The sequence below is a fragment of the Candidatus Pseudomonas auctus genome, from assembly GCF_048654275.1.
Taxonomy (GTDB): domain Bacteria; phylum Pseudomonadota; class Gammaproteobacteria; order Pseudomonadales; family Pseudomonadaceae; genus Aquipseudomonas; species Aquipseudomonas pharyngis.
The window spans coordinates 1-52,216 of the sequence record NZ_JBJYZK010000023.1; the positions used below are offsets into that span (position 1 = coordinate 1).

At 60.5% G+C, this 52,216-nt stretch carries 50 protein-coding genes; 20 read left to right on the forward strand and 30 right to left on the reverse strand.

The window, feature by feature from the left end; all coding sequences use genetic code 11:
• The first annotated feature begins 236 nt into the window (after positions 1 to 236).
• Positions 237 to 1,862 carry a methyl-accepting chemotaxis protein gene (locus tag ACKUG4_RS27560; RefSeq protein ID WP_445435240.1) on the forward strand — a complete coding sequence of 542 codons (1,626 nt, stop codon included), beginning with the start codon at positions 237 to 239 and terminating at the stop codon, positions 1,860 to 1,862.
• A 72-nt stretch (positions 1,863 to 1,934) separates the two neighbouring features.
• Here ACKUG4_RS27560 and ACKUG4_RS27565 read toward each other — a convergent pair whose 3' ends face one another.
• The 5 genes from ACKUG4_RS27565 to ACKUG4_RS27585 form a co-directional block, all read right to left on the reverse strand.
• Positions 1,935 to 2,342 carry an HvfA family oxazolone/thioamide-modified RiPP metallophore gene (locus tag ACKUG4_RS27565; protein WP_064599501.1) on the reverse strand — a complete coding sequence of 136 codons (408 nt, stop codon included), beginning with the start codon at positions 2,340 to 2,342 and terminating at the stop codon, positions 1,935 to 1,937.
• A 210-nt stretch (positions 2,343 to 2,552) separates the two neighbouring features.
• Positions 2,553 to 3,851, reverse strand: coding sequence for an NAD(P)/FAD-dependent oxidoreductase (locus ACKUG4_RS27570; protein ID WP_064599500.1), 1,299 nt, complete (start codon positions 3,849 to 3,851; stop codon positions 2,553 to 2,555).
• 63 nt (positions 3,852 to 3,914) lie between these two features.
• A complete protein-coding gene (locus ACKUG4_RS27575; RefSeq protein ID WP_007909875.1) occupies positions 3,915 to 4,088 on the reverse strand; it encodes a DUF3094 domain-containing protein in 174 nt (57 codons plus the stop codon).
• A gap of 51 nt (positions 4,089 to 4,139) precedes the next feature.
• On the reverse strand, positions 4,140 to 4,667 hold the full coding sequence (locus tag ACKUG4_RS27580; RefSeq protein ID WP_445435241.1) for an MOSC domain-containing protein: 528 nt from the start codon (positions 4,665 to 4,667) through the stop codon (positions 4,140 to 4,142).
• Positions 4,664 to 5,290 carry a DUF1780 domain-containing protein gene (locus tag ACKUG4_RS27585; RefSeq protein WP_007959580.1) on the reverse strand — a complete coding sequence of 209 codons (627 nt, stop codon included), beginning with the start codon at positions 5,288 to 5,290 and terminating at the stop codon, positions 4,664 to 4,666. The genes ACKUG4_RS27580 and ACKUG4_RS27585 overlap by 4 nt, the downstream gene beginning before the upstream one ends.
• Positions 5,291 to 5,424: 134 nt before the next feature.
• Here ACKUG4_RS27585 and ACKUG4_RS27590 point away from each other — a divergent pair, with 134 nt between their 5' ends.
• On the forward strand, positions 5,425 to 6,114 hold the full coding sequence (locus ACKUG4_RS27590; RefSeq protein ID WP_445435242.1) for an energy-coupling factor ABC transporter permease: 690 nt from the start codon (positions 5,425 to 5,427) through the stop codon (positions 6,112 to 6,114).
• 65 nt (positions 6,115 to 6,179) lie between these two features.
• Positions 6,180 to 6,395 carry a hypothetical protein gene (locus ACKUG4_RS27595; RefSeq protein WP_007959584.1) on the forward strand — a complete coding sequence of 72 codons (216 nt, stop codon included), beginning with the start codon at positions 6,180 to 6,182 and terminating at the stop codon, positions 6,393 to 6,395.
• Positions 6,396 to 6,401: 6 nt separating this feature from the next.
• On the opposite strand, the gene yacG is transcribed toward ACKUG4_RS27595, so the two are convergent.
• The 5 genes from yacG to pilB are packed head-to-tail and all read right to left on the reverse strand — an operon-like array spanning position 6,402 to position 11,013.
• On the reverse strand, positions 6,402 to 6,602 hold the full coding sequence (gene yacG / locus ACKUG4_RS27600; protein ID WP_085648746.1) for a DNA gyrase inhibitor YacG: 201 nt from the start codon (positions 6,600 to 6,602) through the stop codon (positions 6,402 to 6,404).
• Positions 6,599 to 7,222, reverse strand: a complete 624-nt coding sequence (gene coaE, locus ACKUG4_RS27605; RefSeq protein ID WP_074691472.1) for a dephospho-CoA kinase — start codon at positions 7,220 to 7,222, stop codon at positions 6,599 to 6,601. Before coaE ends, yacG begins: the two co-directional genes overlap by 4 nt.
• The gene (locus ACKUG4_RS27610; protein WP_445435243.1) at positions 7,219 to 8,091 is read right to left on the reverse strand and encodes a prepilin peptidase; all 873 of its coding nucleotides are present in this window, start codon (positions 8,089 to 8,091) and stop codon (positions 7,219 to 7,221) included. The genes coaE and ACKUG4_RS27610 overlap by 4 nt, the downstream gene beginning before the upstream one ends.
• Position 8,092: 1 nt before the next feature.
• Entirely contained in the window at positions 8,093 to 9,310 is a 1,218-nt protein-coding gene (locus ACKUG4_RS27615; protein WP_445435244.1) for a type II secretion system F family protein, read from the reverse strand.
• Positions 9,311 to 9,312: 2 nt separating this feature from the next.
• Entirely contained in the window at positions 9,313 to 11,013 is a 1,701-nt protein-coding gene (gene pilB, locus ACKUG4_RS27620) for a type IV-A pilus assembly ATPase PilB (protein ID WP_236190028.1), read from the reverse strand.
• Between the two features lie 226 nt (positions 11,014 to 11,239).
• Here pilB and ACKUG4_RS27625 point away from each other — a divergent pair, with 226 nt between their 5' ends.
• Positions 11,240 to 11,677: a pilin gene (locus ACKUG4_RS27625; RefSeq protein ID WP_064382076.1), complete on the forward strand. Its 438-nt coding sequence runs from the start codon at positions 11,240 to 11,242 to the stop codon at positions 11,675 to 11,677.
• Positions 11,678 to 11,973: 296 nt separating this feature from the next.
• On the forward strand, positions 11,974 to 12,330 hold the full coding sequence (locus ACKUG4_RS27630; RefSeq protein ID WP_085648750.1) for a BON domain-containing protein: 357 nt from the start codon (positions 11,974 to 11,976) through the stop codon (positions 12,328 to 12,330).
• 169 nt (positions 12,331 to 12,499) lie between these two features.
• Here ACKUG4_RS27630 and ACKUG4_RS27635 read toward each other — a convergent pair whose 3' ends face one another.
• From ACKUG4_RS27635 to dksA, 14 genes are all read right to left on the reverse strand, one after another.
• Positions 12,500 to 12,796 carry a DUF2845 domain-containing protein gene (locus tag ACKUG4_RS27635; protein WP_445435245.1) on the reverse strand — a complete coding sequence of 99 codons (297 nt, stop codon included), beginning with the start codon at positions 12,794 to 12,796 and terminating at the stop codon, positions 12,500 to 12,502.
• A complete protein-coding gene (locus ACKUG4_RS27640; RefSeq protein ID WP_445435246.1) occupies positions 12,796 to 15,747 on the reverse strand; it encodes a DUF748 domain-containing protein in 2,952 nt (983 codons plus the stop codon). Before ACKUG4_RS27640 ends, ACKUG4_RS27635 begins: the two co-directional genes overlap by 1 nt.
• A 110-nt stretch (positions 15,748 to 15,857) precedes the next feature.
• Entirely contained in the window at positions 15,858 to 16,874 is a 1,017-nt protein-coding gene (locus tag ACKUG4_RS27645; RefSeq protein ID WP_085648753.1) for a class I SAM-dependent rRNA methyltransferase, read from the reverse strand.
• 145 nt (positions 16,875 to 17,019) lie between these two features.
• Positions 17,020 to 18,957, reverse strand: a complete 1,938-nt coding sequence (gene acs, locus ACKUG4_RS27650; protein WP_445435247.1) for an acetate--CoA ligase — start codon at positions 18,955 to 18,957, stop codon at positions 17,020 to 17,022.
• 114 nt (positions 18,958 to 19,071) lie between these two features.
• Entirely contained in the window at positions 19,072 to 20,736 is a 1,665-nt protein-coding gene (gene pgi, locus ACKUG4_RS27655; protein WP_039771644.1) for a glucose-6-phosphate isomerase, read from the reverse strand.
• Positions 20,737 to 21,082: 346 nt separating this feature from the next.
• Positions 21,083 to 21,943: a pantoate--beta-alanine ligase gene (panC, locus tag ACKUG4_RS27660; protein ID WP_007959604.1), complete on the reverse strand. Its 861-nt coding sequence runs from the start codon at positions 21,941 to 21,943 to the stop codon at positions 21,083 to 21,085.
• Positions 21,940 to 22,740 carry a 3-methyl-2-oxobutanoate hydroxymethyltransferase gene (gene panB / locus ACKUG4_RS27665; protein ID WP_039771642.1) on the reverse strand — a complete coding sequence of 267 codons (801 nt, stop codon included), beginning with the start codon at positions 22,738 to 22,740 and terminating at the stop codon, positions 21,940 to 21,942. The genes panC and panB overlap by 4 nt, the downstream gene beginning before the upstream one ends.
• Before the next feature lie 397 nt (positions 22,741 to 23,137).
• Positions 23,138 to 23,623 carry a 2-amino-4-hydroxy-6-hydroxymethyldihydropteridine diphosphokinase gene (gene folK, locus ACKUG4_RS27670; RefSeq protein ID WP_085648756.1) on the reverse strand — a complete coding sequence of 162 codons (486 nt, stop codon included), beginning with the start codon at positions 23,621 to 23,623 and terminating at the stop codon, positions 23,138 to 23,140.
• Between the two features lie 3 nt (positions 23,624 to 23,626).
• On the reverse strand, positions 23,627 to 25,027 hold the full coding sequence (locus ACKUG4_RS27675) for a polynucleotide adenylyltransferase PcnB (RefSeq protein WP_064599472.1): 1,401 nt from the start codon (positions 25,025 to 25,027) through the stop codon (positions 23,627 to 23,629).
• A gap of 733 nt (positions 25,028 to 25,760) precedes the next feature.
• Positions 25,761 to 27,197: a sigma-54-dependent transcriptional regulator gene (locus ACKUG4_RS27680; protein ID WP_440815926.1), complete on the reverse strand. Its 1,437-nt coding sequence runs from the start codon at positions 27,195 to 27,197 to the stop codon at positions 25,761 to 25,763.
• 22 nt (positions 27,198 to 27,219) lie between these two features.
• On the reverse strand, positions 27,220 to 30,174 hold the full coding sequence (locus ACKUG4_RS27685; protein ID WP_166742304.1) for a sensor histidine kinase: 2,955 nt from the start codon (positions 30,172 to 30,174) through the stop codon (positions 27,220 to 27,222).
• Positions 30,158 to 30,334 carry a hypothetical protein gene (locus ACKUG4_RS27690; protein WP_003176118.1) on the reverse strand — a complete coding sequence of 59 codons (177 nt, stop codon included), beginning with the start codon at positions 30,332 to 30,334 and terminating at the stop codon, positions 30,158 to 30,160. The genes ACKUG4_RS27685 and ACKUG4_RS27690 overlap by 17 nt, the downstream gene beginning before the upstream one ends.
• 77 nt (positions 30,335 to 30,411) lie before the next feature.
• On the reverse strand, positions 30,412 to 31,308 hold the full coding sequence (gluQRS, locus tag ACKUG4_RS27695) for a tRNA glutamyl-Q(34) synthetase GluQRS (protein ID WP_445435248.1): 897 nt from the start codon (positions 31,306 to 31,308) through the stop codon (positions 30,412 to 30,414).
• Between the two features lie 83 nt (positions 31,309 to 31,391).
• Complete coding sequence (gene dksA, locus ACKUG4_RS27700) at positions 31,392 to 31,835, reverse strand: RNA polymerase-binding protein DksA (protein ID WP_039771633.1); 444 nt, start codon at positions 31,833 to 31,835, stop codon at positions 31,392 to 31,394.
• A gap of 334 nt (positions 31,836 to 32,169) precedes the next feature.
• On the opposite strand from dksA, the gene ACKUG4_RS27705 reads away from it, so the two are divergent.
• Entirely contained in the window at positions 32,170 to 33,342 is a 1,173-nt protein-coding gene (locus ACKUG4_RS27705; RefSeq protein WP_074691458.1) for a pyridoxal phosphate-dependent aminotransferase, read from the forward strand.
• A complete protein-coding gene (gene sfsA, locus ACKUG4_RS27710; protein ID WP_085648760.1) occupies positions 33,342 to 34,055 on the forward strand; it encodes a DNA/RNA nuclease SfsA in 714 nt (237 codons plus the stop codon). The genes ACKUG4_RS27705 and sfsA overlap by 1 nt, the downstream gene beginning before the upstream one ends.
• On the opposite strand, the gene ACKUG4_RS27715 is transcribed toward sfsA, so the two are convergent.
• Positions 34,052 to 34,369 (reverse strand): Rieske (2Fe-2S) protein, encoded by a 318-nt coding sequence (locus tag ACKUG4_RS27715; protein WP_236190020.1) that lies wholly within the window; start codon positions 34,367 to 34,369, stop codon positions 34,052 to 34,054. The genes sfsA and ACKUG4_RS27715 overlap by 4 nt on opposite strands.
• 162 nt (positions 34,370 to 34,531) lie before the next feature.
• Between ACKUG4_RS27715 and ACKUG4_RS27720 the strand changes: the two genes are divergently transcribed.
• Genes ACKUG4_RS27720 through ACKUG4_RS27735 form a run of 4 tightly spaced genes read left to right on the forward strand, consistent with a single transcriptional unit; the run spans position 34,532 to position 38,078 of the window.
• The gene (locus tag ACKUG4_RS27720) at positions 34,532 to 35,404 is read left to right on the forward strand and encodes a heme/hemin ABC transporter substrate-binding protein (protein ID WP_445435249.1); all 873 of its coding nucleotides are present in this window, start codon (positions 34,532 to 34,534) and stop codon (positions 35,402 to 35,404) included.
• A gap of 50 nt (positions 35,405 to 35,454) precedes the next feature.
• Positions 35,455 to 36,438, forward strand: coding sequence for a FecCD family ABC transporter permease (locus ACKUG4_RS27725; RefSeq protein WP_170928972.1), 984 nt, complete (start codon positions 35,455 to 35,457; stop codon positions 36,436 to 36,438).
• On the forward strand, positions 36,438 to 37,205 hold the full coding sequence (locus tag ACKUG4_RS27730; protein WP_445435250.1) for a heme ABC transporter ATP-binding protein: 768 nt from the start codon (positions 36,438 to 36,440) through the stop codon (positions 37,203 to 37,205). The genes ACKUG4_RS27725 and ACKUG4_RS27730 overlap by 1 nt, the downstream gene beginning before the upstream one ends.
• 21 nt (positions 37,206 to 37,226) lie before the next feature.
• Positions 37,227 to 38,078: a ChaN family lipoprotein gene (locus ACKUG4_RS27735; RefSeq protein ID WP_445435251.1), complete on the forward strand. Its 852-nt coding sequence runs from the start codon at positions 37,227 to 37,229 to the stop codon at positions 38,076 to 38,078.
• 225 nt (positions 38,079 to 38,303) lie between these two features.
• Here ACKUG4_RS27735 and ACKUG4_RS27740 read toward each other — a convergent pair whose 3' ends face one another.
• The 4 genes from ACKUG4_RS27740 to ACKUG4_RS27755 form a co-directional block, all read right to left on the reverse strand.
• Positions 38,304 to 39,095 carry a Crp/Fnr family transcriptional regulator gene (locus tag ACKUG4_RS27740; protein ID WP_236190013.1) on the reverse strand — a complete coding sequence of 264 codons (792 nt, stop codon included), beginning with the start codon at positions 39,093 to 39,095 and terminating at the stop codon, positions 38,304 to 38,306.
• Between the two features lie 15 nt (positions 39,096 to 39,110).
• Positions 39,111 to 39,383 (reverse strand): TfoX/Sxy family protein, encoded by a 273-nt coding sequence (locus tag ACKUG4_RS27745; protein WP_003228231.1) that lies wholly within the window; start codon positions 39,381 to 39,383, stop codon positions 39,111 to 39,113.
• A gap of 222 nt (positions 39,384 to 39,605) precedes the next feature.
• The gene (locus ACKUG4_RS27750) at positions 39,606 to 39,950 is read right to left on the reverse strand and encodes a pentapeptide repeat-containing protein (protein WP_007959639.1); all 345 of its coding nucleotides are present in this window, start codon (positions 39,948 to 39,950) and stop codon (positions 39,606 to 39,608) included.
• A gap of 91 nt (positions 39,951 to 40,041) precedes the next feature.
• Positions 40,042 to 41,598 (reverse strand): bifunctional aminoglycoside phosphotransferase/ATP-binding protein, encoded by a 1,557-nt coding sequence (locus tag ACKUG4_RS27755; protein WP_236190012.1) that lies wholly within the window; start codon positions 41,596 to 41,598, stop codon positions 40,042 to 40,044.
• Positions 41,599 to 41,716: 118 nt separating this feature from the next.
• Here ACKUG4_RS27755 and mrcB point away from each other — a divergent pair, with 118 nt between their 5' ends.
• The 3 genes from mrcB to ACKUG4_RS27770 are packed head-to-tail and all read left to right on the forward strand — an operon-like array spanning position 41,717 to position 45,139.
• Positions 41,717 to 44,041 carry a penicillin-binding protein 1B gene (gene mrcB / locus ACKUG4_RS27760; RefSeq protein ID WP_064382056.1) on the forward strand — a complete coding sequence of 775 codons (2,325 nt, stop codon included), beginning with the start codon at positions 41,717 to 41,719 and terminating at the stop codon, positions 44,039 to 44,041.
• A 16-nt stretch (positions 44,042 to 44,057) separates the two neighbouring features.
• Complete coding sequence (locus tag ACKUG4_RS27765) at positions 44,058 to 44,804, forward strand: tetratricopeptide repeat protein (RefSeq protein WP_064599445.1); 747 nt, start codon at positions 44,058 to 44,060, stop codon at positions 44,802 to 44,804.
• A complete protein-coding gene (locus tag ACKUG4_RS27770; RefSeq protein ID WP_064599443.1) occupies positions 44,804 to 45,139 on the forward strand; it encodes a YqcC family protein in 336 nt (111 codons plus the stop codon). The genes ACKUG4_RS27765 and ACKUG4_RS27770 overlap by 1 nt, the downstream gene beginning before the upstream one ends.
• 18 nt (positions 45,140 to 45,157) lie before the next feature.
• Here ACKUG4_RS27770 and ACKUG4_RS27775 read toward each other — a convergent pair whose 3' ends face one another.
• On the reverse strand, positions 45,158 to 45,574 hold the full coding sequence (locus tag ACKUG4_RS27775; protein WP_064599441.1) for a DUF4124 domain-containing protein: 417 nt from the start codon (positions 45,572 to 45,574) through the stop codon (positions 45,158 to 45,160).
• A gap of 400 nt (positions 45,575 to 45,974) precedes the next feature.
• Here ACKUG4_RS27775 and ACKUG4_RS27780 point away from each other — a divergent pair, with 400 nt between their 5' ends.
• The 6 genes from ACKUG4_RS27780 to msrQ all read left to right on the forward strand — a co-directional run bounded on the left by ACKUG4_RS27780 (position 45,975) and on the right by msrQ (position 51,962).
• On the forward strand, positions 45,975 to 47,699 hold the full coding sequence (locus ACKUG4_RS27780) for an acetolactate synthase 3 large subunit (RefSeq protein ID WP_064600949.1): 1,725 nt from the start codon (positions 45,975 to 45,977) through the stop codon (positions 47,697 to 47,699).
• A 2-nt stretch (positions 47,700 to 47,701) separates the two neighbouring features.
• Positions 47,702 to 48,193 carry an acetolactate synthase small subunit gene (gene ilvN, locus ACKUG4_RS27785; RefSeq protein WP_003205610.1) on the forward strand — a complete coding sequence of 164 codons (492 nt, stop codon included), beginning with the start codon at positions 47,702 to 47,704 and terminating at the stop codon, positions 48,191 to 48,193.
• A gap of 48 nt (positions 48,194 to 48,241) precedes the next feature.
• Positions 48,242 to 49,258: a ketol-acid reductoisomerase gene (gene ilvC, locus ACKUG4_RS27790; protein WP_007959661.1), complete on the forward strand. Its 1,017-nt coding sequence runs from the start codon at positions 48,242 to 48,244 to the stop codon at positions 49,256 to 49,258.
• Between the two features lie 147 nt (positions 49,259 to 49,405).
• The gene (pssA, locus tag ACKUG4_RS27795) at positions 49,406 to 50,263 is read left to right on the forward strand and encodes a CDP-diacylglycerol--serine O-phosphatidyltransferase (protein WP_039771608.1); all 858 of its coding nucleotides are present in this window, start codon (positions 49,406 to 49,408) and stop codon (positions 50,261 to 50,263) included.
• A 62-nt stretch (positions 50,264 to 50,325) separates the two neighbouring features.
• Positions 50,326 to 51,339 carry a protein-methionine-sulfoxide reductase catalytic subunit MsrP gene (msrP, locus tag ACKUG4_RS27800; protein ID WP_445435252.1) on the forward strand — a complete coding sequence of 338 codons (1,014 nt, stop codon included), beginning with the start codon at positions 50,326 to 50,328 and terminating at the stop codon, positions 51,337 to 51,339.
• Positions 51,339 to 51,962, forward strand: a complete 624-nt coding sequence (gene msrQ, locus ACKUG4_RS27805; protein WP_064599436.1) for a protein-methionine-sulfoxide reductase heme-binding subunit MsrQ — start codon at positions 51,339 to 51,341, stop codon at positions 51,960 to 51,962. Before msrP ends, msrQ begins: the two co-directional genes overlap by 1 nt.
• Positions 51,963 to 52,216 lie beyond the last annotated feature (254 nt).

Below are 52,216 nucleotides of genomic sequence, written 5' to 3' on the forward strand. Positions count from 1 at the left end.
GGGGTATAGCGCAGTCCGGTAGCGCGCCTGCTTTGGGAGCAGGATGTCAGGAGTTCGAATCCCCTTACCCCGACCATATTAAAAATCCTCGTATCGAAAGATACGGGGATTTTTTTTGCCCTCCGGAAATGTTTCATTCAAGTCGTCATACAACTTGCCGATAGCCCGCTAACGAAAGGGGCCTGCCGCATCAAACGCCCCTGAACTCTGCCAATACAAGAAAAAGGGCGTTCGTCATGTTGCTTCGTCAGTTGAATATTGCTCCCCGCGCCGCTCTGGGCTTTGCCCTGATCGCGTTACTGGTGGCGTTGCTCGGGGTGTTCGCGCTGGGGCAGATGTCGAGCATCCGCGACAGTGAAGTGGCGGTGGAGACCCAGTGGTTGCCGAGTATTCGTGGCGGCGACGAAATTCGCGAGATCATGCTGCGCATCCGCACCATCTCCCTACGCATGGCGCTGGATCAGGATCCGGCCAACATCGCCACGTACCGCAGCCAGATGGACACCCGGGACAAAGAGTTGAGCGAGAAAATCGCCGCCTATGATCGACTGGTGACCACCCCGGAAGGTCAGCAGTTGTATGAACAGTTTAAGAAAACCTTTGCCGCCTACCGCACCGGGATCGCCCAGTCGTTCACCCTCGCCGAGCAGGGCAAGCGCGACGAGCTGACCAAACTGCTGCTGGTGGACATGAAAACCGTGGTCGACGGCTCCGGCAAACAACTCAACGACCTGGCGGATCTGTTCGCCCGCCAGGTCGCCGCCGAAAGCCAGAACTCTGCGGCCCACTACGAAACCTCGCGCACCATCGTGACCTTGTTCATCGCTCTGGCGGCGCTGGCGACGGTGGCCCTGGCCATGTTGCTCACCCGTAGCATCGTCCGCCCCCTGAGCGTCGCTGTCGATGCGGCCGAGCACGTCGCCAGAGGCGATCTGACCCGCCCGATCGAAACTCACGGCAACGATGAGGTCAGCCGGTTGCTCAAGGCGTTGGCAACCATGCAGCAGAATCTGCGCGAAACCCTGCAGGGCATCAGCGGCTCGGCCACGCAACTGGCGACCGCTTCCGACGAACTGAGCGCGGTCACCCACGACAGCACGCAAGGACTGCAACAACAGAACAACGAAATCGAACAGGCCGCCACCGCCGTCAACGAGATGACTACGGCGGTTGAGGAAGTCGCCCGCAATGCGGTGTCGACGGCCGACGCCACCCGCCAGTCCAGCGAATCGGCGCAGTTGGGCCAGGAACGGGTCAGCGAAACTGCTGGCGCCATCAACGCCCTGGCCAGCGAAGTCGAGCACACCGGCGAACTGGTGCAATCGCTGGCCAACCAGTCGCAGGACATCGGCAAAGTGCTGGACGTGATTCGAGCGATCGCCGAGCAGACCAACCTGCTGGCGCTCAACGCCGCCATCGAAGCAGCGCGAGCCGGGGAGAGCGGGCGCGGGTTTGCGGTGGTTGCCGATGAGGTTCGCGCGCTGGCTTATCGCACTCAGCAATCGACCCAGGAAATCGAGCAAATGGTGCAGGGCATGCGCAACGGTTCGAGCCTGGCGCTGGAGTCGATGCAGGCCAGTGCCTCGCGGGCGGCCACCACGTTGGTGCTGGCCGAGCGGGCCGGTGAAGCGTTGCAGACGATCACGGCGTCGGTACACGAAATCCACGAGCGCAATCTGGTGATCGCCAGCGCCGCCGAAGAGCAGGCGCAAGTGGCGCGGGAAGTGGATCGCAACCTGGTGAACATTCGCGACCTGTCGGTGCGGTCGGCGGCGGGTGCCGATCAAACCAATGCGTCGAGCCATGAACTGTCGCAACTGGCCAACGCCCTGCAAGGCATGGTGCGGCGCTTCCAGCTGTAATCATGCAGGCGTGAAAAAGCCGCGCTTCTCGTCAGAGAAAGCGCGGCTTTGTTTTGTCGAGCGTCTGAAAAATCAGGCACCGTCCTGGTCTTTCAGGTGTTCGAACAGACCTTTCGGCATTTTCTTGCCGTTGGCTTCGAAATTGGCTTTGACGTTGTTGTACGCCTCTTGCTCGTCGATGAAGCCGTCGTGGTTGGTGTCGATCTTGTCGAAGTCGGACTTCGGTGCAACTTTCAGAAACTCGGCGCGGGAGACCTTGCCGTCGCCATCGGTGTCGGTCTTGGCCATCGACGCATCGCCGCATTTGCCTTCACCGCATTTGCCTTCCGGGGTTTTCACCGAGGTCTCGGCCGAAGCGACCATGTAGCCCTGGGCCAGCGGTTGCGCGGCAAACACCGAGCCGGACAGCATCATGCCGCCGGCCAGTACGGCACCGACCAGGCCAAGGGAGTTTTTGCCGATTTTCGAAGTACGGGACATTGCATTCTCCTTCGGTTGCACAGCGCAACCACACGTTAAGGGCGATCAAGCCGGAGCAGGTGTGCTCGGGTGTGGCCATTAAGCGGTGGCGGTGTATCGCGTCTGTGTCGAGGAGCGGGGCGTTTGTAAGCGAAGGTGGGGAAAGCGAGGGCAGATACAGTAGAAAACAAAACACCGTGAGGGCGAGCCCGCCCCCACGGTGTTTTTACATCAGTGCAGCTTCAGGCGTGGTTCGGTGCCGCGTCCGATCTTGCTGCCGAGCATCAGCATCGCTGTGCGGAACGGCCCATAAAGCGCCATCTGGTGCATGCGGTACAGCGACACGTAGAACATCCGCGCCAGCCAGCCCTCGAGCATCACGCTGCCGGTCAGGTTGCCCATCAGGTTACCCACCGCCGAGAAACGCGACAGCGAAATCAGCGAGCCGTAGTCGGTGTACTTGTACTCCGGCAGGGTTTTGCCTTCGATGCGCAGCTTCAGCGATTTGGCCAGCAGCGACGCCTGCTGGTGCGCAGCCTGGGCCCGTGGTGGAACGTTGCGATCCGAGCCCGGTTGCGGGCAGGCGGCGCAGTCACCGAAGGCGAAAATGTTCTCGTCGCGAGTGGTCTGCAGCGTCGGCAGCACTTGCAGCTGATTGATGCGGTTGGTTTCCAGGCCATCGATGTCCTTGAGGAAACCCGGTGCGCGGATCCCGGCGGCCCAGACTTTCAGACTGGCCTTGATCTCGTTGCCATCGGCGGTGATCAGGCTGTCAGCGGTGACCTGGCTGACCGAAGCGTTGGTCATCACGTTGACCCCGAGTTTCTCCAGGGTCTTGTGCACCGGCCCGCTGATGCGCTCCGGCAGGGCGGGCAGCACCCGTGGCCCGGCTTCGATCAGGGTGATGTGCATGTTTTCCGGTTTGATCCGGTCCAGACCGTAAGCCGCCAGTTCATGGGCCGCGTTGTGCAGCTCGGCCGCCAGTTCGACGCCCGTGGCGCCCGCGCCAACGATGGCCACGCTGATCTGCTGGACCACATCGGTCTGCCCGGCGTGGGCGCGCAGATAGTGATTGAGCAGTTGCTGGTGGAAACGCTCGGCCTGTTTACGGGTGTCGAGGAACAGGCAGTGCTGCGCGGCGCCCTGGGTGCCGAAATCGTTGGTGGTGCTGCCGACCGCGATCACCAGCGAGTCATAGGGCACTTCCCGCGCCGGGACCAGTTCAACGCCGTTTTCGTCGTAGGTGGCGGCCAGCTGGATCTTCTTCTGCTCACGATCGAGCCCGCTCATGCGCCCCAGCTGGAACTCGAAGTGGTTCCATTTGGCCTGGGCGACATAGTTGAGTTCGTCTTCGGAGGAGTTCAGCGATCCGGCGGCCACTTCGTGCAGCAGCGGTTTCCAGATGTGCGTGAGGTTCGCGTCGACCAGCATGATGCTGGCGGTGCCGCGTTTGCCCAGAGTCTTACCCAGACGGGTAGCCAACTCCAGACCGCCGGCGCCGCCGCCGACAATGACAATACGATGGGACATAGGGATAGCTCGCAAGGTTTTTAAAGGAAATCGGTGTGGTTACCCGAGCGAGCGCGATGCAGCTCATAGCGTCAGGTAACTGATAAATCGGCTCAACAGGCCCAGACCAATGGTCACTGCCAGCACCAGCACCAGGAGCATCCACGGCCGGAAAGGCCGGCGCTCGACACGGTGTTGGGACAACTGCAGGTACTCTTCGACATGCTTCTGGTCTTCGGGGTTCAGGCGGCTGGTCATAAAGGCCTCGTCAGGTAGACGTTACTGAATGAGAACACGCTACAGCGGTTTTCAACCGGGATTGAAAGGAGCATAGCCACTGTCCGGGACCGGTTCGACCGACACGCCATCGTCGAGGCGAATGATCCCGCTTTGTAACACTCGCGCAGTGATTCCGCCATGCCCGCGCACAGCCTGGAACGTGCCCGGGCCAAGGTTGTTTTGCAGGCGCGCACACGGCTGGCACCAGCCCGTGGTTTCGAAAATCGCCTGACCAATGCGAAAGCGCCGCCCCTTGAGGCTGAACAGATTGATCCCGCTTATGACGAGATTGCGCCGCAGATCTTCAGGCCTGACCGGTTGCTCGTGGGGACGGCCCATCAATGCACTGATCACGGCCAGGTGTTCGAACTGAATCAGCGTGACCTGTCGGGCGTTACGTACTCCGGGGCGGGCATGATCCCCGGTCAGTCCCGCTTCAAGGCGTGCCTCTACGGCGTCGAGCTCGATCACCGGTCCACGAGATTCAGGACGCACGCCAATCCAGCGTACGCGGCCGCTCTGCGGGACCTCGGCGATCAATTGTTGAAGCGGCGTCACAGGCTGATCCCTACATCGAACACGATGCTGCGCCCCAGGTTGCCGCGCAGAAAATCCGGGGCATCGGGATGGGCGAACAGCACCCGGGCGAACGTAGGTCCGACCAGCGACAGCGAACGCCAGCCCTGACGCAGGTATTCGGTGGGCGGCGGAAAGTGGCTGTTGAGGTCGAGCACTTCGCGTTTGAGGCTGGCGAAGGCAATGATGTCCAGCTCACCCAGGTCCATGCCGCGTTCTTTGTAGTTGTGCGCTTTCTTGCGCAAGGTCGGCGCCAGTCTCAGCAGAAATTCATTGGCCGGAATTCGCCGCGGCTTGGCTTCACGCCGCACCAGTTGGCTGAGGGAAAACGCGCTGCGCCGACGTTGCAGCTCATCGCGCCATTCATCGTTAAGCCGACGGCCCTCGTCGAGGACGAAAAACACCTCGAAATTGGCGTCGCGAAACAGCACGTCCGGTGGTTCCCCGGCGGGGGCGAACTCGTCGGCGCGATAAGGAATATTCAGGCCTTGCAGCAGGCGCTGGCAGACCCAACGCTCACGCTCCCATTTGCGGGCATTGGACAGAAAGGCGTTGGCTTGCTCGGCCGCGATGGTCAGCAGGCGTAAATAATCTGAGTCATCCATAGGCCCAAGCTTAGCGTTCAATTGCGACAAGCAGAAAGCTTTGCATCGGCAGATGTGCCGCCGTGCAGGGTGTAGACTTCGCCGCAGGAGCGCCAATCAAAGGAGTCTGCGGTGCGAATGAAGGTGATGGGATCATGATCGGTGCAGAACTGCTGTCATCGGCAAGTCTGACCCTCGGCTGGCTGATTTACCTGCCGGCGCTGCTCTGGGCGATTGTCCGCGCACCGTGGGTCGAGCTGTTCAGCGACAACCGCCGTCAGCATTTGCTGTTCGGTACGGTGTTCGCGTTGTTTCTGCTGTGGCTGGTGCGCAGGGATTTCGACACCGGGGTGTCTTACCACTTCATCGGCATGACAGCGGTGACGCTGCTGCTGGACTGGCCACTGGCGATCGTCGGTGCACTGGTGGCCCAACTGGGGCTGGTGCTGCTGGGGCGACAGGATCTGGTGGCCGTCGGGGTCAATGGCACCTTGCTGATCCTGTTGCCGGTGCTGATCACCGAATGCGTGGCGATCCTGGTCGAGCGCGCCCAGCCGCGCAATCCGTTCGTGTACATCTTCTGTTCCGGTTTTTTCGCCGCGGCGCTGTCGGCGTTGTTCTGCCTGACGCTGAGCCTGACCTTGCTCTGGTACGACGGCCTCTTTGCCATGCCGGAATGGCTGGAGGATTTCATCGGTTACCTGTGGCTGCTGATATTTCCTGAAGCCTTCATCAACGGCATAGTGGTCAGCGCGTTGGTGGTGTTCTGCCCGGAATGGCTGGAGACCTTCAACCGCACCCGCTACCTTTCGGCGCCGTGGAAAGACGACGATCCCAAGTCTTGATCCACATCAAATCCACTCTGCGCGCGGCATTTCATGCTCGGCCAAATTCCTTCAGGAGCAGCGGCATGAGCGTGTACGAGTGGGCGAGGCAGGAAACCCGGCAGAGTCTGGAGATGGCGCAGGAGGTGGGGTTCGATCCGGGCCTGAGCCTGCGCGCCTTGCTCAGTGCGGTGGTGCAGCAGAGCAAGGCGGTGCGCAACGCCGAAGACCTGGCCGACGAGTTGCGCTTTCTGGCGGAAAACCTCGACGACGATCAGGACTACGGCTTCATGCGGCCCTGAACGGGATCAGTGACGCGGGTCGAAATCGCCGGAAAACAGTTCGTCCTCGGCATCCGGGGCCACCGGAATCTTGTGCTCTTCCGACGCCCAGGCGCCGAGGTCGATGAGTTTGCAGCGGTCCGAGCAGAACGGACGGTATTTGTTCTCCGTGGTGAATTCCACGGGCGCGCCGCAAGTCGGGCAGTTGACGGTTGGGGTCTGGCTCATGATTGGCCTCCGGATAAAGTCAGGTAAAAGTGATGCAGGCGCTCGACTTCGCTGTGCAGCCAGGCGAGGTCGCGGTCGTTGACCACCACGTCATCGGCACGGCTGACGCGGTCTTCGCGGCTGGACTGGGCCTTGAGGATCGCCTGGACCTGCTCTTCGCTGGTCTGGTCACGCTGCAAGGTGCGTTCGATCTGCAGTTGTTGCGGGGCGTCGATCACCAGGATTCGCTGGGTCATCGCGTATTGCCCGGATTCGATCAGCAGCGGCGAAACCAGAATCGCATAAGGCGATTTTGCCAGCGCCAGGTGATGGGCGATTTCTTCGGCGATCAGCGGATGCAGCAGCGCTTCGAGCCAGCGTCGTTGCTCCGGCACTTCAAAGATCAGTTTGCGCAGAGCCGCACGATCCAGCGTGCCGTCGGCCTGCAGGACTTCGGGGCCGAAGTGTTCGGCGATCTTCGCCAGCGCCGGGCGGCCCGGTTCGACCACCCAGCGCGCCGCGTGATCGGCGTCCACCACGTGGATACCAAGATCAATGAAGTGCTGGGCGGCGGCGCTTTTGCCGCTGCCGATGCCGCCGGTCAGGCCGAGAATCCAGGGTTTTTCCGCAGGGGTATTCATTTCAAACCGACAAACTGCCAATAGAAGCCGGTTATTTGACCACCCCAGAGCAAGGCAATCCAGCCGGCAATTGCCAGATACGGGCCGAAGGGGATCGGCGTCGAGGTTTTCTGGTCGCGCAGCTTGAGCAAAATCACCCCGAGCACGGCGCCCACCAGCGAGGACAAGAGGATGGTCAGCGGCAGAATCTGCCAGCCGCCCCAGGCCCCGAGCAGCGCCAGCAGCTTGAAATCGCCGTGACCGATGCCGTCCTTGCCGGTGAGCAGTTTGAACAGCCAGAACACCGACCACAGCGCCATATAGCCCAGCACCGCGCCCCACAGGGCATCGTGCAGCGGCACGAACAGCTCGAAGCTGTTGACGATCAGCCCCAGCCACAGCAGCGGCAGCACCAGCACGTCGGGCAGCAATTGATGTTCGGTGTCGATCAGGCTCATGGCCAACAGGCCCCAGGTCAGCACGATCAACAGGCACGCCGGCCAGCCGAAACCCAGGTGCCAGGCGATGAACGCCGAGAGCAGGCCGCAGGCCATTTCGGTCAGCGGGTAACGCTTGCTGATCGGTGCGCTGCAACTTGAACAGCGCCCGCGCAGGCACACGTAACTCAACAGGGGAATGTTTTCCCACGCACGGATCCGGTGGCCACAGTGCGGGCATTGCGAGTGCGGCAGCATCAGGTTGTAGGTGGGCAATGGCGATTCACCGGGCAGGCCCAGTACATCGTGAGCCTGCTGGCGCCATTCGCGCTCGAGCATTTTCGGCAGGCGCCAGATCAACACGTTGAGGAAACTGCCCACCACCAGCCCCAGCAGGAGGGCGGCGACGACAAAGGCCAGCGGATACAGGCTGAGGAGTTCGTCGATAGGCATGTCAGATCGCTGAGCCGAGTTGGAAGATCGGCAGGTACATCGCCACCACCAGACCGCCGACGATCACCCCCAGCACCACCATGATGAATGGCTCCATCAGGCTGGTGAGGTTGTCGACCATGTTGTCCACTTCGTCCTCATAGAAACCTGCGACCTTGTCGAGCATCTCGTCCAGTGCGCCGGACTCTTCGCCGATGGCGGTCATCTGCACCGCCATGTTCGGAAAGATGCCGGTGGAACGCATCGAGAAATTCAGCTGCATGCCGGTAGAGACGTCCTGGCGGATGCGCAGCACGGCACGCTTGAACACCACGTTGCCGGTGGCGCCGGCCACCGAGTCCAGCGCTTCCACCAGCGGCACACCGGCGGCGAAGGTAGTCGACAGGGTCCGGGCAAACCGCGCCACGGCGGACTTGTACATCAATGTGCCCACCAACGGCAGCTTGAGAAACCAGGCGTCGCGTCGATCGCGCAGGGCCTGGGATTTTTTCAGGGCATGGCGGGTGCCCAAAAACGCGGCCACCAGCGCACCGAGAATCGCCCACCACCATTGCTGCATGAATTCGGACAGGCTGATCACCATCAGCGTGAAGGCCGGCAGTTCGGCACCGAAGCCGGAGAACACCGACTGAAACTGCGGCACCACCTTGACCAGCAGAATCCCGGTGACCACCGCCGCCACCAGCACTACGGCCGACGGGTAGGTCATGGCCTTCTTGATCTTGGCCTTGAGGCTTTCGCTCTTTTCCTTGTAGGTCGCGACCCGTTCCAGCAGGGTGTCGAGGGCGCCGGACTGCTCGCCGGCATCCACCAGGTTGCAGTACAACTCGTCGAAATATTGCGGCTTCTTGCGCAGCGCGGCGGCGAAGCTGTTACCGGCGGCGACCTCCTGTTTCACCTCGTCCACCAGCTTGCGCATGGCCGGGTTTTCGAAGCCTTCGCCAATGATGTCGAACGACTGCAACAGCGGTACGCCGGCCTTCATCATGGTCGCCATCTGTCGGGTGAACAGGGCAATGTCCTGGGCCTTGATGCGCTTGCCGAAGCTCAGCAGCGAGGCGGATTTCTTGCGCACCTTGCCCGGGTTGATCCCTTGCTTGCGCAATTGGGCCTTGACCAGTGCGGGATTCTGGCCGCTCAACTCGCCGGTTACCTTGCTGCCTTTACGGTCCGTGCCTTCCCAGGCGTAGACGCTGACTTTTGCTGCCTTGACCGCCATGTTCAGTCCTTGGTGACCCGGTTGATTTCTTCAAGGCTGGTAATGCCTTGCATGGCCTTGATCAGGCCCGAGGTACGCAGGTCATTGAAGCCGTCCCGGCGCATCTGGGTATCGATTTCCAGTGAGTTGCCCTCGGCCATGATCAGCCGTTGCAGATCGGGGGTGTTCTTTACCACTTCATAAATCCCCACGCGACCCTTGTACCCGCCGTTGCAGTGATCGCAACCGGCGGGCTCATAGATCGTGAAATGGCCGATGCGTTCCTCGGGGAAGCCTTCCTTGATCAGGGTCTCGCGTGGGATCTCGATGGGTTTCTTGCAGTGGCTGCAGAGTTTTCGCGCCAGACGCTGGGCAATGATCAGGCTCACCGAGGTCGCGATGTTGAAGCCGGGGATGCCCATGTTGTGCAGGCGGGTGAGGGTCTCTGCTGCGCTGTTGGTGTGCAGGGTGGACAGCACGAGGTGACCGGTCTGGGCGGCCTTGATCGCGATTTCGGCGGTTTCGAGGTCGCGGATTTCGCCGACCATGATCACGTCCGGGTCCTGACGCAGGAACGAGCGCAGGGCCTGGGCAAAGTCCAGCCCCTGACGGGGATTGACGTTGACCTGGTTGATGCCTTCCATGTTGATTTCCACCGGGTCTTCGGCCGTGGAGATATTGATGTCGACGGTATTGAGGATGTTCAGCCCGGTGTACAGCGACACGGTCTTGCCCGAGCCGGTTGGGCCGGTCACCAGAATCATGCCTTGCGGCTGTTTGAGGGCGGCCATGTACAGGTCTTTCTGCTCCGGCTCGTAGCCAAGGGCATCGATGCCGATCTGGGCGCTGGACGGGTCAAGGATCCGAATCACCACTTTCTCCCCCCAGAGGGTGGGCAGGGTGTTGACCCGGAAATCGATCGACTTGCTTTTCGACAGACGCATCTTGATCCGCCCGTCCTGGGGTTTGCGTCGCTCCGAAATGTCGAGGCTGGCCATCACCTTGAGGCGCGCGGCGATGCGCCCGGCCAGTTGAATCGGCGGCTTGGCTACCTCACGCAGAATGCCGTCGGTGCGCACCCGCACCCGGTAGTTCTTTTCGTAAGGCTCGAAGTGCAGGTCGGACGAGCCGCTCTTGATCGCGTCCAGCAGCATCTTGTGAACGAAGCGCACCACCGGGGCATCGTCGGCGTCGATTCCGCCGAGGGTGTCCTGCTTGCTGTCGTCGACCGATTCGATGTCCAGCCCGTCGAGGTCGACATCGGCCATCTCCTCCAGGCCGGTGGCGTGGGTGTCGAAGAATTTTTCGATGGCGTCGGTGAGCTTGTCGTCCTCGACCAGAATGGCTTCGGTGCTCAGTCCGGTGCTGAACTGAATGTCGTTGATCGCCTGATGATTACTCGGGTCGGAAATCCCCACGAACAGTTTGTTGCCGCGTCGCCAGAGGGGCAGGGCGTGGTGCTGGCGCACCAGTTTTTCGCTGACCAGGCCTTTGGGCTGGGTTTCCTTGTCGAGGCAGTTGAGGTCGAGAAATGCCATGCCGAAATGCTCCGAGGCAATTTCCGCGACCTGCCAGCTCTTCACCAGTTTGTTCTGCACCAGGTAACTGACCAGCGACAGGCGATTGCGCTGCGCCTGTTGCCAGGCTTGCTGGGCACTCTTTTCCGTGAGCAATTCGGCCTGGACCAGTTGCTTGGCCAGACCGCTCAGAGCGATGTCATTCATGGGGTTTCCACGTGCTTGCCGTTCATGACTTATAGCCTAGTCAAGTGACAGCGCCATACACGTGGAGTGCGGGTGACAAAAAGTGTCAGATAGTGCGGTTACGGGTTGTAGGAATCGGCATGTCAGCCGGATGGCGCCCAGCGGGTATGGGCTGCGAGCGTTTGGCACGGGCTGTGCTGAGTCTTGAACAGATCATGAGATTTCGACTCATGCATGGAGCGTGTCTATGAATAAACAACAGGGTTTCACTCTGATCGAGCTGCTGATCGTTGTGGCGATCATCGGTATTCTCGCTACTGTGGCGCTGCCGCAGTACTCCAAATATCAGGCGCGGTCGAAGGTGACGGCGGGGTTGGCGGAGATCAGTGCGATGAAGGTGCCGTTCGAGGACACCATCAACCAAGGTACCGCTCCGGATATAACCAATGTGAATGGCGGTACAGCCGCCACCTCCAACTGTACGTTGACGGTTACAGGCACCGCGGCGACTGGCGCTGGCACCATTACATGTACGCTGGTTAATGCACCAGGTCCGGTGCTGGGTAAAACCATTACGCTCACCCGCTCTGGCGCGGCCACGGGTGCCACGTCGGGTGTCTGGACATGTGCCTCGACGGTCAACAATGAATACGCGCCGAGAGGTTGCCCTGGCAGTGGCGCTTGATACATAAGCTGACAGCAGGAATGCCCCGCGATGCGGGGCATTTTTCATTGCGCGACACTTCACAAAAGCTTCAATAATTTCAGGCTGTTAGGAACTTTCCGAAAAGCCGCAACTTGCATGTAGATATTTCACGACTCATGCAATTTGCATGATTCCGAAAAAATGCAACATTTATAAGTTATTGATTTATAAGGTTTTAATCTAATTTTGAAAGTTGGCACAGCGTTCGCAATATCTCCAGTAACCCTGCTGACAAGACAACCAGCAGACTTTCCAGAAAAACAGGAGTTACTCGTATGAAGAAGTTCGCTATCACTGCCGCTGCTGCTACCGCGCTGACCCTGACCATGGCTTCGGGTGCATTTGCTCAATCGACCCAGACCACTCAGGCTCCAATGACCCTGGCTGCCGGTGAAGTCACCAAGGCTAAAGAAGCTACTTCCGATACCTGGATCACCACCAAAGTCAAAAGCGACCTGGTAACCGAAAAAGGCATTCCTGGCACCGACATCAAAGTTGAAACCAACAAAGGCGTGGTTTCCCTGTCTTCTGACGTCGCGATCACCGAAGCTCAGAAAACCACCGCTGTGAACATCACCAAGAAAATCAAAGGCGTGAGAGCGGTCTCCGCTGACGGCCTGAAAGCCGAGTAAGGCAAGACTTCTCGCCTGGACCGGGAGAAGACGCGACAGGCGGGCCGAGCAATACGTCTGCCGCACTTTAGAGTTCATGCGACCGGCCACACGGAATGTGGCCATTACAGGCCCCGGCATTCATGTCGGGGCCTGTTCTATTTCAGGGGCCGGAAAAAGGCGCGGAAGATCAGTTGCCGCGCTTGCTGTTGATCTGCTTCAGGCGATTGCCTTCAAAACGCAGGTATTGATACATGCCGTTGTTCGGGCCGTAAGTCCATTCCTCGACCTGAAACTCCTCGCGACGGTTGGCGCTGCGCTTGTAACCGAGCAGATCGCGACCGACCGGCTCACCACATTTTTGCAGCACCTCGCTGGCGCGGTCGCCAAGGCTCACCAACTGGCTGCCGCAGCGCAGGGTATCGGACGCCGCAGCCTGACTGGCGAGAAACACCAGCCCCAGTGCAGCCAGCCACTTGCGGTTCATTACTCGGCATCCAGATGCATTTGCGTCACCACTCGCCCGTCGCTCTCCGCTTCGCCGAGGTTGGCGTCGATGAAGTACACACGATCGTCGGCCAGTTGGCCCTTGTCTACCAGGTAATCCTTGATGCTGCTGGCACGGTCCTGACCGAGCTGGCGCAGCAGCACGTCGCTGGAGCTCCAGAACTTGATCACGTCGGCGCGCATTTTCGCGGTGCGTTCTTCCTTGCCCAGGTCCTTCCACTCGGCCGGTGGCTGGGTTTTCAGGCGGGTGCGATAGATGCCCTCGAGCAGTGGGCCTTTTTCGTTATCCGGGACCTGGATCAGCGAAGCCTGCGCCGGCACTTTGTCGCCACGGCGCTGGAGCATCTTGTAGTAGTTGTACTGGTATTCACGTTCCAGGCGCTGTTCGGCGAGCAACGGGCCATCACTGCTTTTTGCCGCGGTGCCCTCGATTTCCAGGCGCAGGGCCGGACGTTCCTTCAGCGCTTGCGACAGCTTCACCAGCGCCGCTTCGGCGTCTTTGCTCAGGTCGCTGGAGCCCGGTGCAAAGGACACGGTGCCGAGGTCTTCCGAGCCGCCACCGCTGACCAGACCGCCAATCAGCTTGAACGGTGCGGCGGCGGCCTTGACGATCAGGTTGCGCAGGGTCTGCCAGACAATCGGCATCACGCTGAATTGCGGATTGTTCAGGTCACCGGTGACCGGCAGTTCGATGGAAATCTTGCCGTCGACGTCCTTGAGCAGGGCGATCGCCAGTTTCAGCGGCAGGCTCACGGCATCCGGGCTGTCGACTTTCTCACCCAGTTGCAGTTGCTCGACCACCACTTTGTTCTCGGCCTTGAGCTGGCCTTTGGTGATCAGGTAATGCAGGTCGAGGTTGAGCCGGCCCTTGCGGATGCGGTAGCCGGCGAACTTGCCGGAGTAGGGCGTCAGGGTGGTCAGTTCGACCCGTTTGAAACTGGTGGCGATGTCGAGGCTGGCCATCGGGTCGAACGGGTTGACCGCGCCTTTGATGGTCACCGGCGCATAGCGGTCGACCTTGCCCTTGATGTCGACGCTGGCCGGTTTCGCCTGACGGCTGTCGATGGTGCCGATCTGCCCGTTGAGCTGCTGCACGGCGGTGGCGAAGTTCGGGGTCAGGCTGAAGTCGGCGAAGTTGGCCGAGCCGTCGTTGATCGCGATGCCGCCGATGTGAATACCCAGCGGTTTGTCATTGCTCGCCGGTTTCGCCGCGGCGGTCTTCGCCCCGGAATCGGCCGGCTGCGGAATCAGCAGGTCGTCGATGTTGGTGGTGCGATCATCGTTGATCATGAACCGCGCATACGGCTGGAACAGGTTGACCCTGTCGATCGACAGGCTGTCGCCATGTTGATAGTTCAGGCCTTCGACCACCACTTGCTGCCACTTCAGGAAGTCGCGGGTTTTCAGGGTGTCGAGGGTGTGCAACTGATCGATCTGAGCACGACCGGTGATGCTGAGGGCCAGCGGGTCAGTGCTTTTCAGGTTCACTTTCAGGTCGCTGCCGAGCATGCCGCTGCGTAGTTCGAGACGAATGAACGGGTTGATGTAGGACTGCGCGACCCGCAGGTCGATGTCCTGGGTTTTCACGTTGAGCTGTGCGGTGACCGGCGCCAGGTTGACCACGCCATCGGCGCTGATCTTGCCTTGCTTGCCCAGCCCGGTGTCGAGCCTGAGGTTGAAGGGCGAGCTGTTGAGGCTGTCGAAATTCTGCAGATCGACGTTCAGCGGCGTGACATCCAGCGTGACTTCCGGCTTCGCCGAACGGTCGGCCAGATGCACTTTGTAGTCACGCAGTTGCACGTCCTTGATCAACACTTGCCACGGTTTGCTCGGCGCGGTCGGTTCGGGTTTCGGCGAGTCGGCTGCCGCTGGTGTGTTCGCAGGTTCGGCAGCCGCTTTTGCGGCGGGTTTCGACGGCTGGCTGGCGAACAGTTTTTGCCAATCCAGTTGGCCGTCCGCTTCCAGGGCTGCCCAGGTTTCCAGTTTCTGACTGCGGATCTTGCCAACCACCACTTGCTGCTTGGCCAGGTCCACCGTGGTGTCGCTGACGTCGAGACGCTCGAGTTTCGCCAGCGGGCGTCCGTCCGGCGTCTTGATGGCGAACGGCGCGATATTGACCGCCACGTTGCTCAGCAGCAGTTCGGTTTCCTTGGACAGGTTGAGCTTGTAGTCGGTGCTCAGGCTGACGACCCCGTTTTCCAGCACCAGTGGCACGGCATCACGCACGTAAGGCCAGAAGGCTTTCATCTGGCCGTCGGTGATCTTGAGCGTGCCTTCGGAAGCGATCGGGATCAGGCTGAAGTTGCCTTTCCAGTCGATCTGCCCACCGGCCGGGCCGATCGCGACGAGGGTCATGTCGGCGTTGTCTTCGGGCAGGGTGCTGAGGTTTTTCAGCTCGAAGTCGAGCTTGTCGTAGAGAAACTCGATCGGCTCGCTGGGCCGCGCATCCACAAAATGCAGATTGCCGCCGACGAGCTGGATCCGGTCGATGCGCAGCGGAAACGGTTTGGCGTCGGGATCGGCCGGGGTGGGCTCGCTGGCGGGTAGCTTGAACAGACCGAGGAGGTTGAGCTGACCGTCCTTGGCGAACAGGATCTCGGTCCTGGATTTTTCCAGTTCGATGTCGGACAGATGCAGGGCTTTGGTCCACAGGCTGTCGAGTTGCAGGTTGGCGTACAGGCGTTCGAAGCCGACCTGTTCCTTGCCCGGCTCGCCGATCACCAGACCCCACAGCGTGAGTTCAAGGCTGAACGGGTTGAGTTCGATACGTTGCAGATGCGCCGGCACCGTGGCGTAGTTGGCCAGTTGCTGATTCACCACCCTGAGCGCAATGCCCGGCAAAATCAGGAACCCCAGCAGGCTGTAGAGGGCCAGGGCAGTCAACAGGGCGCCAATCGCGCGAATCAATCCTTTGGGCATGTGCGGCTTCATCTGTCTGAATCGGAGTGCCTTGGAGTATGGCACGCGATTCCGGTTCCGAAGCAATTGCCCATGCTCAGGGTTGTTCAGATTTTTTCTGTGGGAAGTTTCCTTGGCAGTGCTTAGAGCTGAAGGATCAGGGTCTTCAGTGGTGGCTGCTGATCCAGCGAGGGGAAATCCCGACCCGGGGTCATCACGCTCCACTCACGCACCGGCCGCCCGGCTTTTTCGGCGCAACGCAGCACCTGTTCGCGCCAATCGTCCATGCTGACTTTCGCCAGATTGTTGCAGCAGATCAGCACGCCATTCTCGGCGGTGGTCAGCAGGGCCGGCTTGAGCAGGCTTTGATAATCGCGCAGCAGGTCAACGGTGCCGAACGCGCTCTTGGCCCACGCGGGCGGGTCGAGCAGCACCAGATCGTACTGGCGCTGTTCCAGGCGCTGATAGCTCGGCAGTTTCTGCCCGCGACGCTGGCTGATCGGCAGGCCGGCCAGTTGGCGGATGGCCGGGAAGTAGTCGGACTGGATGAATTCCATGGTCGGTAGGTGCGGGTTGAGCTGACCGTTCTCGCGGCCGACTGCCAGATTGCCCTCGGCGAAATCCAGGTTGCACACCTCGCGCGCACCGCCGGCCGCCGCGCTGAGACCGACCCCGCAGGTATAGGCGAACAGGTTGAGCACACTTTTGCCCTTGGCGTGATCCTTGACCCAGCCGCGGGTGTTGCGCAGGTCGAGGAACAGCAGCGGATCCTGCCCGGCGTGACGTCCGCGCACGCGATAGTTCAAGCCCCATTCGTGGCCGACCAGATCGGCCAGCGCGGCGTCGTCGGCGCGGTAGACGCTGTCTTCACGATCGATCCGTGAGTTGCCACGGGAGCGGTCGTTGTAGACCAGCAGGGTTTCCAGGCCAAGAGTCTGGTTGACCATGGCGTGCAGTTGCAGCAGGTCTTCACGCGCCAGGGTCTGGTGGAAGCTTTGCACCATCAGTTGCGGGCCGTAGCGGTCAATGGTCAGGCCGCCGGCGCCTTCCTGGCTGCCGTGGAACAGCCGATAGCAGTCGGTGCCCTGGCGGTGCAGCTCGGCGAGCAGATCCTGGCGTTGATCGAGAGCGGCGCGCAGCGCCAGGTTCAAGGAAGACATGCGGGCGCCTTGCTGGAGGAAATCGGGGCGCGGGAGTTTAGCAGTTTGGCAGGCACTCGAGGGGTTCCCATCGCGAGCAGGCTCGCTCCCACAGACGATCATAAGTCCTTGTGGAAGCGAGCCTGCTCGCGATGCGTTTGCGGTCTTACTGGTTCAAGCGTTTATCGATCAAGCCCTGCACCACGCTCGGATCCGCCAGGGTTGAGGTATCGCCGAGGCTGTCGAGCTCGTTGCAGGCAATCTTGCGCAGTATCCGCCGCATGATCTTGCCCGAGCGGGTCTTCGGCAGGGCCGGGGCCCACTGAATCAGGTCCGGTTTGGCGAAGCTGCCGATTTCCTTGCTGACGTGGGCCAGCAGTTCTTTCTTCAGTTCATCGCTGGGCTCGGTGCCATTCATCGGTGTGACAAAGGCATAAATCCCCTGGCCTTTGACGTCGTGTGGATAGCCGACCACAGCGGCCTCGGCGATGCTGTCGTGCAGCACCAGCGCGCTCTCTACCTCGGCGGTGCCGATGCGATGGCCGGAGACATTGATCACGTCGTCGATGCGCCCGGTGATCCAGTAATCGCCGTCCTCGTCACGGCGGGCGCCGTCGCCGGTGAAGTAGTAGCCGGGATAGGGCTTGAAGTAGGTGTCGACCATGCGCTGCGGGTCGCCGTAAACGCTGCGGATCTGCGCCGGCCAGCTCGACTTGATCGCCAGCACGCCACTGCCGGCGCCCTGGATTTCCTTGCCGTGCTCATCGAGCAGCACCGGTTGCACGCCGAACATCGGCTGGGTGGCGCAGCCCGGTTTGATCCGCTGGGCGCTGACCAGCGGGCTGAGCATGATGCCGCCGGTTTCGGTCTGCCACCAGGTATCGACGATCGGGCAGCGCTGTTCGCCGACCACGTTGAAATACCATTCCCACGCTTCCGGGTTGATCGGCTCACCGACACTGCCGAGCAATCTGAGGCTTTGCCGCGATGTTTCCTGCAGCGGCCCGGCGCCTTCACGCATCAACGCGCGCAGGGCGGTGGGGGCGGTGTAGAAGATGTTGACCTTGTGTTTGTCGATCACTTGCCAGAATCGCGAAGTACTCGGGTAGCTCGGCACGCCTTCGAAGATCAGGGTGGTGGCGCCGTTGGCCAGCGGCCCGTAGACGATATAGCTGTGGCCGGTGACCCAGCCGACGTCGGCGGTGCACCAGAACACTTCGCCGTCGCGGTAATCGAGCACGTACTTGAAGGTCATCGCCGCCTGCAGCAGGTAACCGCCGGTGGTGTGCAGCACGCCCTTGGGTTTGCCGGTGCTGCCGGAGGTGTAGAGGATGAACAGCGGATCCTCGGCGTCCATCGGTTCCGGCGGGCAATCGTCGCTGACGTCGCGCACGGCCTGGTGATACCAGAGGTCGCGGCCTTCGACCCAGTCGACGTTGTTCTGGGTGCGCTCGACCACCACGACGGTGCTGACATTCGGGCAACTCTGCAGGGCCTTGTCGACATTCTGTTTCAGCGGCACGAATTTGCCACCGCGCACGCCCTCGTCGGCGGTGATCACGGTGTGGCAGTCGGCGTCGAGAATGCGGTCACGCAATGAGTCCGGGGAGAAACCGCCAAACACCACCGAATGAATCGCACCGATCCGCGCGCAGGCGAGCATCGCGTAGGCCGCTTCGGGGATCATCGGCATGTAGATGCACACCCGGTCGCCTTTCTTCACGCCACGGCTTTTCAGCACGTTGGCCAGGCGGCAGACGTGGTGATGAAGTTTGCTGTAAGTAATTTGTGTCGATTCGGCAGGGTCGTCGCCTTCCCAGAGGATGGCGGTCTGATCGCCGCGCTTTTCCAGATGGCGGTCAATGCAGTTGTAGCTGACGTTCAGCTTGCCACCGGCAAACCAGGCGGCTTCGCCGGTCTTCAGGTCATAGCGCTGGACGGTCTGCCACGGCGTGCTCCAGTCGAGGAAGCGGGTGGCCTGTTCGGCCCAGAAGGTACTGGGGTGTTCAATCGATTCGCGGTACAGGCGCTGGTAGTCGTCCTGACTCAACTGTGCAGCCCGGCGGACGGCATCGGCTTTGGGGAACGTGCTGATATCGAACATGACGGTTCCTTATTCTTGTTGTGCGACAAGGATAAAGATGCGCCGAGAGCGGGGAGGGTTCAATACCTGTAAACAAACACCCCCTCATGGCGAGGGGGTGTGTTCGGGGCTGGATCAGCCGCGGTGACGGCCGCGGAAGTAGTTGATCAGGCCTTGGGTGGACGCGTCTTCGGCGGCGGTTTCTTCGCTGCCGACCAGACGGTTGTACACGCCCTTGCCCAGTTCCTTGCCCAGTTCCACGCCCCACTGGTCGAAGGCGTTGATGCCCCAGACCACGCTTTGCACGAAGACTTTGTGCTCGTACATCGCCACCAGTGCGCCGAGACGACGCGGGCTGATGCGCTCGACCACGATGGTGTTGCTCGGACGGTTGCCCGGGATCACCTTGTGCGGTGCCAGCTTCTGCACCTGGTCTTCGCTCATGCCCTTGTCGCGCAGTTCCGCTTCGGCTTCCGGCAGGGTCTTGCCGAGCATCAGCGCCTGGCTCTGCGACAGGCAGTTGGCGTACAGCCACTGATGGTGGTCGGAGACCGGGTTGAAGCTGACGATCGGCACGATGAAGTCGGCCGGGATCAGTTGGGTGCCCTGGTGCAGCAGCTGGTGGTAGGCGTGCTGACCGTTGCAGCCGACGCCGCCCCAGATCACCGGCCCGGTATCGGTCGACACCGCAGTGCCGTCCTGACGCACGCTCTTGCCGTTGGATTCCATGTCCAGCTGTTGCAAGTGCTTGGTGATGTTACGCAGGTAGTGGTCGTACGGCAGGATCGCGTGGCTTTGCGCGCCCCAGAAGTTGCCGTACCACACGCCGAGCAGGGCCAGCAGCACCGGCATGTTCTGTTCGAACGGCGCGCTCTGGAAATGCTGGTCCATGGTGTAGGCACCCGACAGCAGTTCCTTGAAGTTGGACATGCCGATGGCCAGCGCAATTGGCAGACCGATGGCCGACCACAGCGAGTAACGACCGCCGACCCAGTCCCACATCGGGAAGATGTTTTCTTCGCGGATACCGAAGGCCACGGCTGCCGCGTTGTTGCTCGATACGGCGATGAAGTGGCGATACAGCTCGGCTTCCGAACCACCCTGAGCCAGGTACCAGGCGCGTGCGGCCTGGGCGTTTTTCAGGGTTTCGAGGGTGTTGAACGATTTCGACGAAACGATGAACAGCGTGGTCTCGGCGCGCAGTTTTTGCGTCAGCTCGTGGAACTCGCTGCCGTCGATGTTCGCCAGGTAATGGCAACGCACGCCTTTCTGGGCGTAGGACAGCAGGGCTTCGGAAACCAGCTCGGGGCCGAGGAACGAGCCACCGATGCCGATGTTCACCACGTCAGTGATCGGCTTCTCGGTGTAACCGCGCCACAGACCGTCGTGGATGCGGCCCACGAGATCGGTGATCTGGTTCAGCACCTTGTGTACTTCAGGCATCACGTTGACGCCGTTGACCGACAGCTTGTCGCCGACCGGGCGACGCAGGGCGGTGTGCAGCGCCGGGCGGCCTTCGGAGGAGTTGACGATTTCGCCGTCGAACAGCGCCTTGATCGCGCCCTTGAGATCGACTTCATTGGCCAGACCCACCAGCAGGTTGCGGGTCTCGGCGTTGATCAGATTCTTCGAATAGTCGAGAAACAGTCCGCAGCTGCTGAGAGTGAACTGATTGAAGCGCTGCGGATCGGCGTTGAAGGCTTCGCGCATGCTGAAATCCTGCATGGCTTGGCGGTGATCTTTCAACGCTTGCCAGGCAGGCAGAGCGGTAACGTCATGAGGAGTGCGGTAGTACGCCATCGCTGCGGTTTTCCTTTTTACTTGAACGGCCTTTTGAACTCTGAAAAGACCTCCCCGCCATGTTTGGGCGAGGGGGCAACTGCGTCGACACGATTACTTTGGCGCAGGGCGAATACAGTAAACCCAGCGCCGCGATCTGTCTTGGCTTTGTCTGACCTGTTTTCGGTACTTTTTTAACATTGATAACAGACGGGGCCGACAAACGGCGGGTAATGTGAGCAGTCCCTGCTATTGGTGTCGAGTCGAACGGCGGGAGTTTGCCCGATGGGCAGGTACTCAGCAATACGGTCTGGAAGTGCGTGCAGACACTGTGGGAGCGGGGGGCTCCCACAGCGTTTGCCGGTGTTCAGGCGGGGGTATCGAGATTCAGATGCAGGTTGTCGATCAACCGGGTGGTGCCGAGGAAGGCCGCGACCAGAATCACCAGATCACGATCTTCCGCCGTTGCCGGACGCAGGGTCAGGGCGTGGCGGATTTCCAGGTAGTCAGGACGCAGGCCGGCGGCTTCCAGTTGCTGGCGTTGCGCCTGGATCAGGGCAGGGAAGTCGCGCTCGCCTTGCTTGATCGACTCGGCAATGCTGCTCAGGGTGCGATAGACCACCGGCGCCACGGCGCGCTGTTCTTCACTGAGGAAACCGTTGCGCGAGGACAGCGCCAGGCCGTCGGCGGCGCGTACGGTCGGCTCGCCGATGATCTGGATCGGCATGTTCAGGTCGTGCACCAGCGCGCGGATCACCGCCAGTTGCTGGAAATCTTTCTGGCCGAAGATCGCCAGGTCCGGCTGGACCATGTTGAACAGCTTGCTGACCACCGTTGCCACGCCTTCGAAGTGCCCCGGACGGCTGGCGCCGCACAGGCCTTCGGAGAGTTGCGGCACGCTGACCCGGGTCTGACCGGCCATGCCGTCGGGGTACATTTCCTCGACGGTCGGGGCGAACAGCAGATCGCATCCGGCTTCCAGCAGTTTTTCCTGATCCGCCGCCAGGGTGCGCGGGTACTTGTCGAGGTCTTCGCCGGCGCCGAACTGCAGTGGGTTGACGAAAATGCTCGCAACCACGAAGTCCACGCGCTGGGTGGCCTTGGTGATCAGCGCGATGTGGCCGCTGTGCAGGTTGCCCATGGTCGGCACGAAGCCGATGCGCTTGCCTTCACTGCGGGCGCGCGCCACGGCGGCGCGCAGTTCACGTACGGTTTTGACGGTGTTCATGCAGAGAATCCGTGTTCGATCCCGGGGAAAGTGGTGGCTTTGACTTCACTGACGTAAGCCTTCAGCGCGGACTGGATGCTGTCCTGACCCTGCATGAAGTTCTTCACGAACTTCGGCACGCGGCCGCTGATCGACAGGCCGAGCATGTCGTGCAGTACCAGCACCTGACCGTCGGTGTCGCTGCCGGCGCCAATGCCGATCACCGGAATCTTCACGGCCTGGCTGATTTCAGCTGCCAGTTCGCTCGGCACGCATTCGAGCAGCAGCATGGCTGCACCTGCCTGCTCCAGCGAGATCGCGTCGGCGCGCATCTGGCGAGCCTGGTTTTCGTTGCGACCTTGCACTTTATAGCCACCGAGAATGTTCACGGCTTGCGGGGTCAGGCCCATGTGGGCGCAGACCGGCACACCGCGCTCGGCCAGCAGGCGGATCGAGTCCGCCAGCCACAAGGCGCCTTCGACCTTGACCATGTGCGCGCCGGCCTGCATCAGCAGGGCGCTGTTGGTCATGGTTTGTTCGAGGGTGGCGTTGGCCATGAACGGCAGGTCGGCCAGGATCAGGGCATCAGAGTTGCCGCGTTTGACGCTGGCAACGTGGTAGGCCATTTCTGCGGTGGTCACCGGCAGGGTGCTGTCGTGACCCTGCAGGACCATGCCGAGGGAGTCGCCCACCAGCAGCACTTCGACACCGGCCTCGTTGCAGGCGTGGGCGAAGGTCGCGTCATAGCAGGTCAGCATGGTGATCTTTTCACCTTTCTGCTTGAGGCTCTGGAGCGTGGTCAGGGTGATGGCTGGCATGTAAGAAATCCTCGTTCAGGCGCTTTGGAAACTACTGCGAGTAACGCGCGTGATTCGTCATCTATTCAGGCGCACGCTCTTTTGTCGTGCTTATAAGGCCTGGATTGCGCCCTTGTATGCCGGGTTGGCGGCAGCGGGACGCCTATAGTCGTGATGAGGCCCCAGGAAGTCAATTGCATGTGTTACCGCATTGTTACGAGGGGAGTGTTACCGACGTTACTGATGCGATTCAGCGGGCCGGCGGGCCTGATCTGCGGTTTTTTTGTCCGACAAAAACCGGGATTTGGACAAGTCGATGTGGGAGCGGGCTTGCTCGCGAAGGCGTCGTGTCAGTCAGCATCTTATTGAGCTGATACACCGCATTCGCGAGCAAGCCCGCTCCCACAGGGGATAGATGTTAGGGGAGGGGAAGGCGTTCGAGGCCGACGAACGGGCAGGCTGCGAGAAGATCGGCAAGGGTGCGGCCATCGGCCAGACGCAGATCATCGGGCGCCAGTTCGGCCAAAGGATAGAGAACGAATGCGCGCTCCTGCATGTGGTAATGCGGGACTTTGAGGCGCGGCTCGTCGATCAGGCGATCACCGAATAACAGAATGTCCAGATCCAGCGTGCGCGGGCCCCAGCGCTCCAGGCGTTCGCGGCCCTGGTCGTTTTCGATGGCTTGCAAGGCATCGAGCAGATCCAGCGGGGCGAGCGCGCTGTCGAGCGCGGCAACCGCGTTGGTATAACGCGGTTGCCCCGGCAGCAGGGAGTCGCTTTGGTAGAAGGCAGACACGCCGACCAGTTCGGTATCGGGCAATTGCCCCAGCGCGTCGACCGCGCTGCGCAGTTGTTCGGCCGGGTCAGCCAGGTTGCTGCCCATGCCGATGTAGATGCGTTCCATGCCTTATTCGCCCGTGGCGCTCGGTGCGCCGGCGCGTTTGCGCTTGGAACCGCTGCTGCGGCGACGCTTGCGCGGTGCACCACTGGCGTCATCACCCTTACCGCTGAGGTCACGGATCATGTCGCGACGTTCGCTGTCGTTGGCGTCCTGATAATCGGTCCACCATTCGCCCAGGCCATCGGTCTGCTCGCCGGCGCTTTCACGCAACAGCAGAAAATCGTAGCCGGCACGGAAGCGCGGGTTGTCCAGCAACAGGTCGGCACGTTTGCCGCTGCGGCGTGGCAGGCGTTCCTGCATGTCCCAGATCTCGCGAATCGGCATGGTGAAGCGTTTTGGAATCGCGATGCGTTGGCACTGCTCGGCGATCAGTTCGTGAGCCCCTTCCTGCATCGCCGGAATCGGCGGCATGCCGCGCTCTTGCAGACGCAACACGCGGGCCGGCAGGGCAGGCCACAGCAGGGCGGCGAACAGGAACGCCGGGGTCACCGGTTTGTTCTGCTTGATCCGCAGGTCGGTGTTGGTCAGTGCTTCGCTGATCAACGTGTGGGTGTATTCCGGGTTGTGTTCCAGCGCATCGGCACTGGCCGGGAACAGCGGCGCGAACAGTTGCAGGTCGACCAGCATCTCGAAGGTGATGGCGCCATGACCGGAGAGGAACAGCTTGAGCACTTCCTCGAACAGTCGGGCCGACGGAATCTCGCGCAGCATCGGTGCCAGTTCGCGGATCGGCTGGACGGTGTGCTTTTCGATACCGAAATTGAGCTTGGCGGCGAAACGCACGGCCCGCAGCATCCGCACCGGGTCTTCCTGGTAACGTTTCTTTGGGTCGCCGATCAGGCGGATCAGGTGGTTGCGGATGTCGTGTACGCCGTTGGCGTAGTCGAGGATGCGCTCGCTGACCGGATCGTAATACAGGGCGTTGATGGTGAAGTCGCGGCGTTGCGCGTCTTCTTCCAGGGTGCCGTAGACGTTGTCGCGCAGAATACGCCCGCTCTCGTTGCGCGAAGACTGATTGCTGTCTTCATCGTCTTCGTTTTGCGGGTGATTGGCGCGGAAGGTCGCGACTTCAATGATTTCGCGGCCGAAATGGATGTGTACCAGCTTGAAGCGGCGGCCGATGATCCGCGCATTGCGGAATTCGGCACGAACCTGCTCGGGGGTGGCGCTGGTGGCGACGTCGAAGTCTTTGGGCGTGATGCCCAGCAGCATGTCTCGCACGCAACCGCCAACCAGGTAGGCCTGGTAGCCGGCGCCCTGCAGACGTTCGACGATGTTGACCGCGTACCGGCTGAATTGGGCCTTTTGCAGCGAATGTTGGCCGCTGTTGAGGACTTCAGGCGTGCTACGGATGTGTTGCGTACGACGCAGGGGAGTTCGGAATGACTGGAACAGCTTCTTCAGCATGGGATGCACTGTTTGAAGGAATGTTCGGCCATACCAGAGAATGACCGCATGATGGGCCGGGATTCTAGCATTTAGTCGAGGGATGGTGTAGGACGCTGCCGTTTTGCGCTGCAAGCCGCAGGCTAGAGGGGTGTAGGGGCGTGTGAAGGAGAGATTTGCCGTAAAGGAGAAACTACAAGGGGAGCCGAAGCTCCCCAAGAAGTAGTTGCGTGCTCTTTTTATTATTGATTCGGGCTTCTTGTTTTTGTTGAGTGCCCTCGTCATGAAGCTTTTCCTTCATGACCCTCCCAATCGGGAGCCAAGAGCAAACGGATTGCTTTGGTCGCTGTGTTGCAGTGATCTTGCGATCCAACCAGTACAGGCTCTGTCTTAAGACAGTTTTTGTTGTTCTCGGCCTGGTCGTGGGGCTAGCCCCAAATACAACGCCTCTCCAAAAGAATCAGTTAGCTGCGCCTCTCGCCGTCTTGTTTTTATTGTGCGTGAGTCGATTCGTCTTATTTTTATTGTCTTGTGCATTGCTTGTTATTGTTCTTGTACCAAACATATAGCAGGTGCCGTGCCAACTTTTTCGAACCCCAATAAAACAAGGGGTTAGGTCGATATAACCGTTTTCGCAGGGCGAAAAAAAGCCGGGATTTCGTTACCGATAACCCCGGCTTCTGTTACGTGAAAAGACTGAGGTAACAGTTTTTTCACTTCTTTAGCGGTTACCCGCACACTCGACAGGTAACGTTCAGCTCTCGCTGGCGACCCCGGTCTTGCGCCGCGGAATGCCCAAACGCTGACGGCGTTCCCACAGGCATTTGCGGCTGACGCCCAGTTTGCGCGCCAGTTCGGTCTCGGTCATGTGGTCCTGATGCTCGAGCACGAAATGCTGGAAATAGTCTTCCAGTGACAGGTCTTCCGTCGGTTCGTGGCTGCTGTTGCTGGCGTTACCGGACTGTTGAGCCGGCAGGCCGATGAATTCGTCGTCCTCCAGATCGCCCAGTTCGATGTCGATGCCCAGCAGGTCGGCAGAAATTTCCGGGCTTTCGCTCAGAATCACCGCGCGCTCGACGGCGTTTTCCAACTCCCGCACGTTACCCGGCCAGGAATAGTGCCGGATCGCCTGCTCGGCATCGGCGGCAAATTTCAGGTCGGTGCGGTTGATGCGCGCGCTCTGACGAGCGAGAAACGCATTGGCGATTTCGTTGACGTCGGCGCCGCGCTCGCGCAGGGCCGGCAGTTTCAACGCGATCACGTGGAGGCGGTAGTACAAGTCTTCACGGAACTGGCCGATTTTCGCCAGGCTCTTGAGGTCACGGTGGGTCGCCGCGATCAAGCGGACATCGACTTTCTGTGACTGGACCGAGCCCACCCGGCGAATTTCGCCTTCCTGCAACACGCGCAGCAGGCGAGCCTGAGCTTCGAGTGGCAATTCGCCGATTTCGTCGAGGAACAGCGTGCCGCCGTCCGCCGCTTCCACCAGACCGGCGCGACCGGCGCTGGCACCGGTGAACGCACCTTTCTCGTGGCCGAACAGTTCGGACTCGATCAGGCTTTCCGGAATGGCGGCGCAGTTCACTGAGATCATCGGCGCCTTGGCGCGTTTCGACAGGTTGTGCAGGGCGCGGGCCACCAGCTCTTTACCGGTGCCGGACTCACCCTGGATCAGCACGTTGGAATCGGTCGGCGCGACTTTACGGATCTTGCCGTAAAGATCCTGCATCGGCGGACACGAGCCGATGATGCCGATTTCGCCGTTGCTGTTGTCGATGGCGGATTTGCCGCTGCCATTGGCAGGTTTGGCAGCAGCTGCCTCGCCGGCGGCAGGCGCCGATTGGCGATCACGCAGGATCCGCGCGACAGCCTGAAGCATTTCATCGTGATCGAAAGGCTTGGCAATGTAATCCACCGCGCCCATCTTCATCGAGTCGACCGCCGAGCGCAGGCTGGCGTAGCTGGTCATGATCAGCACCGGTGTGCCCTGGCCGAGCTTGATCAGCTCGGTGCCGGGAGCGCCCGGTAGTCGCAGGTCGCTGACGATCAGATCGAATGTGGGAATACTGAAGCGTTCTTGTGCTTCCTGCACTGAACCGGCTTCGCTGACCTGGTACTGGTTGCGTTCCAGCAGGCGGCGCAAGGCGGAGCGGATAATGGTTTCGTCTTCGACGATCAAAATGTGCGGCATTGATTCGATACTCTCGACGGTCTCAGTTCACAGCGGACGTCGCTTCGACATGACGCGGCAATGTCACCCGGATACGGGTGCCGCGCTGGCTCTGAACATCAGCCGGGCTGTCGATGGTGATTTGTCCATAATGCTCTTCAACGATGGAATAGACCAGTGCAAGGCCCAGACCGGTGCCTTCGCCAGGATCCTTGGTGGTGAAGAAGGGTTCGAACAATCGGTCCATGATGCTCGACGGAATACCGCTGCCTTCGTCTTCGACGATCAGATCGACCGTGTGTTCGCCGGCTTCGCTCTTGACCCGCACCGCACTGCCGGCAGGCGAGGCGTCACGGGCGTTGGAGAGCAGATTGATCAGCACCTGGGCGAGCCGCTGCGGATCGCCTTCGACCCAGTGATCGGGATCGCACAGGTTATAGAACTGAACTTCGAAATTGCGCCGGTTCAGGGCCAGCAGGCCGATGGCGTCCTGGGCGACTTCCGCCAGACAAACGGGCTCGTCACTGTGCTGATGGCTGCCGGCGTGGGCGAAACTCATTAACGACTGGACGATGCGCGACACGCGTTTGGTCTGCTCGAGGATCTGGCCGCTGATTTCCGTCAGCTCACCGTCCTCTTCGCGCTCTTCCCGCAGGTTTTGCGCCAGGCACGCGATGCCGGTGATCGGGTTACCGATTTCGTGAGCCACACCCGCCGCGAGTCGACCGATGCTGGCCAGACGCTCGGAGTGCACCAGTTTGTCTTCGAGCATTTGGGTTTCGGTCAGATCTTCCACCAGCAACACCAGGCCGCTGTTGCCCGGTGCCAGCGGCTCGTCGATCGCCGCTTTGTGCAGGTTCAGCCAACGGGTCTGGCCGTCGAGGGCCAAATGCTGTTTGTGTAAATGCTCATCCGGCAGATGGATGAAGCCTTGCAGCAGGTCTTTCCACGGATTGGCGATGGTGCTCAGGCGCGAGCCGACGACCCGTTGCGCGGCAATTCCGGTCAGTTCTTCCATGGCCTTATTCCACATCAGGATCTCCTGATCCTTGGCCAGCGAGCAGACGCCCATCGGCAGTTCCTGCAGGGTCTGGCGGTGGTAGCGGCGCAGGGCATCGAGTTCGGCAGCCAGACCGGTGAGGCGCGAGTGATAATCCTCGAGGCGGCTTTCGATGAAGTGGATGTCTTCGGTGACGTAGTTTTCACCGCCAGCCTTGTACGGCAGAAAGGTTTCCACCATGTCCTGGGCGACGCTCGGGCCCATCAGGCCGGAGAGGTTGGCTTCAATCCGGTCACGCAGGCGACGCAAGGCGTAAGGGCGGCGTTCGTCGAATGGCAGATAAAGGTCGCGCAGGGCCTGCTCGACCTCTTTCTGCGCGGCCTTGGCGCCCAGCGGCTTGGCCAGTTGCGTGGCGAACTCCTGCGGCGAGGCGGCGTGCAGTTCCCGGCGTTGCGGGCGTCGCACGTTGTCCACCGCGCAGGCTTCGGCGGCGCTGGCTTCTTCGGGGCTGGCATTGGTGAACAGCGAAATCAGCGTGAACATCAGGACGTTGGCCGCCAGCGAGGCGATGGCCGCCATGTGCCAACTGGTGTCGTCCAATACGTAAATCATGTTCAGCAGCGGAATGTAGAAACCTTGCAGGTTGCCGACCAGCGGCAAGAGCATGGTCACGACCCACACCACAATCCCCGCCAGCAGACCGGCGATAAAACCGCGGCGATTGGCGGTCGGCCAGTACAGCACCGAGAGCACACCCGGCAGGAATTGCAGGGTCGCGACGAAGGCGACGATGCCGAGGTTGGCCAGATCCTGCTCGGCGCCGAGCATCAGGTAGAAGCAGAAGCCGGCCATGATGATCGCGACGATCAGTGCCCGGCGGGTCCATTTCAACCAGCGATAGATATTGCCCTCGGCCGGTGGCTGGTAGAGCGGCAGCACCAGATGGTTCAGGGCCATGCCCGACAGCGCCAGCGTGGTGACGATGATCAGGCCGCTGGCCGCCGACAGACCGCCGACATAGGCCAGCAACGCCAGCGACTTGCTGTTGGCGGCGATGCCGATGCCGAGGGTGAAGTATTCCGGATTGGTCGTGGCGCCGAGTTTCAGGCCGGCCCAGAGAATCAGCGGCACGGCCAGGCTCATCAACAGCAGGAACAGCGGCAAGCCCCAGCTCGCGCTGACCAGCGAGCGCGGGTTGAGGTTTTCAGTGAAGGTCATGTGATACATGTGCGGCATCACGATCGCCGAGGCGAAAAACACCAGCAGCAACGTGCGCCACGGGCCTTCCTGCAACGGCGTGTGCAGGGCGGCGAGGGCGGTCTGGTTCTGCAACAGCCACAGTTCAAGTTGCTGCGGGCCGTCGAATACGCCGTATAGCGCGTAGAGGCCAACGCCGCCAAGGGCCACCAGTTTGATCACCGATTCAAAGGCAATCGCGAACACCAGTCCTTCGTGCTTTTCACGGGTGGCGATGTGACGGGAGCCGAAGAAGATCGTGAACAGAATGATCAGCGCACAGAACGCCAGGGCCACGCGATTCTGCACCGGTTCGCCGGTGAGGATGCCAATGGAGTCGGCAACCGCCTGAATCTGCAACGCCAGCAACGGCAAGACGCCGATCAGCATGAAAATCGTGGTCAGCGCACCGGCCCAGGTGCTGCGAAAGCGGAAGGCGAACAGGTCCGCCAGCGACGACAGTTGATAAGTGCGGGTGATCTTGAGGATCGGATACAGCAGCACTGGCGCCAGCAGAAACGCGCCGGACACCCCGAGATAACTGGACAGAAAGCCATAGCCGTACTGATAGGCCAGACCCACCGTGCCATAGAACGCCCACGCGCTGGCGTAGACCCCCAGCGACAGGGTGTAGGTCAACGGGTGGCGAATGATCGCCCGCGGGATCATGCCCCGCTCACTGATCCAGGCCACGCCGAACAGCGCGGCCAGGTAGGCGGCGCTGATCAGCAGCATCTGGGTCAGGCTAAAGCTCATCGGCATCTTTTTGGCTCTGCAGGATGAAGGTCACGACAATCAGGATCAGCCAGAGCAGATAAGGGCGATACCAGGCGCCCGTCGCGTCGATCCACCAATCCATGATGGCAGGAGAAAACAGGTAGATCCCCACGACCAGAAGCAGGACCAAGCGATAGATGTACATCCCGGCCTCTCTTTTTTATGCGCGTGCCCGAAAACGTGCGGCGATGGTAACGGATGGGCGCGCCACTGCAAGTGTCGTCACAGCAGTTGCGCTTCGGGCAGGGTCAGTGTGCGCGGGATTTTCAAGGCATCCCAGTGGGCGCTGCCCCAGTTCAGCAGCTCTTGCGGCGAGGCGTGGGCCAGTTCGGGCCCCGGGTTTTGCCCCAATGCACGCAGGGCCCGCAGCAACAATGGCGTGGCCTGATCGGCTTCCAGCGGTGGCGAGCGATAGGACTTGCCGAGCTTGTTGCCGTCCGGCTGGGTGATCAATGGCAGATGCAGGTAGCGCGGTTGGCGCAGGCCCAGCAGTTCTTGCAGATAGAGCTGGCGCGGCGTGGAGTCGAGCAGATCGGCGCCGCGCACGATGTCGGTGATGCCCTGCCACGCATCGTCCAGCACCACCGCCAGTTGGTAGGCGTAGAGACCGTCGCGGCGGCGGATTACGAAATCTCCCACGTCACGGCCCAGATGCTGGCGGTATTGGCCCTGCACCCGGTCGATGAAGTGGTATTCGAGCTCCGGCACGCGCAGGCGAATCGCCGCGTCTTCCTGACCATGGCCGGCATTGCGGCAAAGTCCCGGATAAATGCCGTGGTACGGCTCCAGTTGTTTGCGTGAGCAGGTGCAGGCGTAGGCGAGGCCGTGATTGAACAGGCTGTCGAGCACTTGGGCGTAGGCTTCGTGCCGATCGCTCTGGCGGACCATTTCGCCGTCCCATTCGAAGCCATAGCTTTCCAGCGCCTTGAGAATCGCCGCTTGCGCGCCCGGCTCTTCGCGAGGCGGATCGAGGTCTTCCATGCGCACCAGCCAGCGGCCGCCCACCGAGCGTGCGTCCAGATAAGAGGCCAGGGCGGCGACCAGCGAACCGAAATGCAGGTGCCCGCTGGGTGTCGGGGCGAAGCGGCCAATGTAGGCGGGGGAGGTGTTGGCAGTCATGAGGGCGATGTTACTTGAGAGTCAGAAAACAGCAGAAACAAAAACGGAGCGTTCGCACGCTCCGTTTTTCGTTCAGGCCGGGATTACTTGCCGACCTGCTTTTCCTTGATTTCCGCCAGGTTCTTGCAGTCGACGCACATGTCGGCAGTCGGACGGGCCTCGAGGCGCTTGACACCGATCTCGATGCCGCAAGAGTCGCACCAGCCATACTCTTCGTCTTCGATCAGTTGCAGGGTCTTGTCGATCTTCTTGATCAGTTTGCGCTCGCGGTCGCGGGCGCGCAGCTCGAGGGCGAACTCTTCTTCCTGGCTGGCACGGTCGGCCGGATCAGGAAAGTTGGCCGCTTCGTCTTTCATGTGATCAACAGTGCGGTCGACTTCCTGCATCAAGTCGAGTTTCCACTTGGTCAGGATCTTGGTGAAGTGCGCACGCATAGGCGCGCCCATGTACTCTTCGCCCTCTTTAGGGACGTAAGGTTCGAAACCGCTGAGTGTCTGACTTGCCTGTTGCTTTGCTTGGGTGGGCATGAAATGGACCGCCTCTACTCTTGTAATCCATTGCGCAGGATTGCTCCATCACCGACACCTGCCGGCCCTGCGGCTGCAAGCGGGCGAACTTACCAGATCAATTCGACCCGCGCTACTCCCGGATGTCGAGCGCGTGGCCGATGGGACTTGCAAATGTTTGCCAAGCCATGTCCGGCGGTGCTGCAAACCTGCTCAATCACTGATTTTAGTCAATCCTGGAGCGTACGCGCGGGTCGTTACAGTCCAGTGTTCTTGAGGCTGTGACCGCTGCGGGTTCTCGCTCGTTCCGGCAGATGGGTAGAATCGTTTCTTTTCCCTCGTTGAAGGAAGGCCAATGGCTCAGCCCTACAGTGCGCGCAGTCGTGCGATCGAACCGTTCCATGTGATGGCGTTGCTGGCGCGGGCCAATGAATTGCAGGCCGCCGGCCACGACGTGATCCACCTGGAAATCGGCGAGCCGGACTTCACCACCGCCGAGCCGATCATCCGCGCCGGCCAGCAAGCCCTGACGGCCGGGAAAACCCGCTACACCGCAGCCCGTGGCATTCCCGAGCTGCGCGAGGCGATTTCCGGCTTCTATCAAACGCGCTACGGCCTGAACATCGATCCACGACGGATTCTCATTACGCCCGGCGGTTCCGGCGCGCTGCTGCTGGCCAGTGCGTTGCTGGTGGATCCGGGCAAACACTGGCTGCTGGCCGACCCCGGCTATCCTTGCAACCGACACTTTCTGCGGTTGGTCGAAGGCGCGGCACAGCTTGTACCGGTGGGCCCGGACGTTCGCTATCAACTGACGCCGGACCTGGTGGCACGCCACTGGGACCACGACAGCGTCGGTGCGCTGGTCGCTTCGCCGGCCAACCCGACCGGTACGATTCTGACCCGCGATGAACTGGCCGGGTTATCCGCAGCCATCAAGGCCCGTCACGGGCATCTGGTGGTGGACGAGATTTATCACGGCCTGACTTACGGCACCGACGCCGCCAGTGTGCTGGAAGTGGACGACAGCGCCTTTGTCCTCAACAGTTTCTCCAAATATTTCGGCATGACCGGTTGGCGTCTCGGCTGGCTGGTGGCGCCGGATGCGGCCGTCAGTGAGCTGGAAAAACTCGCGCAGAACCTCTACATCAGCGCGCCAAGCATGGCCCAACACGCAGCGCTGGCCTGTTTTGAACCGGACACCATCGCGATTCTCGAAGAGCGTCGCGCCGAATTCGGCCGTCGTCGCGACTTCCTGCTGCCGGCATTGCGGGAGCTGGGCTTCAACATTGCCGTGGAGCCGGAAGGCGCGTTCTATTTGTATGCCGATATCAGCCAGTTCGGCGGCGATGCCTTCGCGTTCTGCCGGCATTTCCTCGAAACCGAACACGTGGCATTCACGCCGGGGCTGGATTTCGGCCGCTATCAGGCCGGTCATCACGTGCGCTTTGCCTACACGCAAAACCTCCCACGCCTACAGGAAGCGGTAGAGCGTATCGCCCGTGGCTTGAAGAGCTGGCAAGGCTGATGCGCTTTCATCCTCCGCTCGAAGAAGGTCGATTGATCCGCCGTTACAAGCGTTTTCTCGCCGATATCGAAACCGTTGGCGGCGAATTGCTGACCATTCACTGCCCGAACACCGGTTCAATGCTCAATTGCCAGGTCGAGGGCGGGCAGGTCTGGTTCAGCCGCTCCACAGATCCGAAACGCAAACTGCCCGGCACCTGGGAGGTCGGTGAAACCCCGCAAGGCCGGTTGTTTTGCGTCAACACCGGGCGCGCCAACGCACTGGTCGAAGAGGCCTTGCAGGCCGGCGTCATCAGTGAGCTGAACGGTTTTACCGGGCTCAAGCGTGAAGTGGCGTACGGGCAGGAAAAGAGCCGGATCGATTTTCGCCTCGACTACCCGACGGGCTCGGCTTACGTTGAAGTGAAAAGCGTCACTCTGGGTTTCGACGGCACGGCGATTGCGGCATTTCCCGATGCAGTGACCCAGCGCGGCGCCAAGCATTTGCGTGAGCTGGCGCATCTGGCGCGGGACGGGATTCGTGCGGTGCAGTTGTACTGCGTCAATCTCACGGGTGTCGAAGCGGTGCGCCCGGCCGAGGAAATCGACTCGGCCTACGCCGCTGCGCTACGTGAGGCGGTGGCGTGCGGGGTCGAGGTCCTGGCGTACGGCGTGCGATTGAGCCATGAAGAGATGGTGATCGACAGGCGCCTGGACGTGCTGCTCAACGGTTAAACGTCGATCCACAGCCCTTGCGCGTCTTCATGGCAAGGGATGGCCGTCAGCGATTGTCCGGCGCAGGGGCCGGCGACGCATTCTCCGTCTTCGATCAGAAACAGTGCGCCGTGGGTGGCGCACTGGATCAGGCTGTTGCTGGGGTCGAGAAACTGGTCGGGATGCCATTCCAGACCGACGCCCCGATGCGGGCAGCGATTGAGGTAGACGTAAGCCTGCCCCGCGCGGCGCACGGCAAACAGTTTTTTCCCGTCGATATCGAAACCGCGGCTGCCGCCCTCAGCCAGATCGGCACCCGCGCAAAGAAACTTCATGGCTATCCTCAAGTGTCGGCTCGTGTCCGGATATGTCCGAGCTTGACGTTCAAATGCAAACAATTATCAAATGGCCGCCTTCGCCCGTGGCGAGGTGATCGCTGCCGAGGATACTTGGCCTGCCGTTCCGATGCCCGGGAAAACCTTTCAAGGAAGCTGTCTATGCGCCTGAGTACCCCCGTTGCCGTGCTGTGTGTCGGACTTTTGGTCAGCCACCAGGCTGCAGCGGCCGAGTTGCCGCAACGTTGGGTCAGCGCCGGCGGTGCGTTGTCGGAGTGGGTCAGTGCGCTGGGCGGCGAGGCCAAACTGGTGGGCGTCGACACCACCAGCCAGCATCCGCAATCCCTCAAGTCCCTGCCGAGCATCGGCTACCAGCGCAGCCTGTCGGCCGAAGGCATCCTCAGCCTGCGCCCGGACATCCTCATCGGCACCGAAGAAATGGGCCCGCCGCCAGTGATCTCGCAGGTTCGCAGTGCCAAGGTGCAGGTGGAATTGTTCTCGGCTCAGCCGGATCTGCCGACGCTGGAGAAAAACGTCACCCATCTGGGGCAGTTGCTGGGGGCCGAAAGCCAGGCCGCGCAATTGCTGCACAGTTATCAACAGCAACTCGATGCTCAGAAGGCACGTGTGGTTGCGGTGCAATCAAAGCACAAAGCACCGGGCGTGCTGTTGCTGCTCGGCCATGCCGGCGGCAAACCACTGATCGCCGGCAAGGACACCGCCGCCGATTGGCTGCTGCAACAGGCGGGCGGCCATAACCTCGCGACCCACACCGGTTACAAGCCGTTTTCCGTGGAGTCACTGGCCAGTCTTGATCCTGAAGTGCTGGTGTTCGCTGACCGTGCGCTGACCGGCGAGGCGGCGAAAGCGGCGTTGTTCAAGGAAAACCCGATCCTCAATTCCAGCCGTGCAGCCAAGACCGGACGCGTGCTGGAGCTGGATCCGACGCTGCTGGTGGGCGGACTCGGGCCGCGTTTGCCGGCAGCGCTGAAGACTCTGTCTGACGGTTTCTATCCGGCCTCGAGCGGCCAATGACCACGCTGGTCAAACCCCGTGGCTTGTTCATCGGCCTGATCCTGCTGTGTCTGCTGGCGATCTGGCTGTCGCTGGCATTGGGGCCGGTCAGCCTGCCGTTGTTCGATACCTTGCGCGCTGCGCTGCGCATGATCGGTGTGCCGTTGGCGCCGGACGGGCTGGAGCAGGCTGAACTGATTCTCGGGCAGATTCGTCTGCCGCGTACGTTGCTCGGGCTGGCAGTCGGCGGCGTGCTTGCCCTGTCCGGTGTGGCGATGCAGGGGCTGTTTCGCAATCCGCTGGCCGATCCAGGGTTGGTTGGCGTCTCGAGCGGCGCGGCGCTGGGCGCGGCGGTGGCGATCGTCGGCGGCTCGTTTTTTGGCGGACTGCCAGAGTGGTTCGGGCCTTATCTGCTGTCGGTTTGCGCGTTTCTCGGTGGCCTTGGCGTAACTGCGCTGGTCTATCGACTCGGCCGCCGCAACGGGCAGACCAATGTGGCGACCATGTTGCTGGCGGGGATTGCCCTGACCGCGCTGGCCAGTTCGGCGGTGGGGCTGTTTACCTATCTGGCCGACGACGCCACATTGCGCACGTTGACGTTCTGGAACCTGGGCAGCCTCAACGGCGCGAGCTATGCGCGGTTGTGGCCGCTGCTGATCATCACTGCCGGTGTTGCGCTTTGGCTTCCACGTCGGGCGAAGGCGCTCAATGCGTTGCTGCTCGGCGAATCGGAAGCCGGGCATCTGGGAATCGATGTCGAACGGCTCAAGCGCGAGTTGGTGTTTTGCACGGCGCTGGGTGTCGGTGCGGCGGTGGCGGCGGCAGGGATGATCGGTTTTGTCGGGCTGGTGGTGCCGCATCTGGTGCGCTTGCTCGCCGGGCCGGATCACCGGGTGTTGCTGCCGGCATCGGTGCTGGCCGGGGCCAGTCTGTTGCTGTTGGCGGATCTGGTTGCACGTCTGGCACTGGCGCCGGCGGAGTTGCCGATCGGCATCGTCACCGCGTTCATCGGTGCGCCGTTCTTCCTTTATCTGCTGCTGCGAGGGCGTGCCTGATGCTGCGTGCGCACAATCTGCACATCCGCCGTGGCCGCAAGACTGTTCTGGCCGACGTCAGCCTGCAACTCGAACCGGGCGAAGTGCTTGGCGTGCTGGGGCCGAATGGCGCCGGTAAAAGTACCTTGCTCGGCGCGTTGTGCGGTGAGTTGAGCGCGCACGAGGGGGAAGTGCTGCTGGACGGTGAGGCCTTGAGTCATTGGAGCGGCACTCAGCGCGCCCAGCGGCTGGCGGTGTTGCCGCAGGTGTCGACCCTGGATTTTGCCTTTCGCGTTGAAGAAGTGGTCGGCATGGGGCGTCTGCCTTATCAGAGCGGGCGGGTGCGCGACGACGAAATTGTCGTTGATGCTTTGCGGGCGGCGGATGCCGGGCATCTGAGCGGTCGCAGTTATCTGGCGCTGTCCGGCGGCGAGCGTCAACGGGTGCATCTGGCGCGTGTGCTGGCGCAACTCTGGCCGGGGCAGGCGGGGCAGACTCTGCTGCTTGATGAGCCGACCTCGATGCTTGATCCATTGCATCAACACACGACGCTGCAAGCAGTGCGCGAATTTGCCGATCGCGGCGCGGCGGTGCTGGTGATCCTGCATGATCTGAATCTGGCGGCGCGCTATTGTGATCGCATCCTGCTGCTGGAAGGCGGGCGCCCGATTGCGCTGGGCACGCCGCAGCAGGTATTGCGTCCGGAATCGTTGAAGGCAGTTTTCGGTCTGGAAGTGCTGGTGCAGCCGCACCCGGAGCGCGGGCATCCGCTGATCATCGCCCGCTGATTTCGTCATCGAGGTGAGTGTATGCGCGGGATTTTGCTGTTGGCGGTGTTGTGGCTTGCAGGTTGCCAGCATGTTGCGGCGCCCCCGGTCGTGGGCGAGATCCGTGATTTGCGCAGCGGCGAGCATCTGACGGCGCAGCAATTACTGGCTCGGTTGAGCAGTCCATCGCAGGTGATTGTTGGTGAGCGGCATGACAACGCTGATCACCATGCCCTTCAATTGTGGCTGTTACAGAACCTGGAAAAGGCGCGGCCCCAGGGCAGTCTCCTGTTGGAAATGCTGACACCCGATCAACAGTCGCGGGTTGATGACGTACGACATGCGTCAACGCCACCGGCTGATCTTCCTGCTGCATTGGCCTGGCAGGAGGGTTGGGACTGGAATCTCTACGGACCGATTGTGCGGTTCGCCCTGACGCAATCCTGGCCGTTGCTGGCGGCGAACCTCGATAACATCGAAATCCGCGCGTTCTATCGCGATCCTCCGGTTCTGAGCGGTGAGCGCAGCAATGCCAAATCTGTGAAAGAGACGCTGTTGGAGCAGATCGGCGATTCTCACTGCGGCTTGCTGCCGTCATCACAAATGCCGGCGATGCTGGCCGTTCAGCAACAGCGGGATCGACGCATGGCCTCGCGTTTGCTGGCAGCGCCTGCGCCTGCCTTGTTACTGGCGGGTGCGTATCACGCGCGCAAAGATGTCGGGGTGCCGCTGCATGTACTGGATCTGGGCGCGCCGCAAGCGCCGACGGTGTTGATGCTGGCGGAGCAGGGCAGTGAGGTTACGGCGGCGATGGCTGATTATGTCTGGCTCACCCCAGCCACGCCGAAACCGGATTATTGCGCGCAGATGCGTAAGCAGTTCGGCAAGCAATGACTTTTCCACAGGCAAAAAAAGACCCGGTAAAAACCGGGTCAAATAACCGTGATTAGCCTGATGAGGAGATAATCTGAGAGTCCGAACCAAGGGCTTTTCAGAATATCGACTGATCTCGCGATCAGTTGTGATAATCATAGCGATTCTCATTAACGAGTCAACTGCTGTTTTTCCATTTTTGTCGTTTTGTCCCGGCAATGGCGTAAACGCCCCGCGAACAGGGCTTCAGTTCTGGCTGTTAAATCCCGTGAGCTGCTTGTTGAGCTGGTCGATACGCCGCGCCATGCTTTCGATCAGGCTGTGGGCGATTTTCGGATTGGTGCGGGTCATGCTCAGAAACTGATCGCCGGGAATCAGCATCACCGTGCTCGCTTCCCGGGCAATGACCGTTGCGTTGCGCGGTTCGCCAGTGAATACAGCCATTGCGCCGAAGATCTCATCCTTGGGCACATCGCCTACCTTGTGCCCATTAACAAAGGCTTCGGCGTGTCCTTCGATAATCACGAATACATGGTCAGCGACATCGCCCTGGCGTATCAGAACGTCTCCGGCCTCGACACGCTTGAACCCATTGGTGCTGCGAAACTCACGTGGCTTGAACTCGGCAACGGCGTGGGCCAGCAGCGCCATTTGCCCCAGCAGGTAGCGCAGAAACTGCTCCGAGCGAGATGAATCGCTATACACATGCTGAAACAAATCACTTCGTCGATAGGGCAGCAACGTCAGCGGGTTATCCGTGCCCAAGGCGCAATCAGCCCATTCCGGCCCCTGCTGCAGGCCGATTAGGTCCCCCTCATGCCAATAGAACAGACCGCGACCGCTCACTCTGCCGGTGATGACACCTTGCGTGAGCAAGAACAATTGGTCGTCCGGCAAGCGTGTCAGCAAATCATCCGTGGCTTCCAGTTCCAGCGCCGGCCCGCACGGCGCCAGGCCTTCGAGCCATTGCGCAGGCAAGCTCTGCAAGTGGTTGATCAATGCATCGGCCTTGGCCGATTGTTCCCCGAGCAGGTACATGGCGGTCAGTGCCCGTCAGTTCTTGTGGCGAGAGGAAATGGCTTCCAGCTGCTTGTTCAGCGCATCCTTGCGTTCGGCGGGAATGTCGTTCCAGTGCACGTCCATCAGCGCCCCTTCGATCGCGTACAACAACACCTTCGACGCCCGGAACCCGCGGGTACGCACGGCCCGGTAGGCATCCACCGCGCCCAGGCGACGCAAGTCGGAGGCGCTATGGATGCCCACGGCATGCAGCCATTGCGCCGACGTCTTGCCAAGATTCTTCAGGTGTTGCAGTTCATCATTCATCAAGCCTCCTTGCGACGGCCGAATGGTGCGTGGGCGAGCTTCTCAGGAGTGTAGCCATCAGTAGGAAAAGCGTGGTTGTTTGGTCGGCTTCGACGCAAACGCTTCTAAGAAACGTCAGTTTTTCGCTGATGAATCAGCACGGAGCAGGGCGAGGGGGAATTACCAACAGCACGCAGTCCAGCGCAAAGCGGGGGCGCTGGACGAGTTTGGGTATCCTGAGACTCAGCGAGTGCGATAACGCAGGCGCGTACCGAAATTCATCGACATCAGGATTTCGTCGGCACTCAGCTCCGGCGGGAAGTAGGCACCGGAAATCTGCGCGTGGGCCAGGCTCGCGCCCTCCAGCGAAGCGTTGCGAAAGTCGATTCCGCGCAGGTCGGCGGAACGAAAGTAGGCGTCCCTGAAGTCCACGCCATCGGCGTTCAGTTCACGCAGGTCGAGGCCACGGAAATCACCACCGACCATGTCGATCGGGCCGTCTTTCGGCCGTTCATTGTTGAAACCTGTGATGTCGTCTTTGTGCAGCAAGGCATAAAGCGGGGTGTCGAGAAGTTTCGGCTGGCTCATGTCAAATCACCTGTTGGTTTTATGACGCCAGTATAGTGCCACTATTTGACGGCCGTGAAGCGAGCGAGGGCTTCACGGCCGAAATAGTTTCTTACAGGCCTGGCAGGCGCTGGCGGATTTGCGCCACGACGGTGTCCAGGGTGCCGGATTCATTGGTCTGCACGCGTTTGCTGCGCAGGATTTCTTCCGGGGTCAGGGCTTCGCGGTTGGCTTGTTGCGCTTCGATCACGGCAAGGGTCGCGTCGGACGGATCCTTTTTGTCTGCCTGACGAATCGCCAGCCAGCTCTCGATCACTGCCTGCGGAGCATTGCAGTCGAGGATCAGGAATGGCGCGCCGGTGGCTTCGGCAACCTTGGCGGCGTTGTCGCGTTGTTCGCGCTTGAGGTAAGTGGCGTCGATCACCACCGGGAAACCGGCGTGCAGGATCACTTCGGCGATTTCATGCAGGCGAGCATAAGTCGCGGTGCTGGCATCGGCGCTGTAGATCCCGGCCTGAACATCATTGGCAACGGTTTGCTCGCCGAACAGGCGTTTGCGCTCGACATCGGAGCGCAGGCGGATCGCGCCCAGCGCTTCGACCAGACGCATGGCCACGTGGCTTTTACCGACCGCGGAAACGCCGTGGGTAATCGCCATGAAGCGCGAAGGAATGGTGCTGTAGCTTTCCGCCAGGTTGGCGTAGTTGCGGTACTGGCGCAGGGTGGTGGCGCGCTGCACCGGAGTGGCATCGGCCGGCATGCTGAACAGTGCGACTTTCGCACGTACCAATGCGCGGTAAGCCTTGTAGAAGTTCAGCACTTCCAGGCCTTGATAGTCGCCGGTTAGTTCCAGGTACTGGCTGATGAAGCGACGGGCGAGGGATTTCAGGCCACGGTCTTCCAGGTCCATTGCCAGGAAACCGGTGTCGGCCCAGACGTCGGTGAAGCGGAACGGTTCGTTGAATTCGATGCAGTCGAAGATCACGACTTTGCCGTCGATCAGCGTGGCGTTGCCCAGGTGAATGTCACCGTGGCACTCGCGAGTGAAGCCGTCGGCCTTGCGCTGGGCGAACAGCGGCTTGAGGCGATCGAAGCTGCTTTCAGCCCACGCTTGCAGGGCGTCGAGTTGCAGCAGGTCATTCTTGTCGCTGAGGAAAGGCAGGATCTGTTCGAAGTTCTGACGCACTGGCGCCATCACGCTGTCAGGCGTGCCGGCATCGTGCTCGGTCGGGACTTTCGGCGCGTTGAGGTGGAAGCGGGCGATCTGCTCGGCCATCGCGTCGATGTGCGCGGTGGTCAGCTCGCCGTTGGCTTGCAGGGTGCTGAGCAGGCCGGTCTGCGGGAACTGGCGCATTTTCAGCACGTATTCGATGGCCGGGCCTTCGCCACCCAGTTGCGGGGCTTCGGCGCTGCCGGTCACTGGAATCACTTCCAGATACAAATCTTCGGTCAGGCGCTGGTTCAGGCGCAGCTCTTCACCGCAGAAGTGCTCGCGGGAGTCGAGGCTGGTGAAGTCGAGGAAACCGAAATTCACCGGTTTCTTCACTTTATAAGCGTAGGGACCGGTGAGCAGCACCCACGAAATATGGGTTTCGATGACCTGGAACCCTTCGACGGGATGCGGGTAGAGGGCCGGGTTTTGCAGGGCAGCGATCAGGGACTGGCTCACGGACGATCCTTCAGAGACTGGGGGAAATTCAAGGCGCTCATTATGGCCGCTCGCCAGCCCGACGCAAACCTCGGAGCGCTCCTGTTGAGTATGAATAAAGTGCGTATAATCCGCCGCCATGACTCGTACTCGATCCCCCCGTTCCCCTAAAAAACCAGCTTCCCGGGGCCTGCGCCCATGGTTGGGCTGGGCCCTTAAACTCAGTCTGGTCGGCCTTGTGGTGCTGGCCGGCTTCGCCGTTTACCTCGATGCCGTGGTGCAGGAGAAGTTCTCCGGCAAGCGCTGGACCATCCCGGCCAAGGTGTATGCGCGCCCGCTTGAGCTGTTCGTCGGACAAAAGCTGAGCAAGGACGATTTCCTCACCGAACTCGATGCCCTGGGCTATCGCCGCGAAGCCGTGAGCAACGGTCCCGGCGCGGCGGCGGTCAATGGCAACACGGTTGATCTGAATACCCGTGGCTTCCAGTTCTATGAAGGCCTCGAGAAACCGCAGCCGGTGCGCGTGCGTTTCTCCGGCGATTACGTGGCCGAACTCTCGGCGACCAACGGTTCGAAGCTCTCCGTGGTACGCCTGGAGCCGTTGATGATCGGCGGTATCTACCCGAAAAACCTTGAAGACCGGATTCTGATCAAGCTCGATCAGGTGCCGCCGTACCTGCTGGAAACCCTGGTCGCCGTGGAAGACCGGGATTTCTACAGCCACTGGGGCGTGTCGCCGAAATCGATTGCCCGCGCAGTCTGGGTCAACACCTCGGGCGGCAAGATGACCCAGGGCGGCAGTACGCTGACCCAGCAACTGGTCAAGAACTTCTACCTCACCAACGAACGCAGCCTGACCCGCAAGCTCACCGAAGCGATGATGGCGATGCTGCTCGAGCTGCACTACGACAAAAAGGAAATCCTCGAGGCTTACCTCAACGAAGTCTTTGTCGGTCAGGACGGTCAGCGGGCGGTGCACGGTTTCGGTCTGGCCAGCCAGTTTTTCTTTGCCCAGCCCTTGTCCGAGTTGAAGCTGCACCAGGTCGCGCTGTTGGTCGGGATGGTCAAAGGTCCGTCCTATTACAACCCGCGCCGCAATCCGGAGCGGGCGCTGGAGCGACGCAATCTGGTGCTCGACGTGCTTGAGCAGCAAGGCGTCGCATCCGCCGAACAGGTGGCTGCCGCGAAGAAAATGCCGCTGGGCGTAACCACGCGCGGCAAGCTGGCCGACAGTTCGTTTCCGGGCTTCATCGATCTGGTCAAACGCCAGTTGCGTGAAGACTACCGCGACGAAGACTTGACCGAAGAAGGCCTGCGGATTTTCACCAGCTTCGATCCGATTCTGCAGATGAAAGCCGAAGCGTCGGTCAACGACACCTTCAAGCGTCTGTCCGGTCGCAAGGGTTCCGACGACGTGGAAGCGGCGATGGTCGTTACCAACCCGGAAACCGGCGAAGTCCAGGCCATGATCGGCAGCCGTCAGGCGAGTTTTGCCGGGTTCAACCGGGCACTGGATGCGGTGCGGCCGATTGGCTCGCTGATCAAGCCGGCGGTTTATCTGACGGCGCTGGAGAAGCCGAGCCAGTACACGTTGACCAGTTGGCTGTCGGACGAGCCGCTTTCAATCAAGGGTGCGGATGGTCAGGTCTGGAAACCGCAGAACTATGACCGCCGCTCCCACGGTACGGTGTTCCTGTATCAGGGGTTGGCACATTCCTACAACCTGTCGACCTCGCGCCTCGGTCTGGCGGTTGGCGTTCCGAATGTCCTCAAGACGCTGGGTCGCCTGGGCGTGACCCGCGAGTTTCCGGCGTTCCCGTCGATGCTGCTCGGTGCGGGCGGAATGACCCCGATTGAAGTCGCGACAATGTATCAGACGCTTGCCAACGGTGGTTTCAATACGCCGATGCGCGGGATTCGCAGCGTGCTGACTGCCGACGGCGAACCGCTCAAGCGTTATCCGTTCCAGATCGAGCAGCGTTTCGATCCGGCCTCGATCTACCTGATCCAGAACGCCATGCAGCGGGTCATGCGTGAAGGCACCGGCAGTTCGGTTTATAACGTGTTGCCAAGAACCCTGACACTGGCGGGCAAGACCGGCACCAGTAACGATTCGCGCGACAGCTGGTTTGCCGGCTTCAGCCAGGATCTGCTGGCGGTAGTCTGGCTCGGCCGCGACGACAACGGTAAGACGCCGTTCACCGGGGCCACCGGTGCGTTGCAGGTCTGGACCAGTTTCATGCGCAAGGCCGATCCGCTGCCGCTGGACATGCCGCAGCCGGATAACGTGGTGCAGGCCTGGGTCGATTCGCGTACCGGCCAAGGCTCCGATGCCAACTGTCCGGGCGCCGTGCAGATGCCGTATATTCGCGGCAGCGAACCGCCACCCGGCGCCTCCTGTGCGGGCGAAAGCCCGGCATCGGGCGAGTCGGTGATGGATTGGGTCAAGGGCTGGATGAATTAAGCAAAGAGGGTTTCAAGTGAACAAGTGGTTGATTCCAGCGGTGACCGCCGTGGCTTTGCTCAGCGGCTGCTCCACCGTACAGCGTGGTTCGATCCCGGTCGTGGATTCCGGCACCGCCGTGTCCAACAGCGAGCGCATTTCGGCCAATGGCGGTTTCCGTCAAACGACGGTGAAACGTCCTGCACAGGCCCAGACCCAGGCGATCCCGCAAGGTGATACCGGTGTGGTGGTGATGGTGCCGGGCGGCGCAGCGGCTTCGGCACCGATCAGCACTTCGCCGATCGTTCCGGGCCCGGCGTCCGGCGGCATCACGCCGGGGCCGTACAACCCGTCGGCGGTCGAGTCGGCGCCGATCAGCTCCGGCAGCTACAGCATGCCTTCGACGCCGAGCGGCATTCCTTCGGCCAGCAGCGGCGGTGGTCTGTCTGCCGATGAACAACTGGATGGCCCGGTTCTCGCCCTGTTGACTACTGCGCAACAGCAGCAGGCCGGTGGCGACCTCAACGGCGCGTCCTCCAGCCTGGAGCGTGCGCAGCGTGTAGCACCGCGCGAGCCGCAAGTACTTTACCGTCTGGCGCAGGTGCGCATGGCCCAGGGCGATGCGCCGCAAGCCGAGCAGACCGCTCGTCGCGCACTGACCATGGCCAATGGTCGTCCGGACTTGCAGGCCAGTCTGTGGGAATTGATCGCTCAGGCGCGTGAGAAACAAGGTGATTCCGCCGGCGCCACTCTGGCCCGTCAGAAGGCCAAGGTTTCGCTGTGATGGACAGTCGTTTCTCCAAAGTTGCCGATCAATTGCTGTTGATCGAGCGCGAACTGCGCGCCCAGGGCTGGTGGGATGACGTCCAGCCCTCGGTCGAAGCCCTGAGCAGCGTCGAGCCGTTTTCGGTCGACACGCTTGATTTCGAGCAGTGGCTGCAATGGATCTTCCTGCCGCGGATGAAGATGATCCTCGAACAGGATCTGCCATTGCCCAATGCCTCGGGCATTCAGGAAATGGCCGAAATGGTTTTTGCCCAACGCAACCTGCAGGGCAAGGATCGGCAGCTTCAGGTGTTGCTCAAAGAGTTCGACCTGCTGATCACCGCTTCACGCTGAGCCGGGAGCTGCCAGTCGTCACTGGCAGTTTTCCGCTATCTGTTTCTTTGCCTCTTCAGTACGCTGCTGGCGCTGGTCGTCGCTCAGCCGCCGCAGTTCTCCCTCCACCTCCTCCCTCAAGCGCGGATTGTTCTGCAGTTGCGCGAGATTCGTGCGCGCCTGTTCGCAAAATGCCTTGAGTTGATTCTGTTGTTCGGCCACTTGCTTCTTGACCTTGTCATCGATGGCTTTCTGATCGCCCAGCGCACCGCTGCCAGGTAATGCGGCAGGTATTGGTGCGGGAGAGGAGGGCGTCTTAACGGCGGTGGACGACTGCCCTTGTGGTGGCTGTTGATCGAAATGGGTGACGCCTTGGGCGTCGACCCATTTGTAGATCTGAGCGGCCATGCACCATGGGCTGGCGCTGATTAACAGAATTAGGAGAAGCGTTCGCATGCTGATTCCTTGGCAAAACTGCGCAATTGAAGCTAACAGAGTAGCGGTTTCCAGGTTTTTTCTTGCGTTCTCATGTGCTTACCCACAATTAAGCACATAGACGGCTTGACTTGCAGAGGGCGAAACAGAAGAATCCAAAGTCCGCTGTACAGGGACTGCCAGAAGCAGACCCTCTCGGCAGATCATGAGGCGCATATCCGCGTCGACCTGTTACACCCGCAACGCGTTACCTCGCGCTGGGTGGGAAAGGCCCGCAACACTTGGGACGATCCCAATACTTGCTCAGTCAGTGCTGACGTAGTCGGCGACCACCGTCGCTCATGCTCTGCCGAGAAGTAAACCTATTAAGACCCGTTCGCCTTTTTGTGGACGGTATTCTGGCGTTTTAGAGGTGAACAACGTGGAGCTTTTATCTGGCGGTGAGATGCTCGTCCGCTTTTTGCGTGACGAAGGCGTCAAATATATCTACGGGTACCCGGGTGGTGCTCTCCTTCATGTTTACGATGCCCTGTTCAAAGAACCGGAAGTGACCCACATCCTGGTTCGTCACGAACAAGCGGCTACCCATATGGCTGACGGCTACGCCCGTGCCACCGGTAAAGCCGGCGTGGTATTGGTGACTTCCGGTCCAGGCGCCACAAACGCCATCACCGGTATCGCCACTGCCTATATGGATTCGATTCCAATGGTGATCATTTCCGGTCAGGTGCCAAGCACCATGGTCGGTACCGACGCGTTCCAGGAAACCGACATGATCGGTATCTCCCGGCCGATCGTGAAGCACAGCTTCATGATCAAGCACGCCTCGGAAATCCCGGAAGTCATGAAGAAGGCCTTCTACCTGGCGCAATCCGGTCGTCCGGGCCCGGTCGTGGTCGATATCCCGAAAGACATGACCAACCCGGCCGAGAAGTTCGAATACATCTTCCCGAAGAAAGCCAAACTGCGTTCCTACAGCCCGGCCGTTCGCGGTCACTCCGGGCAAATCCGCAAGGCGGCAGAAATGCTCCTGGCGGCCAAGCGTCCCGTGCTGTACTCCGGCGGTGGCGTGATTCTCGGCAACGGCTCCGCGCCGCTGACCGAACTGGCGCAAATGCTCAACCTGCCGGTTACCAATACCTTGATGGGCCTGGGTGCCTACCCTGGCACTGACCGTCAGTTCATCGGCATGCTCGGCATGCACGGCAGCTACACCGCTAACCTGGCGATGCACCATGCCGACGTGATCCTGGCGGTCGGTGCGCGTTTCGACGATCGCGTGATCAACGGCGCGCCGAAGTTCTGCCCGAACGCCAAGATCATTCACATCGACATCGACCCGGCTTCGATTTCCAAGACCATCAAGGCCGACGTGCCAATCGTTGGTCCGGTGGAGAGCGTCCTGACTGAAATGGTCGCGATCCTCAAGGAAATCGGCGAAACCCCGAACAAGGAAGCGGTCGCCAGCTGGTGGAAGCAGGTTGACGAGTGGCGCGGTGATCGTGGCCTGTTCCCTTACGACAAGGGCGACGGCAGCAAGATCAAGCCACAGACCGTGATCGAAACCCTGTGCGAAGTGACCAAGGGCGATGCCTTTGTGACCTCCGACGTGGGCCAGCACCAGATGTTTGCTGCGCAGTACTACAAGTTCAACAAGCCGAACCGCTGGATCAACTCCGGTGGTCTGGGCACGATGGGCTTCGGTCTGCCGGCCGCGATGGGTATCGCTTTGAGCTTCCCAGATACCGATGTTGCGTGCGTCACCGGTGAAGGCAGCATCCAGATGAACATCCAGGAGCTGTCGACCTGCCTGCAATATGGTTTGCCGGTCAAGATCGTCATCTTGAACAACGGTGTTCTGGGCATGGTTCGTCAGTGGCAGGACATGAGTTACGGCAGCCGTCACTCGCACTCCTACATGGAATCCTTGCCTGACTTCGTCAAGCTGGCTGAAGCCTATGGCCACGTCGGCGTACGCATCACCGAATCGAAAGATCTGAAGTCGAAGATGGAAGAGGCGTTCGCCCTGAAGGATCGCCTGGTGGTGATCGACATTTCGGTCGACACCAGCGAGCACGTCTATCCGATGCAGATCAAAGACGGCTCGATGCGCGATATGTGGCTGAGCAAGACGGAGCGTACCTAATCATGCGGCACATTATTTCCTTGCTTCTGGAAAACGAACCCGGTGCTTTGTCTCGCGTAGTCGGCCTGTTCTCGCAGCGCAACTACAACATCGAAAGCCTGACCGTGGCGCCAACCGAAGACCCGACCCTGTCGCGTCTGACGCTGACCACCGTCGGTCACGATGAAATCATCGAGCAGATCACCAAAAACCTGAACAAGCTGATCGAAGTGGTCAAGCTGGTGGACCTGTCGGAAAGCGCTCACATCGAGCGCGAACTGATGCTGGTCAAGGTCAAGGCCACTGGCGCCCAGCGCGCCGAGATCAAACGCACCACCGATATTTACCGTGGACAGATCGTCGACGTCAGCGCCAGCGTGTATACCGTTCAACTGACCGGTACCAGCGACAAGCTCGACAGCTTCATTCAGTCCATCGGCACCGCATCGATTCTGGAGACCGTCCGCAGTGGCGTCACCGGTATTGCCCGCGGCGACAAAGTACTCAGCATCTAAACCAAATTAGCGAATGGCCTGAACGGCCTGGATATAAAGGGGAAATTCATGAAAGTTTTCTACGATAAAGACTGCGACCTGTCGATCATCCAGGGCAAGAAAGTTGCCATCATCGGTTACGGCTCCCAGGGCCACGCCCAGGCGTGCAACCTGAAAGATTCCGGTGTCGACGTTACCGTCGGTCTGCGTAAAGGTTCGGCTACCGTTGCCAAGGCTGAAGCCCACGGCCTGAAAGTGACCGACGTGGCTGCCGCTGTTGCCGGTGCCGACCTGGTCATGATCCTGACCCCGGACGAGTTCCAGTCCCAGCTGTACAAGAACGAAATCGAGCCGAACATCAAGAAAGGCGCCACCCTGGCCTTCTCCCACGGCTTCGCGATCCACTACAACCAGGTTGTTCCGCGTGCCGACCTTGACGTGATCATGATCGCGCCGAAAGCACCGGGCCACACCGTACGTTCCGAGTTCGTGAAAGGCGGCGGTATCCCTGACCTGATCGCGATCTACCAGGACGCCTCGGGCAACGCCAAAAACGTTGCACTGTCCTACGCTGCCGGCGTTGGTGGCGGTCGTACCGGCATCATCGAAACTACCTTCAAGGACGAGACCGAAACCGACCTGTTCGGCGAACAAGCTGTTCTGTGCGGCGGTACCGTTGAACTGGTAAAAGCCGGTTTCGAAACTCTGGTTGAAGCTGGCTACGCGCCGGAAATGGCCTACTTCGAGTGCCTGCACGAACTGAAGCTGATCGTTGACCTCATGTACGAAGGCGGTATCGCCAACATGAACTACTCGATCTCCAACAACGCTGAGTACGGCGAGTACGTGACCGGTCCGGAAGTGATCAACGCCGAATCCCGTCAGGCCATGCGCAACGCCCTGAAACGTATTCAGGACGGCGAATACGCCAAAATGTTCATCAGCGAAGGCGCAACCGGCTACCCTTCGATGACCGCCAAGCGTCGTAACAACGCCGCTCACGGTATCGAAATCATCGGCGAGCAACTGCGCTCCATGATGCCGTGGATCGGTGCCAACAAGATCGTCGACAAAGCCAAAAACTAAGTCGTCGAACCTTGTATGAAAAAACGCGGCCTCGGCCGCGTTTTTTCGTATGGGCCGGCGGTTCTGGTATAAAGCTGCATCGTTTGTGGCCGAACCGTCGTCCCAGACACCTGTCGAAAATGTCCAATCCGTTGCAAGGTACTGTCCATGAGCGAACGTCCCGAAGAGCCGAACCAGGCTTCAGACGCCGAAAGCCTTCTGCCCATCGATGAGCACATCGAAGAAGGGCATGACGCAGAAGGCCGTAAAGTCCGGCATCGTGGTATCTATCTTCTGCCGAATCTGTTCACCACTGCGAATCTGTTCGCGGGGTTCTATTCCATCATCAACTCGATGAGTGCCCAGGCTGCCTTGAGTGCCGGGGACGCGGCGAATGCGAGCAAGTATTTCGCCTTTGCCGCCATCGCGATTTTCGTCGCCATGGTGCTCGACGGCCTTGATGGTCGCGTGGCACGCATGACCAATACCCAAAGTGCGTTCGGTGCCGAGTACGACTCGTTGTCGGACATGGTTGCCTTCGGTGTCGCGCCGGCGCTTCTGGCTTTCGGCTGGGCACTGGGTGACATGGGCAAGGTCGGCTGGATGGTTGCCTTCATCTATGTGGCGGGTGCGGCGTTGCGTCTGGCGCGTTTCAACACTCAGGTGGGGACCGCCGACAAGCGCTACTTCATCGGTCTTGCCAGCCCGGCTGCTGCCGGCGTTGTTGCGGGGATTGTCTGGGCGTTCAGCGATTACGGGATTCAGGGTTCGAAGATGTCGTTCCTGGTCGCGCTGATGGTTGCGGCCGCCGGCATGCTGATGGTCAGCAATATCAAATACAACAGCTTCAAGGAGCTGGATCTGAAGGGGCGCGTGCCTTTCGTGGCGATTCTGGCGGTGGTGCTGGTGTTTGCCGTGGTGTTCAGTGATCCGCCTCGCATTCTGCTGCTGGTGTTCCTCGCCTATGCCGCGTCGGGCCCGGTGCAGTATCTGTTGCATCTTCGTCGTCACAAACACGCCGAGTGATGTAATTTCCCTCATACTCCGCAGTCTATGGTGCATCTGTCCTCCAAAGCTGCGGAGTTGCCATGCTGATCAAAGTCCCCAAAGCGTCCGACTGCCATGAGTCGGACGTCACGCCTGAATCCATTTATCTCTCTCGCCGTCAATTGCTCGGAGCAACCGCGGCCGGTTTGGCCATGAGCACTTTGCCGCGCTGGGCCAGTGCCGAAGAGGCTGCCCGCTATGCCGATGTCGAAGCCGGAAAGGCGCCCGCCTGGTTTGCCGAGAAACTGCCCTCTGTCAAATGGGGGGCGGTGAGCGTCAAGGATGAGGCGATCACACCTTTCAAAGACGCAACCCATTACAACAACTTCTATGAATTCGGTACCGACAAGGGCGACCCGGCGGCCAATGCGGGTTCGTTGAAAACCGAACCGTGGAGTGTTGTCGTGGACGGGGAGGTGGGCAAGCCGGGGCGTTATGCTCTGGAAGACTTTATGAAGCCTTACCAGTTGGAAGAGCGCATCTATCGCCTTCGTTGTGTTGAGGCGTGGTCGATGGTGATTCCCTGGATTGGTTTCCCCATCTCGGCGCTGTTGAAGCAGGTAGAACCTACTTCCAATGCCAAATACATTCGCTTCGAAACCTTGCAGGATCCGAAGAGCATGCCCGGACAGCGTTCGGGATTTGCCCTGATCGACTGGCCCTATGTTGAAGGTTTGCGCCTGGATGAGGCGATGAATCCCTTGGCGATTCTTGCGGTAGGTATGTATGGCCGCGAATTGCCCAATCAGAACGGTGCGCCTTTGCGTCTGGTGGTGCCCTGGAAGTACGGATTCAAGAGCGTCAAATCCATCGTGCGGATCAGTCTGGTCAGCGAGCAGCCAAAGACGACCTGGCAGAGCATTGCGGCGGATGAGTACGGGTTTTATGCGAATGTGAACCCTACGGTCGACCATCCACGTTGGACCCAGGCGCGGGAGAGGCGGTTGCCCAACAGCCTGTTCAAGCCGAATGTGCGTGATACGCAGATGTTCAACGGCTATGCGGACGAGGTCGCTTCTTTATATACAGGGCTCGATCTGCGGAAGAACTACTGATGCGATATCCGATCTGGCGCGTAGGTGTTTTCCTGGCTGCGGCAATATGGCCGCTGTTCTGGTTCTATCAGGCCTTTGCGGATCTGCTTGGGCCTGATCCCGGGAAAGTCCTGGTTGATCGACTGGGCCTCGGGACATTGGTGTTGCTGTTGATCACCTTGAGTATGACGCCGTTGCAGAAGCTTACGGGGTGGGCCGGGTGGATTGCTGTGCGCAGGCAGTTGGGGCTTTGGTGTTTTGCCTATGTGGTTCTGCATCTTTGCAGCTATATGGCGTTCATTCTCGGTTTTGACTGGTCGCAACTGGGCGTCGAACTGCGCAAGCGTCCTTACATTATTGTGGGTGCTTTGGGTTTTCTGGGATTGTTGGCATTGGCGGTTACCTCCAACCGATACAGCCAGCGCCGTTTAGGTACCCGCTGGAAGAAGCTGCACCGGTTGGTGTATGTGATTCTCGGGTTGGGATTGCTGCATATGTTATGGATCGTACGTGCCGATCTCAAAGAGTGGGCGATCTATGCCTTTATAGGTGTTTTCCTTCTAGCGCTGCGCATTCCTCCCTTGACCCGTCGGATCCCGCGTTTGATGGGTAAGAAGCAGGTTTTTCAAGAAAAGCGAAATTAAGTGTTGACGGCGAATTCCAGAGGTCTATAATTCGCCCCACTTCCGGCGCAGTCGAAACGGAAAACTCCTTGAGATTCAATGAGTTAAGTAGGTTTCGAAGGCGGGTCGCTTCAGTTCATCGAAGCCTGGAGGCAGTTGGAAATGCCGGTTTGTTGGGTGCTTTCAGCGGTTCGATCCTCTCGGTCGAAAGCGGAGAAAAAGAGGTGTTGACAGCAGCGTGTAACGCTGTAGAATTCGCCTCCCGCTAACGAGAG

Excerpts from the sequence above, each read along its gene's own strand:
- ACKUG4_RS27615 (WP_445435244.1), bottom strand. The coding sequence starts at position 9,310 with ATGGCGGTCAAGGCAGCAAAAGTCAGCGTCTACGCCTGGGAAGGCACG.
- ACKUG4_RS27705 (WP_074691458.1), top strand. The coding sequence starts at position 32,170 with ATGGCTCAGCCCTACAGTGCGCGCAGTCGTGCGATCGAACCGTTCCAT.
- ACKUG4_RS27680 (WP_440815926.1), bottom strand. The coding sequence starts at position 27,197 with ATGCCGCACATTTTGATCGTCGAAGACGAAACCATTATCCGCTCCGCC.
- dksA (WP_039771633.1), bottom strand. The coding sequence starts at position 31,835 with ATGCCCACCCAAGCAAAGCAACAGGCAAGTCAGACACTCAGCGGTTTC.
- ACKUG4_RS27770 (WP_064599443.1), top strand. The coding sequence starts at position 44,804 with ATGGACAGTCGTTTCTCCAAAGTTGCCGATCAATTGCTGTTGATCGAG.
- ACKUG4_RS27640 (WP_445435246.1), bottom strand. The coding sequence starts at position 15,747 with ATGAAGCCGCACATGCCCAAAGGATTGATTCGCGCGATTGGCGCCCTG.
- ACKUG4_RS27745 (WP_003228231.1), bottom strand. The coding sequence starts at position 39,383 with ATGAATGATGAACTGCAACACCTGAAGAATCTTGGCAAGACGTCGGCG.
- ilvN (WP_003205610.1), top strand. The coding sequence starts at position 47,702 with ATGCGGCACATTATTTCCTTGCTTCTGGAAAACGAACCCGGTGCTTTG.
- ACKUG4_RS27685 (WP_166742304.1), bottom strand. The coding sequence starts at position 30,174 with ATGCCGATGAGCTTTAGCCTGACCCAGATGCTGCTGATCAGCGCCGCC.
- ACKUG4_RS27565 (WP_064599501.1), bottom strand. The coding sequence starts at position 2,342 with ATGTCCCGTACTTCGAAAATCGGCAAAAACTCCCTTGGCCTGGTCGGT.
- msrQ (WP_064599436.1), top strand. The coding sequence starts at position 51,339 with ATGCGATATCCGATCTGGCGCGTAGGTGTTTTCCTGGCTGCGGCAATA.
- pgi (WP_039771644.1), bottom strand. The coding sequence starts at position 20,736 with ATGGCGTACTACCGCACTCCTCATGACGTTACCGCTCTGCCTGCCTGG.
- ACKUG4_RS27740 (WP_236190013.1), bottom strand. The coding sequence starts at position 39,095 with ATGTACCTGCTCGGGGAACAATCGGCCAAGGCCGATGCATTGATCAAC.
- pilB (WP_236190028.1), bottom strand. The coding sequence starts at position 11,013 with ATGAATGACATCGCTCTGAGCGGTCTGGCCAAGCAACTGGTCCAGGCC.
- ACKUG4_RS27645 (WP_085648753.1), bottom strand. The coding sequence starts at position 16,874 with ATGTCTTCCTTGAACCTGGCGCTGCGCGCCGCTCTCGATCAACGCCAG.
- ACKUG4_RS27630 (WP_085648750.1), top strand. The coding sequence starts at position 11,974 with ATGAAGAAGTTCGCTATCACTGCCGCTGCTGCTACCGCGCTGACCCTG.
- ACKUG4_RS27730 (WP_445435250.1), top strand. The coding sequence starts at position 36,438 with ATGCTGCGTGCGCACAATCTGCACATCCGCCGTGGCCGCAAGACTGTT.
- mrcB (WP_064382056.1), top strand. The coding sequence starts at position 41,717 with ATGACTCGTACTCGATCCCCCCGTTCCCCTAAAAAACCAGCTTCCCGG.
- ACKUG4_RS27775 (WP_064599441.1), bottom strand. The coding sequence starts at position 45,574 with ATGCGAACGCTTCTCCTAATTCTGTTAATCAGCGCCAGCCCATGGTGC.
- pssA (WP_039771608.1), top strand. The coding sequence starts at position 49,406 with ATGAGCGAACGTCCCGAAGAGCCGAACCAGGCTTCAGACGCCGAAAGC.
- acs (WP_445435247.1), bottom strand. The coding sequence starts at position 18,957 with ATGTTCGATATCAGCACGTTCCCCAAAGCCGATGCCGTCCGCCGGGCT.
- ACKUG4_RS27635 (WP_445435245.1), bottom strand. The coding sequence starts at position 12,796 with ATGAACCGCAAGTGGCTGGCTGCACTGGGGCTGGTGTTTCTCGCCAGT.
- yacG (WP_085648746.1), bottom strand. The coding sequence starts at position 6,602 with ATGAGCCAGACCCCAACCGTCAACTGCCCGACTTGCGGCGCGCCCGTG.
- ACKUG4_RS27675 (WP_064599472.1), bottom strand. The coding sequence starts at position 25,027 with ATGCTGAAGAAGCTGTTCCAGTCATTCCGAACTCCCCTGCGTCGTACG.
- ACKUG4_RS27610 (WP_445435243.1), bottom strand. The coding sequence starts at position 8,091 with ATGCCTATCGACGAACTCCTCAGCCTGTATCCGCTGGCCTTTGTCGTC.
- ACKUG4_RS27560 (WP_445435240.1), top strand. The coding sequence starts at position 237 with ATGTTGCTTCGTCAGTTGAATATTGCTCCCCGCGCCGCTCTGGGCTTT.
- ACKUG4_RS27575 (WP_007909875.1), bottom strand. The coding sequence starts at position 4,088 with ATGACCAGCCGCCTGAACCCCGAAGACCAGAAGCATGTCGAAGAGTAC.
- ACKUG4_RS27570 (WP_064599500.1), bottom strand. The coding sequence starts at position 3,851 with ATGTCCCATCGTATTGTCATTGTCGGCGGCGGCGCCGGCGGTCTGGAG.
- gluQRS (WP_445435248.1), bottom strand. The coding sequence starts at position 31,308 with ATGACTGCCAACACCTCCCCCGCCTACATTGGCCGCTTCGCCCCGACA.
- ACKUG4_RS27735 (WP_445435251.1), top strand. The coding sequence starts at position 37,227 with ATGCGCGGGATTTTGCTGTTGGCGGTGTTGTGGCTTGCAGGTTGCCAG.
- ACKUG4_RS27720 (WP_445435249.1), top strand. The coding sequence starts at position 34,532 with ATGCGCCTGAGTACCCCCGTTGCCGTGCTGTGTGTCGGACTTTTGGTC.
- panC (WP_007959604.1), bottom strand. The coding sequence starts at position 21,943 with ATGAACACCGTCAAAACCGTACGTGAACTGCGCGCCGCCGTGGCGCGC.
- ACKUG4_RS27750 (WP_007959639.1), bottom strand. The coding sequence starts at position 39,950 with ATGAGCCAGCCGAAACTTCTCGACACCCCGCTTTATGCCTTGCTGCAC.
- msrP (WP_445435252.1), top strand. The coding sequence starts at position 50,326 with ATGCTGATCAAAGTCCCCAAAGCGTCCGACTGCCATGAGTCGGACGTC.
- ACKUG4_RS27590 (WP_445435242.1), top strand. The coding sequence starts at position 5,425 with ATGATCGGTGCAGAACTGCTGTCATCGGCAAGTCTGACCCTCGGCTGG.
- panB (WP_039771642.1), bottom strand. The coding sequence starts at position 22,740 with ATGCCAGCCATCACCCTGACCACGCTCCAGAGCCTCAAGCAGAAAGGT.
- ACKUG4_RS27585 (WP_007959580.1), bottom strand. The coding sequence starts at position 5,290 with ATGGATGACTCAGATTATTTACGCCTGCTGACCATCGCGGCCGAGCAA.
- coaE (WP_074691472.1), bottom strand. The coding sequence starts at position 7,222 with ATGAATACCCCTGCGGAAAAACCCTGGATTCTCGGCCTGACCGGCGGC.
- ilvC (WP_007959661.1), top strand. The coding sequence starts at position 48,242 with ATGAAAGTTTTCTACGATAAAGACTGCGACCTGTCGATCATCCAGGGC.
- ACKUG4_RS27595 (WP_007959584.1), top strand. The coding sequence starts at position 6,180 with ATGAGCGTGTACGAGTGGGCGAGGCAGGAAACCCGGCAGAGTCTGGAG.
- folK (WP_085648756.1), bottom strand. The coding sequence starts at position 23,623 with ATGGAACGCATCTACATCGGCATGGGCAGCAACCTGGCTGACCCGGCC.
- ACKUG4_RS27690 (WP_003176118.1), bottom strand. The coding sequence starts at position 30,334 with ATGTACATCTATCGCTTGGTCCTGCTTCTGGTCGTGGGGATCTACCTG.
- ACKUG4_RS27625 (WP_064382076.1), top strand. The coding sequence starts at position 11,240 with ATGAATAAACAACAGGGTTTCACTCTGATCGAGCTGCTGATCGTTGTG.
- sfsA (WP_085648760.1), top strand. The coding sequence starts at position 33,342 with ATGCGCTTTCATCCTCCGCTCGAAGAAGGTCGATTGATCCGCCGTTAC.
- ACKUG4_RS27715 (WP_236190020.1), bottom strand. The coding sequence starts at position 34,369 with ATGAAGTTTCTTTGCGCGGGTGCCGATCTGGCTGAGGGCGGCAGCCGC.